This is a genomic window from Lentzea sp. NPDC054927 (assembly GCF_053610285.1).
In genome coordinates this window covers 1-56,687 of the sequence record NZ_JBSGXZ010000016.1, presented here as the reverse complement: position 1 = coordinate 56,687, position 56,687 = coordinate 1, and the positions used below count along the sequence as shown (strand labels likewise).

At 68.2% G+C, this 56,687-nt stretch carries 49 protein-coding genes and 1 riboswitch (1 of these 50 running past the window's edge); of the genes, 20 read left to right on the top strand and 29 right to left on the bottom strand.

Annotation, left to right across the window (positions count from 1 at the left end; genetic code table 11):
- Together ACWGE0_RS22315 and ACWGE0_RS22310 are read left to right on the top strand one after the other, a co-directional pair.
- On the top strand, window positions 1–194 hold the final stretch of the coding sequence (locus ACWGE0_RS22315; protein WP_452262821.1) for an ABC transporter permease. The gene continues 472 nt to the left of window position 1, outside the view; 194 of the gene's 666 nt are visible here — the last part of the coding sequence; its start codon lies off the left edge, out of view; it ends in the stop codon at window positions 192–194.
- Window positions 191–1,087, top strand: coding sequence for an ABC transporter substrate-binding protein (locus ACWGE0_RS22310; RefSeq protein WP_452262820.1), 897 nt, complete (start codon window positions 191–193; stop codon window positions 1,085–1,087). Before ACWGE0_RS22315 ends, ACWGE0_RS22310 begins: the two co-directional genes overlap by 4 nt.
- Before the next feature lie 31 nt (window positions 1,088–1,118).
- Here ACWGE0_RS22310 and ACWGE0_RS22305 read toward each other — a convergent pair whose 3' ends face one another.
- From ACWGE0_RS22305 to ACWGE0_RS22280, 6 genes are read right to left on the bottom strand one after another with little or no spacing between them, the layout of a single operon-like run.
- Window positions 1,119–1,622, bottom strand: coding sequence for a hypothetical protein (locus ACWGE0_RS22305; protein WP_452262819.1), 504 nt, complete (start codon window positions 1,620–1,622; stop codon window positions 1,119–1,121).
- Window positions 1,610–1,942: a GNAT family N-acetyltransferase gene (locus tag ACWGE0_RS22300; protein WP_452262818.1), complete on the bottom strand. Its 333-nt coding sequence runs from the start codon at window positions 1,940–1,942 to the stop codon at window positions 1,610–1,612. The genes ACWGE0_RS22305 and ACWGE0_RS22300 overlap by 13 nt, the downstream gene beginning before the upstream one ends.
- Complete coding sequence (locus tag ACWGE0_RS22295; protein ID WP_452262817.1) at window positions 1,939–2,937, bottom strand: GNAT family N-acetyltransferase; 999 nt, start codon at window positions 2,935–2,937, stop codon at window positions 1,939–1,941. Before ACWGE0_RS22295 ends, ACWGE0_RS22300 begins: the two co-directional genes overlap by 4 nt.
- Before the next feature lie 9 nt (window positions 2,938–2,946).
- Window positions 2,947–3,783: a haloalkane dehalogenase gene (locus ACWGE0_RS22290; RefSeq protein ID WP_452262816.1), complete on the bottom strand. Its 837-nt coding sequence runs from the start codon at window positions 3,781–3,783 to the stop codon at window positions 2,947–2,949.
- 11 nt (window positions 3,784–3,794) lie between these two features.
- Window positions 3,795–4,232: a MarR family winged helix-turn-helix transcriptional regulator gene (locus ACWGE0_RS22285; protein ID WP_452262815.1), complete on the bottom strand. Its 438-nt coding sequence runs from the start codon at window positions 4,230–4,232 to the stop codon at window positions 3,795–3,797.
- A gap of 36 nt (window positions 4,233–4,268) precedes the next feature.
- Window positions 4,269–5,054, bottom strand: coding sequence for an IclR family transcriptional regulator (locus ACWGE0_RS22280; protein WP_452262814.1), 786 nt, complete (start codon window positions 5,052–5,054; stop codon window positions 4,269–4,271).
- A gap of 113 nt (window positions 5,055–5,167) precedes the next feature.
- Between ACWGE0_RS22280 and ACWGE0_RS22275 the strand changes: the two genes are divergently transcribed.
- The 8 genes from ACWGE0_RS22275 (at window position 5,168) to ACWGE0_RS22240 (ending at window position 14,421) form a co-directional block, all read left to right on the top strand.
- On the top strand, window positions 5,168–5,695 hold the full coding sequence (locus tag ACWGE0_RS22275; protein WP_086668405.1) for a SigE family RNA polymerase sigma factor: 528 nt from the start codon (window positions 5,168–5,170) through the stop codon (window positions 5,693–5,695).
- Entirely contained in the window at window positions 5,692–6,645 is a 954-nt protein-coding gene (locus ACWGE0_RS22270) for a hypothetical protein (RefSeq protein WP_452262813.1), read from the top strand. Before ACWGE0_RS22275 ends, ACWGE0_RS22270 begins: the two co-directional genes overlap by 4 nt.
- Window positions 6,646–6,739: 94 nt before the next feature.
- The gene (hutH, locus tag ACWGE0_RS22265) at window positions 6,740–8,248 is read left to right on the top strand and encodes a histidine ammonia-lyase (RefSeq protein ID WP_452262812.1); all 1,509 of its coding nucleotides are present in this window, start codon (window positions 6,740–6,742) and stop codon (window positions 8,246–8,248) included.
- Complete coding sequence (gene hutU / locus ACWGE0_RS22260; RefSeq protein WP_452262811.1) at window positions 8,245–9,900, top strand: urocanate hydratase; 1,656 nt, start codon at window positions 8,245–8,247, stop codon at window positions 9,898–9,900. Before hutH ends, hutU begins: the two co-directional genes overlap by 4 nt.
- Complete coding sequence (locus ACWGE0_RS22255; RefSeq protein ID WP_452262810.1) at window positions 9,900–11,069, top strand: allantoate amidohydrolase; 1,170 nt, start codon at window positions 9,900–9,902, stop codon at window positions 11,067–11,069. The genes hutU and ACWGE0_RS22255 overlap by 1 nt, the downstream gene beginning before the upstream one ends.
- Window positions 11,066–12,343: a formimidoylglutamate deiminase gene (locus tag ACWGE0_RS22250; protein WP_452262809.1), complete on the top strand. Its 1,278-nt coding sequence runs from the start codon at window positions 11,066–11,068 to the stop codon at window positions 12,341–12,343. Before ACWGE0_RS22255 ends, ACWGE0_RS22250 begins: the two co-directional genes overlap by 4 nt.
- Window positions 12,340–13,473, top strand: coding sequence for an imidazolonepropionase (gene hutI, locus ACWGE0_RS22245; RefSeq protein WP_452262808.1), 1,134 nt, complete (start codon window positions 12,340–12,342; stop codon window positions 13,471–13,473). The genes ACWGE0_RS22250 and hutI overlap by 4 nt, the downstream gene beginning before the upstream one ends.
- A gap of 66 nt (window positions 13,474–13,539) precedes the next feature.
- Window positions 13,540–14,421, top strand: coding sequence for a hypothetical protein (locus tag ACWGE0_RS22240; protein ID WP_319968487.1), 882 nt, complete (start codon window positions 13,540–13,542; stop codon window positions 14,419–14,421).
- 129 nt (window positions 14,422–14,550) lie between these two features.
- Here the strand turns inward: ACWGE0_RS22240 and ACWGE0_RS22235 are convergent, their stop codons facing one another.
- The gene (locus tag ACWGE0_RS22235) at window positions 14,551–15,723 is read right to left on the bottom strand and encodes a S8 family peptidase (RefSeq protein WP_452262807.1); all 1,173 of its coding nucleotides are present in this window, start codon (window positions 15,721–15,723) and stop codon (window positions 14,551–14,553) included.
- Between the two features lie 178 nt (window positions 15,724–15,901).
- Here ACWGE0_RS22235 and ACWGE0_RS22230 point away from each other — a divergent pair, with 178 nt between their 5' ends.
- Entirely contained in the window at window positions 15,902–16,786 is an 885-nt protein-coding gene (locus tag ACWGE0_RS22230; RefSeq protein ID WP_452262806.1) for a hypothetical protein, read from the top strand.
- 49 nt (window positions 16,787–16,835) lie between these two features.
- On the opposite strand, the gene ACWGE0_RS22225 is transcribed toward ACWGE0_RS22230, so the two are convergent.
- Entirely contained in the window at window positions 16,836–18,005 is a 1,170-nt protein-coding gene (locus tag ACWGE0_RS22225) for a S8 family peptidase (RefSeq protein ID WP_452262805.1), read from the bottom strand.
- A gap of 155 nt (window positions 18,006–18,160) precedes the next feature.
- Here ACWGE0_RS22225 and ACWGE0_RS22220 point away from each other — a divergent pair, with 155 nt between their 5' ends.
- Window positions 18,161–19,153: an aldo/keto reductase gene (locus ACWGE0_RS22220; protein WP_452262804.1), complete on the top strand. Its 993-nt coding sequence runs from the start codon at window positions 18,161–18,163 to the stop codon at window positions 19,151–19,153.
- Window positions 19,154–19,214: 61 nt separating this feature from the next.
- On the opposite strand, the gene ACWGE0_RS22215 is transcribed toward ACWGE0_RS22220, so the two are convergent.
- The 8 genes from ACWGE0_RS22215 to ACWGE0_RS22180 form a co-directional block, all read right to left on the bottom strand.
- Window positions 19,215–19,727: an RICIN domain-containing protein gene (locus tag ACWGE0_RS22215; protein WP_452262803.1), complete on the bottom strand. Its 513-nt coding sequence runs from the start codon at window positions 19,725–19,727 to the stop codon at window positions 19,215–19,217.
- A gap of 129 nt (window positions 19,728–19,856) precedes the next feature.
- Complete coding sequence (locus ACWGE0_RS22210) at window positions 19,857–20,039, bottom strand: DUF6104 family protein (protein ID WP_319966305.1); 183 nt, start codon at window positions 20,037–20,039, stop codon at window positions 19,857–19,859.
- A gap of 79 nt (window positions 20,040–20,118) precedes the next feature.
- Window positions 20,119–23,814: a multifunctional oxoglutarate decarboxylase/oxoglutarate dehydrogenase thiamine pyrophosphate-binding subunit/dihydrolipoyllysine-residue succinyltransferase subunit gene (locus tag ACWGE0_RS22205; protein WP_452262802.1), complete on the bottom strand. Its 3,696-nt coding sequence runs from the start codon at window positions 23,812–23,814 to the stop codon at window positions 20,119–20,121.
- A 306-nt stretch (window positions 23,815–24,120) separates the two neighbouring features.
- Window positions 24,121–24,972 (bottom strand): hypothetical protein, encoded by an 852-nt coding sequence (locus ACWGE0_RS22200; protein ID WP_452262801.1) that lies wholly within the window; start codon window positions 24,970–24,972, stop codon window positions 24,121–24,123.
- Between the two features lie 707 nt (window positions 24,973–25,679).
- Entirely contained in the window at window positions 25,680–29,393 is a 3,714-nt protein-coding gene (locus tag ACWGE0_RS22195; protein ID WP_452262800.1) for an ABC transporter ATP-binding protein, read from the bottom strand.
- A gap of 47 nt (window positions 29,394–29,440) precedes the next feature.
- Complete coding sequence (locus ACWGE0_RS22190) at window positions 29,441–30,313, bottom strand: hypothetical protein (RefSeq protein ID WP_452262799.1); 873 nt, start codon at window positions 30,311–30,313, stop codon at window positions 29,441–29,443.
- A complete protein-coding gene (locus ACWGE0_RS22185) occupies window positions 30,313–31,269 on the bottom strand; it encodes an ABC transporter ATP-binding protein (RefSeq protein WP_452262798.1) in 957 nt (318 codons plus the stop codon). The genes ACWGE0_RS22190 and ACWGE0_RS22185 overlap by 1 nt, the downstream gene beginning before the upstream one ends.
- 22 nt (window positions 31,270–31,291) lie before the next feature.
- Window positions 31,292–31,750, bottom strand: coding sequence for a hypothetical protein (locus ACWGE0_RS22180; RefSeq protein ID WP_452262797.1), 459 nt, complete (start codon window positions 31,748–31,750; stop codon window positions 31,292–31,294).
- Window positions 31,751–32,289: 539 nt separating this feature from the next.
- Between ACWGE0_RS22180 and ACWGE0_RS22175 the strand changes: the two genes are divergently transcribed.
- Both ACWGE0_RS22175 and ACWGE0_RS22170 read left to right on the top strand, forming a co-directional pair.
- Window positions 32,290–33,738: an MFS transporter gene (locus ACWGE0_RS22175; RefSeq protein WP_452262796.1), complete on the top strand. Its 1,449-nt coding sequence runs from the start codon at window positions 32,290–32,292 to the stop codon at window positions 33,736–33,738.
- 10 nt (window positions 33,739–33,748) lie between these two features.
- Window positions 33,749–34,429: a TetR/AcrR family transcriptional regulator gene (locus ACWGE0_RS22170; RefSeq protein ID WP_452262795.1), complete on the top strand. Its 681-nt coding sequence runs from the start codon at window positions 33,749–33,751 to the stop codon at window positions 34,427–34,429.
- Here the strand turns inward: ACWGE0_RS22170 and ACWGE0_RS22165 are convergent.
- The 3 genes from ACWGE0_RS22165 to ACWGE0_RS22155 all read right to left on the bottom strand — a co-directional run bounded on the left by ACWGE0_RS22165 (window position 34,401) and on the right by ACWGE0_RS22155 (window position 40,082).
- A complete protein-coding gene (locus ACWGE0_RS22165) occupies window positions 34,401–36,494 on the bottom strand; it encodes an ATP-binding protein (protein WP_452262794.1) in 2,094 nt (697 codons plus the stop codon). The genes ACWGE0_RS22170 and ACWGE0_RS22165 overlap by 29 nt on opposite strands.
- Before the next feature lie 130 nt (window positions 36,495–36,624).
- Window positions 36,625–37,737: an alanine dehydrogenase gene (ald, locus tag ACWGE0_RS22160; RefSeq protein ID WP_452262793.1), complete on the bottom strand. Its 1,113-nt coding sequence runs from the start codon at window positions 37,735–37,737 to the stop codon at window positions 36,625–36,627.
- A 77-nt stretch (window positions 37,738–37,814) separates the two neighbouring features.
- Entirely contained in the window at window positions 37,815–40,082 is a 2,268-nt protein-coding gene (locus tag ACWGE0_RS22155; protein ID WP_452262792.1) for an alpha-L-fucosidase, read from the bottom strand.
- A 149-nt stretch (window positions 40,083–40,231) separates the two neighbouring features.
- A riboswitch (glycine riboswitch) is annotated at window positions 40,232–40,324 on the top strand.
- A 62-nt stretch (window positions 40,325–40,386) separates the two neighbouring features.
- Here ACWGE0_RS22155 and gcvH point away from each other — a divergent pair.
- Window positions 40,387–40,770: a glycine cleavage system protein GcvH gene (gcvH, locus tag ACWGE0_RS22150; RefSeq protein ID WP_452262791.1), complete on the top strand. Its 384-nt coding sequence runs from the start codon at window positions 40,387–40,389 to the stop codon at window positions 40,768–40,770.
- A 28-nt stretch (window positions 40,771–40,798) separates the two neighbouring features.
- On the top strand, window positions 40,799–42,163 hold the full coding sequence (locus tag ACWGE0_RS22145; RefSeq protein ID WP_452262790.1) for an L-serine ammonia-lyase: 1,365 nt from the start codon (window positions 40,799–40,801) through the stop codon (window positions 42,161–42,163).
- 15 nt (window positions 42,164–42,178) lie between these two features.
- On the opposite strand, the gene ACWGE0_RS22140 is transcribed toward ACWGE0_RS22145, so the two are convergent.
- The 3 genes from ACWGE0_RS22140 to ACWGE0_RS22130 all read right to left on the bottom strand — a co-directional run bounded on the left by ACWGE0_RS22140 (window position 42,179) and on the right by ACWGE0_RS22130 (window position 45,354).
- Window positions 42,179–42,535, bottom strand: coding sequence for a winged helix-turn-helix transcriptional regulator (locus ACWGE0_RS22140; protein WP_452262789.1), 357 nt, complete (start codon window positions 42,533–42,535; stop codon window positions 42,179–42,181).
- An 89-nt stretch (window positions 42,536–42,624) separates the two neighbouring features.
- Window positions 42,625–44,214 carry a TROVE domain-containing protein gene (locus ACWGE0_RS22135; RefSeq protein WP_452262788.1) on the bottom strand — a complete coding sequence of 530 codons (1,590 nt, stop codon included), beginning with the start codon at window positions 44,212–44,214 and terminating at the stop codon, window positions 42,625–42,627.
- 489 nt (window positions 44,215–44,703) lie between these two features.
- Window positions 44,704–45,354 carry a TVP38/TMEM64 family protein gene (locus tag ACWGE0_RS22130; protein ID WP_452262787.1) on the bottom strand — a complete coding sequence of 217 codons (651 nt, stop codon included), beginning with the start codon at window positions 45,352–45,354 and terminating at the stop codon, window positions 44,704–44,706.
- A gap of 71 nt (window positions 45,355–45,425) precedes the next feature.
- On the opposite strand from ACWGE0_RS22130, the gene ACWGE0_RS22125 reads away from it, so the two are divergent.
- Window positions 45,426–45,830, top strand: coding sequence for a hypothetical protein (locus ACWGE0_RS22125; protein ID WP_452262786.1), 405 nt, complete (start codon window positions 45,426–45,428; stop codon window positions 45,828–45,830).
- Here ACWGE0_RS22125 and ACWGE0_RS22120 read toward each other — a convergent pair.
- The 3 genes from ACWGE0_RS22120 to ACWGE0_RS22110 are packed head-to-tail and all read right to left on the bottom strand — an operon-like array spanning window position 45,827 to window position 48,885.
- Window positions 45,827–46,135, bottom strand: coding sequence for a winged helix-turn-helix domain-containing protein (locus ACWGE0_RS22120; RefSeq protein WP_452262785.1), 309 nt, complete (start codon window positions 46,133–46,135; stop codon window positions 45,827–45,829). The two genes, ACWGE0_RS22125 and ACWGE0_RS22120, sit on opposite strands and share 4 nt — an antisense overlap.
- Window positions 46,132–46,950, bottom strand: a complete 819-nt coding sequence (locus ACWGE0_RS22115; protein WP_452262784.1) for a hypothetical protein — start codon at window positions 46,948–46,950, stop codon at window positions 46,132–46,134. The genes ACWGE0_RS22120 and ACWGE0_RS22115 overlap by 4 nt, the downstream gene beginning before the upstream one ends.
- 57 nt (window positions 46,951–47,007) lie before the next feature.
- Window positions 47,008–48,885, bottom strand: coding sequence for an ABC1 kinase family protein (locus ACWGE0_RS22110; protein WP_452262783.1), 1,878 nt, complete (start codon window positions 48,883–48,885; stop codon window positions 47,008–47,010).
- A gap of 251 nt (window positions 48,886–49,136) precedes the next feature.
- Between ACWGE0_RS22110 and ACWGE0_RS22105 the strand changes: the two genes are divergently transcribed.
- Window positions 49,137–51,260 (top strand): glycosyl hydrolase family 95 catalytic domain-containing protein, encoded by a 2,124-nt coding sequence (locus ACWGE0_RS22105; RefSeq protein WP_452262782.1) that lies wholly within the window; start codon window positions 49,137–49,139, stop codon window positions 51,258–51,260.
- Window positions 51,261–51,315: 55 nt separating this feature from the next.
- On the opposite strand, the gene ACWGE0_RS22100 is transcribed toward ACWGE0_RS22105, so the two are convergent.
- Window positions 51,316–51,699 (bottom strand): SSI family serine proteinase inhibitor, encoded by a 384-nt coding sequence (locus ACWGE0_RS22100; protein WP_452262781.1) that lies wholly within the window; start codon window positions 51,697–51,699, stop codon window positions 51,316–51,318.
- A gap of 87 nt (window positions 51,700–51,786) precedes the next feature.
- A complete protein-coding gene (locus tag ACWGE0_RS22095) occupies window positions 51,787–52,716 on the bottom strand; it encodes an SGNH/GDSL hydrolase family protein (protein ID WP_452262780.1) in 930 nt (309 codons plus the stop codon).
- A 27-nt stretch (window positions 52,717–52,743) separates the two neighbouring features.
- On the opposite strand from ACWGE0_RS22095, the gene ACWGE0_RS22090 reads away from it, so the two are divergent.
- A complete protein-coding gene (locus ACWGE0_RS22090; protein ID WP_452262779.1) occupies window positions 52,744–54,033 on the top strand; it encodes an MFS transporter in 1,290 nt (429 codons plus the stop codon).
- Here the strand turns inward: ACWGE0_RS22090 and ACWGE0_RS22085 are convergent.
- Both ACWGE0_RS22085 and ACWGE0_RS22080 read right to left on the bottom strand, forming a co-directional pair.
- Entirely contained in the window at window positions 53,965–54,816 is an 852-nt protein-coding gene (locus tag ACWGE0_RS22085; RefSeq protein ID WP_452262778.1) for a hypothetical protein, read from the bottom strand. The genes ACWGE0_RS22090 and ACWGE0_RS22085 overlap by 69 nt on opposite strands.
- The gene (locus tag ACWGE0_RS22080; RefSeq protein ID WP_452262777.1) at window positions 54,813–55,760 is read right to left on the bottom strand and encodes an SPFH domain-containing protein; all 948 of its coding nucleotides are present in this window, start codon (window positions 55,758–55,760) and stop codon (window positions 54,813–54,815) included. The genes ACWGE0_RS22085 and ACWGE0_RS22080 overlap by 4 nt, the downstream gene beginning before the upstream one ends.
- A 59-nt stretch (window positions 55,761–55,819) precedes the next feature.
- Here ACWGE0_RS22080 and ACWGE0_RS22075 point away from each other — a divergent pair, with 59 nt between their 5' ends.
- Complete coding sequence (locus ACWGE0_RS22075; RefSeq protein ID WP_452262776.1) at window positions 55,820–56,506, top strand: NUDIX hydrolase; 687 nt, start codon at window positions 55,820–55,822, stop codon at window positions 56,504–56,506.
- Window positions 56,507–56,687 lie beyond the last annotated feature (181 nt).

Sequence of the window (56,687 nt, the reverse complement as noted above, 5' to 3'; positions counted from 1 at the left end):
CCGCCTACACCGGCGCCGGTGGTCTGGGCAGGCTCGTCTTCGACGGGCTCGCCCTGCAGGAGTTCGGACAGATGCTCGCCGGCGCGGTGCTCGTGGCACTGCTCGCCGTTCTCGTCGACCTGGGGTTCGCCGGCCTGCAACGGCTGACGGTCTCCCCAGGGCTGCGTCCAGTGGGAACCGGAGGAAAAAGATGAAGCGCATCGCCACGGCTGTCGCTGCCGTGATGCTTCTGTCGGCGTGCGGTGGTGATCCGCTGACGGGCGGCGCCAACAACCCGGCCCCGACGGACACGATCGTGGTGGGCTCCGGGAACTTCCCGGAGTCGCGCCTGCTCGCGGAGATCTACTCGGAAGCCTTGGCAGCCAAGGGCGTCAAGGTCTCCAAGAAGATGAACATCGGCAACCGCGAGCTGTACTTCAAGGGCGTGCAGGACGGCTCGATCGACCTGATCCCCGAGTACAGCGGCGTGCTTCTCAAGCACGTCAACAAGGAGGCGCCCCAGGTCGGCTCGGACGAGGTGTACGAGGCGCTGAAGAAGGCGCTGCCGCAGGGCCTCATCGTGCTCGACAAGTCCTCCGCGGAGGACAAGGACGCAGTCGTCGTCACCAAGCAGGTCGCCGCGCAGTACAGCCTCAAGACGATCGAAGACCTCGTGCCGTACTGCAAGGACTTCGTCTTCGGTGGCCCGCCGGAGTTCCAGAACCGCCCGGACGGCCTGGCCGGTCTGAAGGCCAAGTACGCCTGCGAGTTCAAGGAGTTCAAGGCGCTCGACGTCGGCGGCCCGCTGACCGTCGCCGGCCTGAAGGACAACACGGTGCAGGCGGCCGACCTGTTCACGACGGACTCCGCCATCAAGGCCAACGAGTTCGTGGTGCTGGAGGACCCGAGGAACGTCTTCGCAGCGGAGAACGTGTTGCCGCTCATCAACGAGAAGAAGGCGTCGCAGCAGGTCCGCGACACCCTCAACGCCATCTCGAAGAAGCTCGACACGAAGACCTTGCTGGACTTGAACCAGAAGCTGGCCTCGCCGGACAAGCCGGAGCCGGAGAAGGTCGCCAAGGAGTGGCTCGCTTCCGCGGGCATCTGACCTGCAGCTGAGAACCGCTGGCCCGCAGCCCTTATGGCTGCAGGTCAGCGGTTTTCGCTTGTACGGCCATGTAGACGTAGGTGTCCTCGTAGCTCAGCGAGTGGTTCACGCGGAGCATGTGAGAGTTCTCGCTGCTGGTGCGGGTGTAGATGGTTTCGACGCCGGCCAAGTTGTGCAGCATTCGCGCCTTGATCACCCACCGATCCGCGACAGCTTCGGCCTCTTCACGCCGAATGCTCTCGACCGTGTTGTGCGCATGATCGAGCGTTGTTTCGCCGAACGGTGCGTCCGCGATCGCGTTGAGCCCGTCGACGTACGCCCCGACGAACTCCTCCGGTGCTGCACCCTTCCAGGTGACCAGCTCGTAGCCGGGTGGCAGCTCGCCGACCTCGGGCGGCTCGGTGAGCGCCAGCCGTTGCCTCGTCATGGAGGTGACGACCCGCAACCCGCGGGCGGCGGCGAAGGGCTCGGCGGGGCTGCCCTTGATCACGCTCCAGGACTCGACGACGGTCTGGCCGTTCATCAACGACGGCACGGCGCGGAGCAAGGCCGTGCCGATGCCCGGCGGCGATGTTGCGGCAGCACCACGACGGTGGCGATGGCGAGGTGCGCGTTGGCTTCGGCCTCGGAGACCTGCACCTGGCCGTAGCCGAGGATCTCCTCGTCCTCTCGCGCGACCACGAAGCGCGGTGGCTCGAAACCGATGTCGTCGCGCGCCTCCCATCTGGCGACGCAAGCTTCGTAGGGCGGCGGTTCTTTGCCTGGTACGCCTTCAACCGCCCAAGCTGCCAAGACCTCGTAGAGGCCGTGCCGGTCGTTCTCGGAAGCGGACGCGAAATCCAGCTCCTCGATCATGACCGCAGCTCCTCAACGACGGCGTTGACGGCGATCATCTCGCCGATCGTGACGTAACCGATCGAGTGGTTGACCCGCGCCATGTGAGCGTTCTCGGCGCTCGTACCGGTGGCTATCTCCCGCAGTACAGGCCGGTCCGACCGCACCCAGCGGATCATGTGCGCCTTCATGCAGCGGCCCAGCCCGCGACCGCGATGCGCCGGCACCACGGAGGTTTCCTGCTGGAACGCCCGGTGCGGGCGTCCGCTGTGCAGTTCGAGTTCGGTCATGCCCGCCACTGCACCGCTGGCTTCGTGCACGGCGACCACGACCCGTTGCTCGGCGCCGCGCTTGAGGTAGTCCGCCTCCGCTCCTCGCGTCCGTTCGGGCGTCCATCGCGGTGACGGCATGGTCTGCTCGCCGGTGGGCGCGTCGTGGATCGCGTTGCGGGCGGTGGAGTAGGCGGCAAGCAGGTCGTCGGGTGTGCGGCCGGTCCACTGCACCAGCCGGTAGCCAGATGGGACTGAGACGTCCCAGAGCGTGCTGTCCACCTCGGCGAACGTCAGGCTCTGCAGGATGGTGGCGTTGATGGTCCGGAATCCGCGGTTGGCTGCCCACTGGGCGCCGGCGCTGTCCCTGGTGATCTGCCAGCCCTCGACCTGGGTGCGGCCGCGGGCTTCGACCTCGGGCAGCAGCGCTTGCAGGAGCGCACTGCCGACGCCTTGGCGCTGGGCCCGCGGGTGCACCACGAGCTCCAACAGCGCCGCGTGCTCCCAGGTGTCCGGGACGAGCAGTTCGGCGAACCCGACCATCTCACCGTCGAGGCGGGCCGACCACCGGTGGGCCGGCCCCAGCCCCTGGAACGGCGTGCGCAGCCGGAACAGGATTTCGTCGTAGGTCGGTGCGGTCCACCTCGGCCGGTCGTCCGCGTATCGGGCGGTCATGACTTCGTGGAAAACGTGGAGTTCGGCCTCGGACGCGTGCGTCGGGTCGAACTCGTCGACTGTTACCCCCATGCGTCCGATCTAAGCAAGATCGTGCTGCTCTGCCCAGGCCGCGATGGTGGCCGCGATCTCCTTCGGCCGGTCCTCCTGCGCGTGATGTCCGGCCTCGCCGACGGAAACGACGTCCAGCGCGGCGATGTTCGAACGGCACCACTCGGTGAGTTCCGGCCCGATGAGCAACGTCGGCGCGTTCTCGAAGGTCACCAACAGCTTCGGCACCTCTGCGGAAGCTCCGAGCCAGGCGCCGTAGGCCTCCATGCGGGGCACGAGCGCCGGAGGTTCACCGTCGACCGGCAGCTGTTGTGCCCACGCCAGCACCGGACGGCGGCTCTCCCGGTCGGGGAACGGCGCCAGGTACACCGCCATGTCCTCCTCCGAGACCGGCGTGCGCACACCGCCGGTGAACGCCTTCTGCACGAACTCGTCCACCAGTTCCTCGGCCAGGCCCGGAGTGCGGAGCCTGCGCACCCGTTCCTGGGCGGCGGGCTGGAGTTCGGTCATCTTCAGGGGCCTGACCATCGTCTCGAAGAAGGCGACGCCCGCGACGCGCGACGGGTGCCGGGCCGCCCAGTCGAACGCCAGCGCACCGCCCCAGTCGTGGCCGACCAGGACGACCTGGTCCAGGTCGAGGGTGTCGAACCACGCGTCGAGGTAGCGGGCCTGGTCGGCGAACGAGTACGGGATGTCGGGCTTGCCGGAGCGGCCCATGCCGATGAGGTCGGGAGCGAAGCCGCCTAACTCCGGCAGCACGTTGCGCCAGATGTGCGACGAGGCGGGGTTGCCGTGCAGGAAGACGAACGGCGCGGTGCCGGACTCTTCGTAGTGCATGGTCGAGTCGAGAACGGGGACAACGGGCATCGGAAGGCTCCTCAGTCGAGTGGGACGTTGAGCAGCGCGGTGAGGTCGCGAGAGAGGGCCGCCGTGCGGTCGTCGGACCGTCCACCCAGAGGCGCCAGCAGGCGGTCCAGCAGGGCGCCGACGATCGCGATGGCGGGCACGATGACTTCGTGTCCGCGGTCGGTCAGCGTGAGGCGCACGGTCCGGGTGTCTGTGGTGTCGCGGGTGCGCTGGATGAGGCCCTCGGCGTCGAGCGCGCGCGCCAGCTTCGAGACGTACAACGGCTCGAGGCCGGTGAAGTCGGCCAGCTCGCGTTGCGAAGGCGGTTGGTCGATGGCCACCAACGACGCCAGCACCACGTACTGGGCGTGCGTCAGGCCGTGGGGCGCCAACGCCCGGTCAACTGCTACTCGCCACTTCATCGCCAGACGCCACACGAGGTGCCCAGGCGTCGCTCCCGCACTGCTCATGGCAGATACGGTACATGGCTACTATGTACATGGCTACTATCCCGAAGCTGCGTGACCGCCGATCCGGGTCGTCAGCTCGTCGGCCGCCTTGCGGACCTCTTTGGCCAGTTCGGGCCACGTCTGGCCGCAGGGCGTGTCACACAGGTGCCGGAACGTCAGCGTGATCGCCGCGATCGGGCGCTCGCCGTGGTCGAACACCGGCGCCGCCACCGAGGCGAACCCCGCGGTCACGAATCCGTCCTCGACCGCCCAGCCCTGACGGCGTTCCGAGGTCAGCAGCCGGCGCAACGCGGGCAGGTTGTGCGGTCCGCGCCCGGTCCGGTCGACGAACGACGCGACGGACGGGAACAGTGCCCTGACCTGCGCCGGAGACACGTGCGCCAGCATCGCGCGGCCGGACGCCGTCAGGTGTGCGGGCAGGCGCACGCCGACGTCGGACACGATCGTCTGCGGCTGCCGGGGTTGCTCGCGCACGAGGTAGAGGGCCTCGGCGCCGTTCAGCACACCCAGGTGGGCGACCTTCTCCATCCGGTCGGCGAGCCGCCGCAGCAACGGGCGGGCCAGCCGTTCCAGCGGGTCGTGGCGCAGGTAGGCGGAGCCGAGTTCGAAGGCCGCGACGCCCAGGCCGTAGCGCTTCTCCTCCGGGAAGTGGGTCGCAAACCCTGCCTCGGTCAGCTCCGACAGCAGGTGGTAGGTCGTTGACCTGGGCAGATTAAGTTCGCGCGCCACCGACGCCGCGGAGACCGGACCCGGCCTGCCCGCAAGCAGCCGCAGGACCGAGAGACCTCGCCGCAGCGCGGGAACGTCACTGCTGCTGCCCACAACAGTGATTTTCCCACGTGATCCAGCCCACGCCGTTCCGCCATCAGTGCACACTCAACAGAACAGCCCGCACGTGCGTTGTAGGGACGTGACGGTTTTGAAGGGGGTCGGGATTGACACCGAGTTTCGATGACTTCGTGGCAGAACAGGTGACCCCGTTGCTGCGCTATGCCACCGTGCTCACGTGTGACCCGCACCTGGCCCAGGACGTGGTCCAGGAAGTGCTGCTGCGTGCGCAGCAGAAGTGGGATCGCATCGGTTCCGTCGACCTCCCTCACGCCTACGTCAAGCGCATGGTGACCAACGAGTACCTCTCGTGGCGCAGGCGCAGGGCAGCCAAGGACGTCGCCCTCTGCATGACGACGCTGGAGTCCGTCACCCCGCCCGTCGGAGACACGACGCACCACTACGACGAGCGGGAAGCAATGTTGCAGCGGATCGCCAAGCTGCCCCGCAAACAGCGGGCCGCGGTCGTGCTCCGCTACTACGAGAACTACGAGGACTCGGAGATCGCACAGATGCTCGGTTGTGCCGAGGGAACCGTGCGCAGCCACATCTCGCGTGCGCTGGCCACACTCCGCCTGGACCACACGCCGGAACCCGCTGGTGTCGGGTTGCGGCTCGGGGAGGGCCTGTCGTGAACGACACCGAACAGCTCATCAAGGAGGCACTCGGCCAGCTGGCCGAACGCACTCCGCATCCGGGGCCGACGCTGAACGCCTTGCGGCGCAAGCGGAAAAGGCAACGGAACAACGTCTTCATGATCGCCACCGCCTCCATGGCGGCCGTCGCCGTCCTGATCTTCGCGGGCGTCATCGCGAGCGACAGGTACACGCCGCCGAACACCAACGACGCGGCCGCCGCGCTCATGCCGACGAACGGCCAGAGCGTCGCGATCAAGTACACGCCGCACTGGCTGCCCGACGGCTACGTCGAGACGTTCCGCAGCGTCGGTGACGAGACCACGCGCGTGTGGGTGCCGGCGAGCATCAAGGAGAAGGACCCGACGCAGCAGACCGGCGACCCGCGCGTCAGTCTCCGTAACCTCAAGAACCTGCCCGACCTGAGCGGATGGCTGGAGACCAGCGTCCGCGGCCTGAAGGCGTGGGCGCGCACGGTCCAGGGCCAGTCGCCCGGCCCCACCACTGAACTGGTGTGGCAGGCGCAGGACGTGCTCAGCGTGTCCGTTCGTGGGGAGACGAACGGAACCGACACCGCGATGCGCGTCGCCGACTCGGTGCGCGCGGACGCGAAGCTGAGCTACCTGGCGCCGTTCTCGCTCGACGGCAGGCCGGCGAGCGACATCTGGGGTAGCACCCTCACCCGGTGGACGTCCCAGTGGCGCTCGGAGCAGTTCGTGGTGACCCTCGCGACCAGCGCGCCGGCCCAGACGTCCGGCACTCCGGTGACCGTGCGCGGCAAGCAGGGCGCGATCGTCCCCAGCGGCGCGCTCGTGGTGCAGGACAGCGGGTTGTGGCTCACCGTGTCGGGTGCTTCGCAGAGCACGGACAGTCTGCTCGACGCGGCCAACCGGGTGTCGATGCAGCACATGGACCACCCGGACACGAACTGGATCGGTCGCGGGTTGTAGTCCCGCCCGCCTGGCAACCACCCTGTCTGGGGTACCAGACACCATCGCGCGCTCCGGGGTCGCTGAGTCGGCCCCGGAGCGCTGTGATGTCTGCATGACACAACCGGTGGAGCTGGGTCCGAAGCCGCTGACCCTCGAGGACGTCCACGCCGTCGCCCGCGACGGTGCCCCGGTGACGATCACCGAGGCGGCCCGCGAGGCGGTCACCACCGCCCGCGGCCACATCGAAAAGCTCGCCACGGCCGAACGCCCCACCTACGGCGTCTCGACCGGGTTCGGCGCGCTCGCCGTCCGGCACATCCCGCCGGACCGCCGTGCACAGCTGCAGCGGTCGCTGATCCGCTCGCACGCCGCCGGTTCGGGTCCCGAGGTCGAGCGCGAGGTCGTGCGCGCGCTGATGCTGCTGCGGCTGCGCACCCTCTCCACCGGCCACACCGGCGTCCGGCTGTCCACTGTGGACGCGATGGCCGGGATGCTGAACGCCGGCATCACCCCGATCGTGCACGAGTACGGCTCGCTGGGCTGCTCCGGCGACCTGGCGCCGCTCTCGGCCAACGCTCTGGCGTTGATGGGCGAGGGCATGGTCCGCAACGCACGGGGCGAGCTCGTCCCGGCGGCCGAGGCGCTCGCCGAAGCGGGCATCGAACCGGTGCAGCTGGCCGAGAAGGAAGGCCTCGCGCTGATCAACGGCACCGACGGCATGCTCGGCATGCTGGCGCTGGCGATCGCGGACTTCACCAGGCTGCTCGACATCGCCGACCTCACCGCCGCGATGACCGTCGAGGCGCTGCTCGGCACCGACCGCGTCTTCGAGCCGGAGCTGCACGCGCTGCGCCCGCATCCCGGCCAGAACGTCAGCGCCGCGCGGATGCTCGCGTTCATGCGCGGTTCCGAGATCGTGGCGTCACACCGTGGCCCCGACTGCACCCGCGTGCAGGACGCGTACTCGCTGCGTTGCTCCCCGCAGGTGCACGGCGCCGCGCGCGACACGGTGGCGTACGCGGCGACGGTGGCCGACCGCGAGCTGTCGTCGGTGATCGACAACCCGGTGGTGCTGGCGGACGGCAGGGTCGAGTCGAACGGCAACTTCCACGGCGCACCGGTCGCCTACGCGCTGGACTTCCTCGCCATTCCGCTCGCGGACGTGGCGTCCATCGCCGAGCGCCGCACCGACCGCATGCTCGACGTCTCGCGTTCGCACGGCCTGCCGCCGTTCCTCGCGGACGACCCCGGCGTCGACTCCGGCCACATGATCGCCCAGTACACCCAGGCGGCGATCGTGTCCGAGCTCAAGCGCCTGGCCGTGCCGGCGTCCGTCGACTCGATCCCGTCCTCCGCGATGCAGGAGGACCACGTGTCGATGGGCTGGTCCGCCGCCCGCAAGCTGCGCAAGGCCGTGGACGGACTCACGACCGTGCTGGCCATCGAGCTGCTCACCGCCGCGCGGGCGCTCGACCTGCGCGCGCCCCTCAAGCCCGCCCCCGCGACGGCCGCCGCCGTGGCGAAGTTGCGCGAGACGGTCGCCGGACCCGGACCCGACCGCCACCTCGCCCCCGAGATCGCCGCCGCCGAGGCCCTGATTCGAAGTGGAGCACTTCAGTGAAAGACGCTGCAAACGTTGTTCGCGCTGACCGCGGCACCGAGCTGACCGCGAAGAACTGGTCGACCGAAGCCGCACTGCGGATGTTCCACAACAACCTCGACCCGGACGTCGCCGAGCGCCCGGAGGACCTCGTCGTCTACGGCGGCACCGGCAAGGCCGCGCGCGACTGGCCGTCGTTCGACGCGATCACCCGCGAGCTCAAGAACCTGGAGGCCGACGAGACGCTGCTGGTGCAGTCGGGTCGTCCGGTCGGTGTCATGCGCACGAACGAGTGGGCGCCGCGCGTGCTCATCGCGAACTCGAACCTCGTGCCGGACTGGGCGAACTGGCCCGAGTTCCGCCGCCTGGAGGCCGAGGGCCTCACGATGTACGGGCAGATGACCGCCGGTTCGTGGATCTACATCGGCACCCAGGGCATCCTGCAGGGCACCTTCGAGACGTTCGCCGCCGTCGCCACCAAACGTTTCAACGGCACGTTGCGCGGCACGCTGACGGTGACCGCGGGCCTCGGCGGCATGGGTGGCGCGCAACCGCTGGCCGTGACGATGAACGAGGGCGTCGCGCTGTGCATCGAGGTCGACCCGCACCGCGCGCAGCGTCGTCTGGAGACCCGCTACCTGGACGAGGTCGCTGACGACCTGGACTCGGCGATCGAGCGCGTGCTGGCCGCGAAGGCCGCCGGTGAGGCCGTTTCCGTTGGTGTCGTGGGCAACGCGGCCGAGGTCCTGCCGGAGCTGCTGCGCCGCGAGGTCGCCGTCGACATCGTGACGGACCAGACCTCCGCGCACGACCCGTTGGCCTACCTGCCTGTCGGCGTGGACTTGGAGGACTGGGCGTCGTACGCCGCCGCCAAGCCGGAGGAGTTCACCGACCGGGCGCGGGCGTCGATGGCCGCGCACGTCGAGGCGATGGTCGGCTTCATGGACCGCGGCGCCGAGGTGTTCGACTACGGCAACTCGATCCGCGGCGAGGCCCAGCTCGGCGGCTACGACCGCGCGTTCGCCTTCCCCGGCTTCGTGCCCGCGTACATCCGGCCGCTGTTCTGCGAGGGCAAGGGCCCGTTCCGCTGGGCGGCGCTGTCCGGCGACCCGGCCGACATCGCGAAGACCGACGCCGCGATCCTGGAGCTGTTCCCGGAGAACGAGCAGCTGCACCGGTGGATCAAGATGGCCGGCGAGCGCGTCGAGTTCCAGGGCCTGCCCGCCCGCATCTGCTGGCTCGGCTACGGCGAACGGCACCTGGCCGGCCTGAAGTTCAACGAGATGGTGGCGTCCGGCGAGCTGTCCGCGCCGATCGTGATCGGCCGCGACCACCTCGACTGCGGCTCGGTGGCCTCCCCGTACCGCGAGACCGAGGCGATGGCCGACGGTTCCGACGCGATCGCCGACTGGCCGCTGCTCAACGCCCTGGTCAACACGGCCTCGGGTGCGACCTGGGTGTCGATCCACCACGGTGGTGGGGTGGGCATCGGCCGCTCGATCCACGCCGGGCAGGTGACGGTCGCGGACGGCACCGAGCTCGCCGCGCAGAAGATCGAGCGCGTGCTGACCAACGACCCCGGGATGGGCGTCATCCGGCACGTGGACGCCGGGTACGACGAGGCCAAGACGGTGGCCGCCGACAAGGGCGTTCGCATTCCGATGGAGGGCTGATGCTCGACCAGATCACGGACGTCGGACGCGACCTCAAGCGTGGCGGCTACTCCCGCCACGGTTACAACAAGCCGGAGCTCGAGCTCCGCCACTGGTTCGTCGAGCAGGCCGTCAAGCGCGGCCTGAACGTCGAGACCGACCAGAACGGCAACCTCTGGGCGTGGTGGGGCGAGCGCGGCGACAACGCGCTCATCACCGGCAGCCACCTCGACTCGGTGCCCGGCGGCGGCGCGTTCGACGGCCCGCTCGGCGTCACGAGCGCACTCGAAGCTGTGGATCTCCTGCAGGCCAAGGGGTTCAAGCCCGCCCGGCCGTTCGCCATCACGGTGTTCGCCGAGGAGGAAGGCGGCCGGTTCGGCGTGGCCTGCCTGGGCTCCCGCCTGCTGACCGGCGCCATCTCCCCGGAGAAGGCGCTCAACCTCAAGGACCCGGACGGCATCACGCTGGCAGAGGCGATGAAGGCCGCCGGGTACAACCCGGACCTGGTCGGCAAGGACCAGCGAGCCCTCAAGCGCATCGGCCAGTTCGTCGAGCTGCACGTCGAACAGGGCCGCGGCCTGACGGTTCCGGTCGGCGTGGCGTCCAGCATCCTGGCGCACGGCCGGTGGCGCTTCACGTTCGCAGGCGAGGGCAACCACGCCGGCGCGACGTTGATCGAAGACCGCAAAGACCCGATGCTCCCGGCATCACAACTCGTCCTGGCAGCGCGCAAGGCTGCCAGGGACGGCGGGCGTGCCACCGTGGGAAGGCTCGTCCCCAACCCCGGCGGCACCAACGTCATCGCGTCCACTGTGGACGTCTGGCTCGACGCGCGGGAGAGCGACGACGCGCGCACCCGTGCGATGGTCGCGGAGATCTCCGAAGCGGCTCACCAAGCCGCGAAGGAGGAGGGCTGCGAGGTCAACATCACCGAGGAGTCCTACGGCGACACGGTGCACTTCGACGCGCGGCTGCGTGACGGCATCGCGGGCGCACTCGGTGGCGTTCCGGCGTTGCCGACCGGCGCTGGGCACGACGCGGGCATCCTCGCCGCGTACGTGCCGACGGCGATGTTGTTCGTGCGCAACCCGACCGGCGTGAGCCACGCGCCGGAGGAGTTCGCCGAGCAGGCCGACGTCGACGAAGGTGTCAAAGCACTGGCCGCGACGATCGAACACCTCGGCTCATGAACTTCTGGTGCGAGCGGGCCTGGTTGCCCGACGGGCTCGCCGAGCGGGTGCTGATCCGGGTCGAGAACGGCACGATCGCGAAGGTGTCCACAGTGGACACCATTCCGCTGGGTGTGCGCAGGCTGTACGGCGTGGTCGTGCCGGGCTTCGCGAACGCCCACTCGCACGCTTTCCACCGCGCGCTCAGAGGACGCACGCACGACGGCGGCGGGACGTTCTGGACGTGGCGCGAAGGCATGTACGCGCTGGCGTCCAAGCTGACGCCGCAGTCCTACTACCGCCTCGCCCGCGCGGTCTACGGCGAGATGGCGCTCGCCGGCGTCTCGAGCGTCGGCGAGTTCCACTACGTGCACGACAGGTCGAACGAGTTCGGATACGCCCTGAGGGAAGCCGCGAGTGACGCGGGCATCCGGCTCACCCTGCTCGACACCTGCTACCTCGCGGGCGGCATCGACCAACCGCTCAACGAGGTCCAGCAACGCTTCTCGGACGGCACCGCCGAGGCGTGGGCGAGCCGGGTGGCCGAACTCAAGTCCGACGACGTGATGCGGGTCGGTGCCGCGATCCACTCCGTCCGCGCGGTCCCACGGGCAGAGCTTTCCGTGGTGGCGCAGGCGTTCCCCGACGCTCCGCTGCACATCCACCTCTCCGAGCAACCGGCGGAGAACGAGGCCTGCCTCGCGGCCTATGGGCTCACCCCGACCGGCCTGCTCCAAGAAGCCGGTGCCCTCTCACCGCGCACCACGGCCGTGCACGCCACGCACCTGACGCCCGAGGACATCGCAACACTCGGCGGCACGGGCACGGGCGCGTGCTTCTGCCCGACCACCGAGGCCGACCTCGCCGACGGCATCGGGCCGGCGCGCGAACTGGCCGACGCGGGCAGCCCGTTGTCGCTGGGCAGTGACCAGCACGCGGTGATCGACCCGTTGCTGGAAACTCGCGCGCTGGAGCACAACGAACGCCTCCGCACCGGCCAGCGCGGTCGCTTCTCGCCGGCAGAACTGCTGCGGGCCGCCACCCGGCACTCCGCACTGGGATGGCCGGAAGGGGGCCGCATCGAACCAGGCGCGGCGTGCGACCTCGTGGCGATCAGCTGTTCGACACCGCGCACCGCGGGTTCGTTGCCGCAGCAGGTGTTCCTGTCGGCGACGGCGTCCGATGTGGACACCGTGGTGGTCGGCGGCCGGGTGGTCGCCAGCGGTGGCGTGCACGAGACTTTGGGAGACGTCGGCAGGCTGCTGGCGGACGCGATCGAGGAGCTGTGGGCATGAGCGTGCTGATCACCGGCATCGGCGAGCTGACGACGAACAGCGAGGCCACCGGCGACGCGCTGATCATCGACGGCGAGCAGATCGCGTGGGTGGGTCAGGCGTCGGAGGCCCCGGCGGCGGACGAACGGGTCGACGTCGAGGGACGTGCCGTGCTGCCCGGCTGGGTCGACAGCCACACGCACCTGGTGTTCGCGGGCGACCGCACCGCCGAGTTCGGCGCGCGCATGGCCGGCAAGCCCTACACCGCGGGCGGCATCGCGGTGACGGTCAACGCGACCCGGCAGGCCACCGACGCCGAACTGTCCGAGGTGGTTCGCAAGCACGTCGCCGAGGCCCTGAAGCAGGGCACGACGTTCGTGGAGACCAAGACCGGCTACGGCCTGAACGTCCAGGACGAGGTCCGCAGTGCCCGCATCGCCGCCGAGCACGCCGACGAGGTGACGTTCCTCGGCGCCCACCTGGTCCCGCCGGGCGAGGACGCCGACACCTACGTCGATCTGGTCCGCGGCGAGATGCTCGACGCCGTCGCACCTCTCGTGCGCTGGGCCGACGTGTTCTGCGAGAAGGGCGCCTTCGACTACGACCAGTCGAAGGCCGTGCTCGTGGCCGCCCAGGAGAAGGGCCTCGGCCTGCGCGTGCACGGCAACCAGCTCGGCGAAGGCCCCGGCGTGCGGCTGGCCGTGGAGCTAGGTGCCGCCTCGGTCGACCACTGCACCTACCTGTCGCAGGCGGACGTCGACGCGCTGGCGTCGTCGGACACCGTCGCCACGCTGCTTCCGGCGTGCGACCTCTCGACCCGCCAGTCCCTGCCACCCGCGCGTGCCCTCCTGGACGCCGGTGCCACGGTCGCGCTCGCCAGCAACTGCAACCCCGGTTCGTCCTACACCTCGTCGATGGCGTTCTGCGTGACGACAGCGGTCCTGCAGATGCGGATGACCGTCGAGGAAGCGGTCTGGTCGGCGACGGCGGGTGGCGCGCGGGCGTTGCGCAGGGACGACGTCGGGGTGATCCGCCCTGGTGCGCGGGCAGATCTGCACGTGCTGGACGCGCCCTCGATCACGCATCTGGCGTACCGGCCGGGAGTCCCGTTGACCTACTCGGTGTGGCGTCGGGGCGAACGAACCAATTGAGACCGCCGTCTCATTACCCTTCGTGTGGGCCTACTGGCGGAGGGTTCGGCACCGTACGGTGGCACCGTGGTGGATTTCGCCGAGGCCCTGACGAAAGCCGTCGACAACAGCGGCCTCAGTCTCGAACGCATCCAGCACCACCTGGCCGCCCGCGGCATGCAGGTGAGCATCTCGACGCTCAGCTACTGGCGCCGCGGCCGCAGCCGTCCGGAGCGCCCTGAGTCGCTGAAGGTCGTCGCGGCGCTGGAGGAGCTGCTCGACCTCGGGGAGGGGTTTCTCACCGACCGGCTCGGCGACAAGCGGCCACGAGGGCGCTGGGTCGGGCAGTCGATGTCCCTCGAGGACATGTGGGACTCCCGCGCCACCGATCTCGGCGAGGTCATGGCGCGGATCGACCGGTTGCAGCCCACGGCGTCGACGTACCTCAGCGTGCAGGACCGGCAGGTGATCGGGCCGGACCGCCGTGAGGTCCTGAACCACTGCACCGGCGTCGTGCAGGCGCTGGAGGACGGTGTCGACAGGTTCCTGGCCATCCAGCTCGCCGATGCGACGGACCTCGGCGTGCCGACGATCGAGGCGGGGCCGCCGTGCCGGCTCGGCAGGGTCCGGAGTGAGGACTCGACCGGGTTCCTCGTCGCGGAGATCCTCTTCGACCGGATGCTCAGAGCGGGCGAGACGGCCCTCGTCGACTACACGGTCCGGATGAAACCCGGTGCGGACAGCGAGGTCTGCGACCGGCGGTTCCTGCGGCCGGTGGGCGAGTACACGCTGCAGATCGACTTCCACCCGGACGCGGTGCCGGCGCGGTGCTACGAGTTCGCCCGGCCATCGCTGCACGAACCCGAGACCGCGCTGAACGACCTGTGGATCGGGACGACCGCGTCCACGCACATCCACGTGCGGAACTCGAAGCCCGGAATCTATGGAGTGCGGTGGGAGTGGGAGTAGCCGCTACTCCCGCTCCCACCGCAAGCGCCCCCAGTCGATCGATGCGTCAGGCCGAGCCGCATTCGGCCTGGTCATCGAGGGCGCCAGGATGGCCGTCGCCGCCGCAGGGGAGCGGCGACGGCAAGCTTCCTAGACCTTCAGCAGCAGGTTCGGAGAACCCGTCTTGATGTCGGTCAGCTTGTTCGGCGTGGCCGCGCCGACGAGCGCGCCGCGCACCTGGGCGGGCGTCGCGCTCGGGTTCGTGCTCAGGTAGAGCGCGGCCGCACCCGCGACGTGCGGTGAGGCCATCGACGTGCCGCCCATGGACCGTGTGCCGGTGTCGTTGCTGTGCGAGGCGGAGACGATGTCGCTGCCAGGCGCCCAGATGTCCAGGCACTGGCCGTAGTTCGACGAGCCCGCCGACCAGATCGAGCGCTTGTCGGCGCGGTCGGAGGCACCGACCGTGATCGCCTCCGGCGTGCGGGCCGGGGTGAAGTTGCACGCGTCCTGGCCGCTGTTGCCGCCGGCCAGCACGTAGGTGAAGCCCGCGGTGATCGACCGCTTGACGGCGTTCTCCAGCGAGCTGTTCGTGCCGCTGCCGCCGAGGCTCATGTTGACGACAGCGGGCTTCTTGCCGTTCGCCGTCACCCAGTCGATGCCGCGGATGATGCCGTCCCACGCGCCGCTGCCGTTGCAGTCGAGCACGCGGACGCCGACGACCTTCGCCTTCTTCGCGACGCCGTACGTCCTGCCCGCGATCGTGCCGGCGACGTGCGAGCCGTGGCCCTGGCAGTCCTGCGCGACGGCGTCGTTGTCGATGAAGTCGTAACCGTCGGAAGCGCGGCCCTCGAATTCGGAATGCGTTTTCCTGATTCCGGTGTCAAGAACGTACGCGGTCACGTTCGACGCGGTGTTCGGGTAGGTGTAGGACTGGTTGAGCGGCAGGTTCGCCTGGTCGATCCGGTCGAGTCCCCAGGTCGGGTTCGACTGGGTCTCCTGGATGGTGGCGAAGGTGTTGCGCTCGACGAATTCGACATCGGGGTCGGCCGCGAGCCGCCGCGCCTGTCGTTCGGACATCCCCGTGACGGAGAAGCCGTGCAGTGCGGTGCTGTACGTGTGCTTGAGAGAGCCCTGGTAGCGGGACGCCAACGCGCTGGCAGGGGTGCGCGCTCCGTCCTTCAGCACCACGATGTAGCTGCCCTCGACCGCCTGTGCGCCCGCACCGGGCAGCACTGCTTCCTCAGCGATCGCGGTGGGCGTCAACATCGCCGTGGAAGCAATGCTGAATGCCGCCGCAATGGCGACATGACGCCGTAGTGCCATGGGGTTCCTCCTGGCAGGGAATGAACTGGGGAACACCAAGAAACTAACGCGAGTTGTGCTCCGGATAACAGGTTCGAAACTTCAGTTCTCAATACTGTCAAAACTGTGGCGAACCTCGGTTTTGTGCACTCGCCGTGCTGGGCGGGCCGGTTTCGATCACGGGCCGTAGCATTCCTCCATGCAGGAATTCGCCGAGGCGCTGGCCAAGGCCGTGGAGGCGAGCGGCCTCAGTCTGGAGCGGATCCAGCACCACCTCGAACTGCGCGGTGTGCAGGTGAGCCTGTCGACGCTGAGCTACTGGCGCCGTGGCCGCAGCCGTCCGGAACGGCCGGAGTCGCTCGTCGCGGTCGCCGCTCTCGAAGAGATCCTGAAGCTGGCGCCTGGCGCGTTGACCGGCAGCCTCGGCGACAAACGGCCGCGCGGCCGGTGGGTCGAGCGGGCCGCCGCCCTGGAGGGGATCTGGCAGGAGGCCGCGATCGACCTCGGCCGTGAGCTCGCCCGTGTCGACAAGTTGCTGCCGTACCCGGCGAAGTACCTCACCGTCCGGGACGTGGCGGTGATCGGACCGGACCGGCGTGAGATCGAGATGCGGACCAGTTCGGTGATCGAGGCGTTCGAGGACGGCGTCGACAGGATCCTCGTCGCGCGGACCGCGGACGACACCGACCACTCGCCCGGCGAGATCTTCGCGCAGAAGTCGTGCCGCATCGGCAGGGTGCGCAGCGACGCGGACAACAAGCTGATCGTCGCCGAGGTCATTCTCGACCGGGTGCTGCGGGCGGGGGAGACCGCGCTCGTCGACCTCAGGTACACCTCGGATCCCGGCGCGGACAGCGTCTCGGCGGACCGCCGGTTCGTTCGCGCTCAGCGCGACTACGTGCTGGAGGTCGAGTTCCATCCCGGTGCGGTGCCCGCGCGGTGCCACAGCTTCATGCGGACCGAGCCGGGTGCGCCGGACGTGGAGACGGGAGAGCTGTGGATCGGCACCACGGCCTCCGCGCACCTCGTGGTGCGCGAAGCCCAAGCTGGTGTCGTCTACGGCATCAAGTGGGAGTGGGAGTAGCGGCCCTCGCTCGCTACTCCCACAGCTGTACATCGAGGGTTCTGTTCCCCTAGTTCCCGATGTGCAGCAGCCTGTTGGGCGATCCGATGCGGAGGTCGCGCAGGTTGGCGGTCGTCGTCGCGCCGTTCACGAGCGCGTCGCGCACCTGCTGGTTCGTCGCGTTCGGGTTCGCGCTCAGGTACAGCGCCGCGGCGCCGGCCACGTGCGGTGCCGCCATCGACGTGCCACCCCTGAACTCGGTGGCGAAGTTGTTCGCGAACGACGCGGCCTGGATGTTCCCGCCTGGCGCCCAGAGGTCGACGCAGCGCCCGTGGTTCGACGACTCGGGCCAGCGGAACGCCGCGCGGTTGTCGTTGCGGTCGGTCGCGCCGACCGTGATCGCCTCGGGAACCCAGGCGGGAGTGAAGTCGCAGGCGTCGATGCCGTCGTTGCCCGCTGCGAGCACGTAGGTGAACCCGGCCGCGATCGACCGCCTGACCGCGTCCTCCTGAGCCTGGTTGCGGCCCACGGCGCCGAGGCTCAGGTTGACCACCGCGGGGCGGATGCCGTTCGCGGTGACCCAGTCGATGCCCATGGCGACGCTGTCCGCCTCGGCGAAACCGTTGCAGCCGAGCACCTTGACCCCGATGGCCTGCGCCCGCTTGGCCACACCGTAGGTCCTGCCTGTGAGCGTGCTCGCGACGTGGGTGCCGTGTCCATTGCAGTCATCCGCGATCGGGTCGTCGTTGACGAAGTCGTAACCGTGCGACGCGCGTCCCTCGAAATCGACGTGGGTCGTTCGAATTCCGGTGTCGATGACATAGGCGCGCACATTCGCCGCCGCGCGGTCAGGAAAGGTGTAGGTGCCGCTGAGCGGAAGGTGGCGCTGGTCGATGCGGTCCAGCCCCCATGCCGGGCCGTGCTGCGTGTCCTGGGTCTTCACCAGGAGGTTGCGCTGCACGTAGGAGACCCTGGGGTCGGCTGCGAGACGCCTGGCCTGCTTCTCGGACATGTCCCGCACGGAGAAGCCGTTGAGAGCGGCCCGGTAAGTCCGCTTGAGCGCGCCCTTGTACTTGCTCAACAGGGTCTGCGGGGAGGCGCTGACCCCGTCCTTGAGCACGACGATGTAACTGTTCGCCACGGCGTCCCCGGTGCCGATGACGTCCTTTTCCGCATTGGCGGTCGGAGTGCAGATGGCGGTTGCGATCAATGCCGCAGCAATGCAGATCTTGGTTCTCATCGAGTTCCTCCTGGCAGGGTCGAACGCGATGAACGTAACTTCACGAGTGAGTGAAATGACAGGTGAGAAAATTTGGCCTTCAATACTGTCAAATCTGTGGCGAGCTGGAGCAACTCCACGTGGCACAATGCCGCGCCGCGAGGCAGGGTGGACGCATGGAGTACACGAACCTCGGTCGCAGCGGCCTGTCCGTCTCCCGCCTGTGCCTCGGCACGATGAACTTCGGTCCCGAGACGACCGAGGCCGACAGCCACGCGATCATGGACCGCGCCCACGAACACGGCCTGAACTTCTTCGACACGGCCAACGTCTACGGCTGGAAGAAGGGCGAGGGCGTCACCGAGAACATCATCGGCAACTGGTTCGCCCAGGGCGGCACCCGTCGCGAAAGGACGGTCGTCGCCACCAAGCTCTACGGCAGCATGGGCGACTGGCCCAACGAGACCAAGCTGTCGGCGCTGAACATCCGCCGCGCCGCCGACGCGTCGTTGAAGCGCCTGCAGACCGACTACATCGACCTGTACCAGATGCACCACGTGGACCGCGAAACGCCGTGGGACGAGATCTGGGAAGCCTTCTCCGTGCTGCGCCAGCAGGGCAAGGTCATCTACTTCGGCTCGTCGAACTTCGCCGGCTGGCACATCGCCCAGGCGCAGGAAGCAGCGCGCACCCGCGGCTTCCTCGGCCTGGTCTCCGAGCAGTCCATCTACAACCTCATGACCCGCTGGGTCGAGCTGGAGGTCCTGCCGGCGGCTCGTCACTACGGGCTCGGCGTGATCCCCTGGTCGCCGTTGCACGGCGGGTTGCTGGGTGGGGTGTTGCGCAAGCAGCGCGAGGGCGGTGGCTCTCGCAGCTCGTCCGGCCGGTCCGCGGACGCGCTGGAGAAGTACCGCGACACGATCGACGCCTACGAGAAGCTGTGCGCGGAGATCGGCGAGGACCCGGCCAACGTCGGTCTCGCGTGGCTGCTGCACCAGGACGGGGTCACCGCGCCGATCATCGGGCCGCGCACCGTCGAGCAGCTCGACAACTCGTTGCGGGCGGCGGAGTTGAAGCTGGACGCGGAGGTGCTGGGGAAGCTGGACGAGCTGTTCCCGGCACCGGCGCCGAACGGCTCGAAGCCGGCCCCGGAGGCCTACGCCTGGTAGGGCTTGGGCGTCTGCAAGTACCACCGACTGCCAGTTGGCAGTACTTGCAGACGCCCTCAGGTCAGACCGGGATGCGCTTCCAGCTCTGCGGAGCGCCGCCCCAGCAACGCCACTGCCAGATCTTGCCGCCGTTCCAGTTCTCGTTGGGGTTGGCGTCGAGGCACCTCAGGCTGTGCTCGTTCTGCAGCGTGTTGGCCAGGCCCGGTGCCTGCGCCCACTTCTGGAACGCGGTGCCGTTGCACTTCCAGACCCACACCTTGCCGCCGTCCCAGTTCTCGTTCGGGTTGGCGTCGAGGCACATCGTGGTGTCCAGCAGCGGCCTGATGGTGCGGTCGTCGAAGAACAGCCACTTCTGCTCGTCGGAGCCGTCGCGGTCGAACTGCCGGACCAGGCCGCCGTTCGTGCTGACCTGGCTGCGCAACACCTCCAGGACCCGGCCCGGCGGAGTGCCGACCTGCAGCACGTACGGGCCGGCCACGGCCTGCGCGCCCACCGGTGCCGGTGCCGCGGAGGCCACTGCCGGCAGCGCCACCATCGCGAGCGTCGCGGCGGCGATCATCATCTTCTTGAACAAGACTCCCCCTCAGGAGCTGCGGTGATCGAACAACCTGATCATCGCGGCGCCGCGAGGGGGAGTGCCTGAGCATCGGGGTGCTCAAAAACGTCGGCAAAAAGCCAAAAGCTCCCAAAAGGAGAGCCTTCGTCAGTCCTCGAAGTCGTCCTGGTCGTCGCGCGCCAGGTAGGTCGCGAACCGCTCGATGGCCGTCTCGAAGTCCGGGTTGGCGTCGACGAAGGCGCGGAGCTTGTCGGCGAGCAACGTGAAGGTGATCTCCTCGTCGCCGCGCCGCTTCTCGAGCTCCTCGATGCCGCGGTCGGTGAAGTACATGGGAAAACTCCTGTGAGGGCTGAAGAAAACGAGCCGCCGAACCCAGTGGGTCCGGCGGCTCGTTTCGGTCAAACGGTGATCACTCGAACGCGCGGGTGATGATCTCCCGCTGCTCGACCTCGTGCACCTTGCTCGAACCGGCCGACGGGGCGGCCATCGGGCGGCGCGACACGCGGCGGACGGTGCCCAGGTGCTCGGGCAGCAGCTCCGGCAGGGCCAGACCGTAGAACGGCCAGGCACCCTGGTTCGCCGGCTCCTCCTGCACCCAGCGGACGTCCTTCGCGTTCGGGTAGCGCTCCAGGGTCTCGGTCAGCTTGCGGGCCGGGACCGGGTAGAGCTGCTCGACGCGCACGATCGCCACGTCGCCGCCGCCGCGCTTCTCGCGCTCGGCGTGCAGTTCGTAGGAGATCTTGCCGCTGCACAGCAGGACCTTCGTGACCGCGTTCTCGTCCTTGATCGTCGGGTCGTCGATGACCGACTGGAAGCGGTCGTTGATGAACTCGTCGGTCCCGGACACCGCGGCCTTGAGGCGCAGCATCGACTTCGGCGTGAACACCACGAGCGGCCGGTCGACGCCGTCGAGGGCGTGGCGGCGGAGCAGGTGGAAGTAGTTCGCCGGGGTCGACGGCACCGCGACGGTCATGGAGCCCTCGGCGCACAGCTGCAGCCAGCGCTCGATGCGGCCCGACGTGTGGTCGGGGCCCTGGCCCTCGTGGCCGTGCGGCAGCAGGATCACGACGTCGGAACGCTGACCCCACTTGGCCTCACCGGACGAGATGAACTCGTCGATGATCGGCTGCGCGCCGTTGACGAAGTCGCCGAACTGCGCTTCCCACAGCACGAGCGCCTGCGGGTTCGCGACCGAGTAGCCGTACTCGAAGCCGACCGCCGCGAACTCGGACAGCACCGAGTCGTAGACCATGAACTTGCCCTGGTCCGGCGACAGGTTCTGCAGCGGCGTGTACTCGTCGCCGGTCTTGCGGTCGACCAGGGTGGCGTGGCGCTGCACGAACGTGCCGCGGCGCGAGTCCTGACCGGCCAGGCGGACCTTGCGGCCCTCCATCGAGAGCGAGCCGAGCGCGAGCAGTTCCGCGAACGCCCAGTCGATGCCACCCTCGCGCGCCATCTTCGCGCGGCGCTCCAGCACCGGCTTGACGCGGGCGTGCGGCGTGAAGTCCGCGGGCAGGTTCACGTGCGCGTCGGCGATGTGCTCCAGCACCTCGCGCGAGATGCCGGTGGGCAGCTTCGCCGGGACCTGCTGCTCGGCCTCCACCGACGGGCTGACCGTCACCGGGTGCTTCTCGAGCTCGCGGACCTCGTTGAACACGTGCTCCAGCTGGCTGGAGAAGTCCTGCAGCGCCTTCTCGGCCTCTTCGACGGTGATGTCGCCGCGGCCGATCAGGGACTCGGTGTAGGTCTTGCGGACCGAGCGCTTCTGGTCGATGACGTCGTACATCGCCGGCTGCGTCATCGAGGGGTCGTCGCCCTCGTTGTGGCCGCGGCGGCGGTAGCAGACCATGTCGATCACGACGTCCTTGTGGAACGCCTGGCGGTAGTCGACGGCCAGCTTCGCGACCCAGTAGCAGGCCTCGGGGTCGTCACCGTTCACGTGGAAGACCGGCGAGCCGATCATCTTCGCGACGTCGGTCGAGTACTTCGAAGACCGCGAGTGCTCCGGCGCGGTGGTGAAGCCGACCTGGTTGTTGACGACGATGTGGACCGTGCCACCGGTGCGGTAGCCGCGCACGAGCGCCAGGTTCAGCGTCTCGGCCACGACACCCTGACCGGCGAAGGCCGCGTCACCGTGCATGGCGACCGGCAGGACGGGGAAGAAGTCGCCGCCCCGGTCGATCAGGTCCTGCTTGGCGCGCACGATGCCTTCGAGCACCGGGTCGACGGCCTCGAGGTGCGACGGGTTCGCGGTCAGCGACACCTTGGTCTCGCCGTCGCCGAACATCCGGAAGTACTTGCCCTCGGCACCGAGGTGGTACTTCACGTCGCCGGAGCCGTGCGCCTGGCCGGGGTCGAGGTTGCCCTCGAACTCGCGGAAGATCTGCGAGATCGGCTTGCCGACGATGTTCGCGAGCACGTTCAGGCGGCCGCGGTGCGGCATGCCGACGACGACCTCGTCGAGCTCGTGCTCGGCGGCCTTGTCGAGCACCGCGTCGAGCAGCGGGATGACGGTCTCGCCGCCCTCCAGCGAGAACCGCTTCTGACCGACGTACTTGGTCTGCAGGAACGTCTCGAAGGCCTCAGCCGCGTTCAGCTTGCTGAGGATGTACTTCTGCACGGTGGCCGGCGGCTTCTCGTGCGGAACCTCGACGCGGTCCTGGATCCACCGGCGCTCTTCCGGCTCCAGGATGTGCATGTACTCGACGCCGACGGTGCGGCAGTACGAGTTGCGCAGCACGCCCAGGATGTCGCGCAGCTTCATCCGCTCCTGGCCGGCGAACCCGCCGACCGGGAACTCGCGGTCGAGGTCCCACAGCGTCAGGCCGTGGCTGAGCACGTCCAGGTCCGCGTGGCTGCGCTGGCGGTAGTTCAGCGGGTCCGTGTCGGCCATCAGGTGGCCGCGGGTGCGGAACGCGTCGATCAGCTCGATGACGCGGGCCGTCTTGTCGACAGCGCCCTCTGGGATGTCGGCGACCCAGCGGATCGGCTCGTACGGCAGCCGCAGCGACGCGAAGATGTCGTCGTAGAAGCCGTCCTCGCCGAGCAGCAGCTGGTGGATGCGCCGCAGGAACTCGCCCGACTCCGCACCCTGGATGATGCGGTGGTCGTACGTGGAGGTCAGCGTGATGATCTTGCTGACGCCCATGTCGGTGAGCGCCTGCTCGCTGGTGCCCTGGAAGTGCGCGGGGTACTCCATCGCGCCGACACCGATGATCGCGCCCTGACCGGCCTGCAGCCGCGGCACCGAGTGGTTCGTGCCGATCGTGCCGGGGTTGGTCAGCGAGATCGTGGTGCCGGAGAAGTCGTCGGCCGTCAGCGAACCGGACCGGGCCTTGCGGATCAGGTCCTCGTAGGCCTGCCAGAACTGCGTGAACGTCATGTTCTCGCAGCCCTTGACCGACGCGACGACCAGCGTGCGCTGCCCGTCCTTGCCGGGCAGGTCGATCGCCAGGCCGAAGTTCACGTGGTCCGGCGTGACGACGAACGGCTTGCCGTTGTCCTCGGCGTAGTGCCGGTTCATGTTCGGGTAGGCCTGCAGCGCCCGCACCACCGCGTAGCCGATGACGTGCGTGAAGGAGACCTTCCCGCCGCGCGTCCGCTTCAGGTGGTTGTTGATGACGATGCGGTTGTCGGCCAGCAGCTTGGCGGGCACGGCGCGCACGCTGGTCGCGGTCGGAACGGTGAGCGAGAGCTCCATGTTCTTCGCGATCGCGGCGGCGGCACCACGCAGCTGCTTCTGCTCCGGCTGCGCACTCTGTGCGCTCTGCGTGACCGGCTTGGCCTTCGCGGCCTGCTGGGGCGCGGGCTTGCCGGTCTGCGGCAGCGTGGCCGCGGGCTTGGGCTGCGCGGCCGGCTTGGGCGCGGCGGGCGCGGCCTTGCCGTTGTCGGCGGCCGGCGGCGTCACGGTCGCGGTCTTGGTGGTCGTGGAACCACCCTCGCTGGCCGTGGCGGTACTGCCGTTGCCGCCCGCACGCTTGTAGTCGGCAAAGAAGTCATGCCACGCCGGGTCTACCGATGACGGGTCCGCGAGGAACTGATCGTACATCTCCTCGACGAGCCACTCGTTCGGCCCGAATTGTGACGCAGGACTGCTGCTGGACACGGCTCGCGCTCGCCTCTATCCATCTCGCTCTTGGTGTTGACTCATGCGGTAGTCAGGTTAGTCCCCCTGGCCCGGCCCTTCACACGCTGGAGGTACCTGGCAAGGAGTGGTCTGTCACAGGATCGATCAGGACGGCCCCGGCGTCACCCGCAGTTGAGCAGTTCTTGATGTGCGTCTCACTACGTCGCCTCCCTTTCGGGTAATCCTCACTGAGCTGTTGGACGGGCATACGCACCGAGAGCAGTGATCAGTTCACGACGGGTGCAACACGGGGGCTCTGCGGACTGATCTTGTCAGCCGATCTTGTCAGCCGAGCGAACGCCGGATCGAACTCGACATCGCCTTCACGAAGTCCTCCCTGATCCGGTCCGTGGTGCGGTCCAGCGACAGGTACGGGTTCAGGTCCTCCAACTCGACCAGCAGCAGCTCCCCGCCCTGCGTACGACACCCGTCGACGCGCTGGATCCCGTGCCCGAGGTCGTTCCAGCCGATGAACTTCCGCGCGAATTCCAGATCTTCGGTGCTGGGTTCGTACAGGGCGAGTTCCCAGCGTTGCGCGGGATCCGGCGCGTTCAACGCGTACTGGAACTCGTGGTCCACGAAGTAGAACGACACCTCGTACCGGAAATCGATCTTGGGTTGGATCAGGACGTCTTCTTCGTCGCGGCTTTTGTCGCGGGCTTTGTCTGCGAGGTTGTCCGCGAGATCGTTCCCGGCCACGAACTCGAGCCCGTGCGAGTCGGCCCCGGCCTTTGGCTTCACGACGTACTCGTCGGCCCGCGGAAGCCGGTCCAGGTGGGCTGCGTCGTCGATCGTGGGGATGACCGGGTACCCCTGCTCGGTCAGATCGATCAGGTACTGCTTGCCCGCCATGTCGGCCTTGCCGGTGAGCGGGTTGTAAACGCGCTGCCCGGCGGCCTTCGCCTGCTCGCGGAAGCGGGCATAGGCCTCGGGGTAGTCGATCACCGGCCCGCTGTTCCGCACGACCACCGTGTCGAAGCCGCTCATCAGGGCCGCGGCGTCCTCAGGATGACAGACGGCCAGGTCGAACTCGGCCCGCAGCTTCGACGTCAGGTAGATGTCCTCGTCGCAGTAGCGCCGGCCTCGCGCAGGGTAGGAGAGGTCGGAGACGTACAGGACGCTGGGGCGGGTCGGCATCGGGAACTCCTTGACCTGGCTGGTCTGGGAGTTGGTTTGTACGTCATGGGCGGTGCCGGGCACGAGGGTTCGTGGCGGGGGCCACGGGCTTGGCGGTGGGCGTGGAGGGCGGAGCGTGCTGGCGCGTGCCGGGGGATGGAGGGCAGGGCGTGTTGGGTCACGCGTCCGGTGGCGGTGGGGAGGACGGGGCGCGCTGGGCCACGGGTCCGGTGGCGGTGGGGAGGACGGGGGGCGCTGGGCCACGGGTCCGGTGGCGGTGGGGAGGACGGGGCGCGCTGGTGGCACAGGTCTGGGGGCGGGTGGCGAGGACGGGGCGTGGCTCGAGAAGCCACGGGTTTGGTGGTGGGTGAGGAGCACGGAGCGTGCTGGCGGTGCCGGGGGATGGAGATGAGGACGAGGGCTTGGGACGGTCCGCAGTCCGGCAGTCCGGCAGTCCGGCAGGTCCGGCAGTCCCGCGGCCCCGCGGCCAGCAGCCGCAGCCGCAGTCCCGCGGTCCGCAGTCCCGCAGCTCGCAGTCCCGCAGCTCGTGGGCCCGGAGCCCGCAGCCGGAGCCGGAGCCTGGCGACGGGGCTGGAGTCCGCAGACTGGCGACAGGGCGGGCGACGGGGCCGGGGGCGGCAAGGAGCCGGGGCTGGGTGCGGGAGCGGGCTGAGGGTGGGCGGGCTGAGGGAGGGGCTGGCGGAGACGGGCTGAGGAACGGGGCTGGGTCAGGCGGCTTCGGCTGTGCCGTGGCGCCACAGGCGGGCGTAGGCGCCGTCGGCTGCCAGGAGTTCGGCGTGGGTGCCCTGCTCGGCGATGCGGCCGTTTGCCAGGACGACGATACGGTCGGCTCGGGCGGCCGTGGCCAGGCGGTGGGCCACCACGAAGGTGGTTCGGGCGCCGGTCAGGTGGTCGCTGGCGGCCAGGACGGCGGACTCGGTTGACGGGTCCAGGGCGGCGGTGGCCTCGTCCAGGAGGAGGAGGTCTGGTTTGACGAGTTCAGCGCGGGCCAGGGCCACGAGTTGGCGTTGGCCGGCTGAGAGGTGGTTGCCGCGTTCGCCCACGGGTTGGCGGAAGCCGTTGGGCAGGGAGGCGACCATGGGGAGGGCGCCTACGGCTTCCACGGCGTGCTGGATTTCGGATTCTGTGGCGGTGGGGCGGCCGTAGGCGACGTTGTCGGCCAGGTCGCCGCCGAAGAGGTGGGCCTCCTGGGGGACCACGCCCAGGCGTTGGCGGTAGGCGGAGAGGTCGTAGGTGCGGACGTCCACGCCGTCGACGAGGACGGTGCCTTCGGTGGCGTCGTAGAAGCGGGCGATCAGCTTGACGAGCGTTGACTTGCCCGCGCCGGTTTCGCCAACCAGGGCGACGGTTTCGCCTGGGGGGACGTGCAGGGTCACGTTGGCCAGGGCCGGTTCGTCGGCGCCGGCGTAGGTGAAGGAGACGTTCTGCAGCGACACCTCGCCGCGCAGGCGGGGTGGGACTGGAACCGGTGTCGACGGGGGTTCTACCGAGCTCGGCGTGCGGAGCAGGTCGCCGATGCGGCGCAGGCCCACGCGGGCCTGCTGGTAGCCGTCGAAGACGCCGGACAGCTGCTGGATCGGGCTGAAGAACAGGCCCAGGTACAGCAGGAAGGCCAGCAGGATGCCGGGGGTCAGGGTGCCTTCGGCCACGCGGTGGGCGCCTACGGCCAGGACCACGGCCTGGGCGACGCCGGAGAGCATTGCCACGAACGGGAAGTAGGTGGCGATGTAGCGCTGGGCGCGCAGCCGGGTGACGCGGTAGGCGTCGGAGCGTTCGGCGAAGGCCTCGGCGGAGTGGCGTTCGCGGGTGTAGGCCTGGGACACGCGCAGGCCGGAGACGTTCTCTTGGAGGTCGGCGTTCACGGCGCTGACGCGTTCGCGGGCTTCGGCGTACGCGGTCGAGGAAAGGCGCTGGAAGATCACCGTCGCGATCACCAGGAACGGGACCACGGCGAGGGCGATCAGGGCCAGCGAGGCGTCGGTGAACACCAGGGCCGCGGTGATGCCCACGACGGTGACCAGGCTGATCACGGCGGTGACGAGGCCGGTCTGCAGGAACGTCGAGAGAGCGTCGACGTCCGTCGTCATCCTCGTCATGATGCGGCCGGCCATCTCGCGCTCGTAGTAGTCGAGGCCGAGGCGTTGCAGGTGCGCGTAGCTGCGGACGCGGAGCAGGTACAGCAGGCGTTCGCCCAGGCGCGCGGCGAACACGGTGCTGCCCGCCGTGGTCAGCCAGCCGACCAGCACCAGACCGATGCCCAGCACGACCGCCTGCCACAACGCGGACTGCGCGCCTTGCGTGACGCCGCCGTCGATGCCGAAGCGCACCAGCGCGGGCAGGCCCATGCCCACCAACGCGTCCAGCACCACCAGCGCGGCCACGGCGGCGAGCGCCCAGCGGACCGGGCGCAGCAGGCGGGCCAGGCGGAAGGCGGGATCGGGCGCGCGCGGGTCTTCGCCGTGCAGCACCGGGACTTCGGTGGCCGGCGGCAGCGACCGCACCTGGGCCAGTAGTTCGGGCGTCGGCGGGCCACCGGCCAGCGCGGCCATGCCCCCTCCCGCGCCGCCACCTCCGCCTCCCCGGCGGCCGGCCGCGGCGGGTGCCGTGGTCCTGGCGTCGTCGATCAGGCGCTGGTCGAGGTCTTCCTGCGACAGCGCCGGCCACAGCTCGCCGGACACCACCGGCGCGGTGGACTCGATCGCCTCGTCGGGACCCGCCAGCAGGTCGCGGTAGAGGGCACAGCGCGAGGTCAGTTCGGCGTGGGTGCCGATGTCGACCACGCGGCCCGCGTCCAGCACCGCGATCCGGTCGGCCAGGGACAACGTCGAACGTCTGTGGGCCACCAGCAGCGTCGTGCGGTTGGCCGTCACCGAGGCGAGGGTCGCGTGGATCGCGGCCTCGGTCGCGTTGTCCACGGCGGACGTCGCGTCGTCCAGCACCAGCACACGCGGGTCGGACAGCAGCGCGCGGGCGAGGGCCACGCGCTGGCGTTGGCCGCCGGAGAGCGTCAGGCCGCGTTCACCGACCACCGTGTCGTAGCCGAGCGGTAAGGCCTCGATGAAGTCGTGGGCCTCCGCGGCCTTCGCGGCGCGCTCGACCTCGGCACGGGACGCGTCGGGCATGCCGTACGCGATGTTCGAGTACACCGTGTCGGAGAAGAGGAACGCCTCCTCGAACACGACACCCACCGCGCCGCGCAACGACTCCAGCCGCAACGTGCGCACATCCGCACCGCCGAGACGCACGGCACCGGAGTGCACGTCGTAGAAACGGGGCAGCAGCAGGGAAACCGTCGACTTGCCGGACCCGGAGGTGCCGACCAGCGCCAGCGTCTCGCCCGGTTCGACGGAGATCGAGAAGTCCTGCAGGACCGGTTCGCTGCGGGTGTACCCGAACGTCACGTCCGAGAACGAGATCCCCAGCGGCCCGGAAGGAACCTCACCGGGCCCGTCCGTCACGTCCGGCTGCGAGTCGATCAGCTCGTAGACCCGCTCCACACCGGCGCGTGCCAGCTGCGCGGACACCATCAGGCTCGACAACAACCTGGTCGGGCCGACGAGGTTCGCCACGTAGGTCGTGAACGCCAGGAACGTGCCCAGCGTGACCTGCCCGTGCAACGCCAGCCAGCCGCCCAGCCCCAGCACCGCGACCTGGCCGAGCAACGGCAGCGCCGTGACGGTCGCCAGCGGCTTCGACGACAGCCGGGCGGCCCGCATCCGTTCCGCGAACAGCGATTTGGCGTGCTTCTCCAGCCGCGCCACCTCGCGAGCCTCCTGGCCGAAGCCCTTCACCACGCGGACACCGGTGACGGTCTCCTCGACGTGCTGCGCGAGATCGGCGGCCCGTTGCTGCGCGGACCACGTGGCGGGGAACAACGTCAGCCGGGTGCGCCCGGCCAGCCACGCCACCAGCGGCAGCACGATGATCGCGATGATCGTCAGCGGCACCGAGAGGTAGATCATCGCGGCCAGGGCGGCCACCGCGAACACCACCGTGCCGACCGCGAGCGGCGCCATCATCAGCAGCGACTGCACCAGCTGCAGGTCGGTGATCGAGCGCGACACGATCTGCCCGGTGCGCATCTCGTCCTGCTTGGCGCCGTCGAGCCGCTGCACCGCGGAGAACACCCCGAGCCGCAGATCGTGCTGCACGCCGAGCGCCAGCCGCCCGCCCAGATAACGACGTAAGAACGCGGACCCGAACGTGAGCAGCTCCAGCACGACCAGCGCGACCATCAACGGCCACAACCGATCCGTGCGACCCACCGTCGAGTCGTCGATCGCCGTCTTGAGCAGCAACGGCCCCGCCGCCTGCAGACCCACGCCGACGACCGCGGCGATCAGCGACAGCACCACCAGTCGGGGGTGCTGCCAGCACGCTGCGGTCAGTCGGCGGATCCAGCCCTTTGTCACGGGACCCACATTACGTTCGGGGTCCGACACAAATTCGTGACGTCAGTTACCGCAGGTCAGGTGATGTCCTTGGACTGCGTGGCCGCCCAGCCGCCCGCGAACACGATCCCGGACCAGGCGAGGAACACCAGGCCCGACCACCACCAGTCCAGCGCCCCACCGGCACCGGCGATCGCACGCAGCACGTCCTCGATCTCCGGCGGCACCACACCCGCTGTGGACAGGAACAGGTCGACCGCGACCGACCCGGTCAGCCCGTTGATCGATCCGTTCGGCAGGAAGCCGATCACCGCCGGCACCTCGAGGTACGCGAGCACGCCGTGCAGCACGTTCTCGATCACCAGGAAGTACAGCAGCAGGAGCACGATCGCTCCTGCCACGTTCGGGATCAGCGCGCCCACGCCGACGCCGAACATCGTCATCAGGATCGACGACAGCACGCAGACCAGCGTCAGCATCGCCCAGCCACCGGCGTCCGGCAGCTGCCCGGACTCGCTGGTGAAGACGACCCCGATGCTGACGAACGCCATGATCACGAGGCCGTAGATCGCGCCCCACAGGACGTAGACCAGCATCTTCGCCAGCATCGACTGCATCCGCGACGGCGCGGTCAGGAACGTCGTCGTGATCGTCCTGCGGCTGATCTCACCGGAGATCGCCATCGCACCGAAGACCATCGGGAAGATCGTGGAGATGTTGATCGCCCGCGCCATGCCGAACAGCGAGACCTTCCACTGGTCCGGCGACACCCCGAGGAAGTTCGACACGTCGTCGACCTCGCTGGTCGACGCGAAGTCCACGAAGAACTGCCCCAGCAGACCGGTCGCGAGTCCCCAGCCGAGCGCCAGCACCGCGGTCGGGATCAGCAGACCCCACCAGAGCCCGGTCGTCGTCGTCTTGCGGAGCTCCGCCTGTACGAGGTTGCCCATCAGGCCCAACCACCCTGCTGTTGCTGCTGATACGGCGCCGGCGCGTAGCCGGCGTACTGGCCGCTGGTGAGCTGGAAGAACAGCCGCTCGAGGTCGACCTGCTCCTCCTGGATGCCGTAGATCGACACGCCGGCCTTCAACGCGCAGTCCGCCACGTACTTGGAGTCCACACCGGACACCGCCAGCCTGCCGTCGGGCAGCTGCTCGATCGTCTGCACGCCGTCAGCGCGCAAAGCGGTCGCGAGAGCGTTGATGTCCGACGGCTGCACGAGAACGCGTTTCTGCTGCGACTGCCGCAACTGGTCCAACGGCCCGTAGAACATCGTCTGCCCGCGCGAAATGATCACGACCTGGTCGACGGTCTGCTCGACCTCTGCCAGCAGGTGGCTGGAGATCAGCACCGTGCGTCCCATGCGCGCGTACGACTGCAGGAACGTGCGCAGCCACGCGATGCCCTCGGGGTCGAGGCCGTTCGCCGGTTCGTCGAGCACGAGCACCTGCGGATCGCCGAGCAACGCCGTCGCCAGCGCCAGCCGCTGCTTCATGCCGAGCGAGAACCCGCCCACCTTGCGATCGGCCGCGGAGCCCAGGCCGACCAGGCCGAGGACCTGGTCGGCCTGCGCGTCCGGCACGCCGATGGCCGCCGCGTACACGCGCAGGTGGTTGCGGGCGGAGCGAGCGGGGTGGAACCCCTGCGCCTCCAGCACCGCGCCCACCACGCGGCCGGGCTGGCCGAGCTGGTCGAACGGGCGTCCGTTGATCGTCGCCGTGCCGCTCGACGGTTTCACGAGCCCCAGCAGCATTCGCAGGGTCGTCGTCTTGCCGGCGCCGTTCGGGCCGAGGAAGCCCGTCACGCTGCCGGGTGACACGGTGAAACTCAGGTTGTGCACGGCCGTGACAGAACCGAACTGCTTGGTCAGGTTCTGGACCGCGATGAGGCCGCTGCCGTCATGCATGCGGCCCATCCTGCCCGAAACGTCACTCGGGCAATGCGTGCTTCGGCCTAGACACGACCGGCGCGCGGTGCACGACCTGCGGCGCGTCGGTCAAGATCGGTGGATCACCGCTGAGGATCGGCAGCTCGGTGGTCATCTCGGCCGGTGTCTCGGCGGGAATGTCGATCGTGCCCGATCGGGTGAAAGGGTTGCGCAACGGCCTGCGCCGCTCGCGGTGTGGCAGTCCCTCGCCGATCAGGTGCTGGTGCGCCATGTTCCAGATCTGGCACGGCCACCGGCGGCGCCGCAGCCAGCCAGGACACGCCTTGCACCGGCCGTCCTCGTCGGGCTGGTGCACGGTCAGCAACAGCCGCCAGCCGTCCGCCAGGCGGTGGATCTCCGCGCGGGCCAGCGGAACCAGCGCCTCGGCCTCACCGTGCTCCGCCACCTTGTCGAGCAGCGCCAACCGCTGCAGCACGGCGTCGCGCAGGGTCTGGTCCATCACATCTTCGCCGTGGCCTGGTCGAGCAAAGAGCCCAGCCGACGCGTCTGAGTGGCGGACATCACAGCGGTCTCGCCTGGCGGCGTGACGAGTAGAACTCGGTCATTCTCGACCAGAACGGTCATCGATCTGTCCCGACCGAACGGGTCGTGGCAGTGGATCCATCCCTGTGGTTCAGCCATGGAATCTCCCTTCGAGGGACACCCGACTCCGTCTTCATCGGCCGTAGGCCCTGCTCGCCGCACCGCACGCGGGGGAATTCACTCGTTTGCTGGACCGGTCCGGCAGGGGCAGTGGTCCACTCGGGGAAACTTTTGGGTCGCGTTTGTGTGGGGGTGCTGGGCGCGGCCGCCGTGGGCCCGCTATATTTGGTGACGGCGGCCCCGCTCCCAGTGACCCCCAGGCTGGTTGAGCGCGGCCGCCCTTTAATTTCCCCACTTCCCCCAGCACGTACCGGCGCATCGCTCTGCGCGAAATCCTCTTGCGCCCTGCGGTCTCGTACGCTGTAAGTTCCTCGTACACCGTAAGGGGGAGGAACGATGACTTCGACGACCGAGAAGGTCGGGGTGCAGCCGCACCCCCAGCGCTGGGCCGTGCTCGGCGTGCTCTGTCTGTCCGTGATGGTCGTGGTGCTGGACAACACCGTGCTGAACGTGGCGATCCCGTCGATCTCCACCGGCCTGGGGGCCAGCACCGCGGACATCCAGTGGATGATCAACGCGTATTCGCTGGCGCTGGCGGGTTTGCTGCTCACGACCGGTTCGCTCAGCGACAGGTTCGGCCGCAAGCGCGCACTTCTGGCCGGTCTCGCACTGTTCGGCACGGGAAGCGCGGTGGCGGCCTACGCGGGTTCGTCCGAGGCGTTGATCGCGGCCCGCGGCTTCATGGGCATCGGTGCCGCGGTGCTGATGCCAGGCACGCTGGCCGTGCTCATGCAGTTGTTCGACGACAAGGAACGCCCCAAGGCCATCGGCATCTGGGCCGCCGTCACGAGCCTGGGCTTCGCGGCGGGGCCGGTGATCGGTGGCGCGCTGATCAAGCACTTCTGGTGGGGCTCGGTGTTCCTGATCAACGTGCCGGTGGCGATCCTCGCGATCGCGGCCGTCGCGATGCTGGTGCCGGAGTCCAAGGATCCGACCGTGCGCAAGCCGGACGTGCTCGGCTCGATCCTGTCGATCATCGGCATGGTGTCGATCGTGTACGCGGTGATCGAGGTGCCGGAACACGGTTTCGGTTCGCTCGAGTTCGGCGTGCCGGTGGCGCTCGGGGTGGTGACGATGACCGGATTCGCGTTGTGGGAACGGCACACCGCCGATCCGATGCTCGATCTCGGGTTCTTCAAGAACCGCCGTTTCACCGGCGCGGTGGCGTCGGGCGTGCTGGCGGCGTTCGGCATGGCGGGCTCGCTCTTCCTGCTGACACAACACCTCCAGGGCGTGCTCGGCTACAGCCCGTTGGAAGCGGGTGTGCGCGTGGCGCCGATGGCGATCGCGTTGCTCGTCACCAGCAACACGTTGGGACAGCTCGTGATGAAGCTCGGTGCGGGCAGGGCGATGCTGCTCGGCATGACGATCGTCGCGGGCGGCGTGGCGTTGCTGTCGATCGGCACGACCTACCCGCCCACGCTGGCCGGGCTGATCCTCATCGGCGTGGGTGTCGGTGTGGCACAACCGGTTGCGGTCAACGCGCTGATGGGGTCGATCCCGCCGGAACGCGCCGGCATCGCGTCCGGGCTGTCGGGCACGCTGACGGAGCTGGGTTCCTCGTTCGGCATCGCGGTGCTCGGCGCACTGTTGTCGGCACGGTTCGTGGCCTCGTTGCCGGACGGCGTTCCGGGGCGATCACTGAGCGAGGCGCTGCACAGCGGTGCGGACATCACGGTCGTGCGCGAGGCGTTCTCCAACGGCATGAGCGTGAGCCTCGTGATCGGTGCGATCGCCGTGTTCCTGGGAGGTGTTGTGGCCAGCGTGCTGTTGCGGCGTGCTTAGGATCGCTGCTGTGGACAGCGTGTGGTTCGGCAAGCCCAGGCCCAGCAGCGGGCAGCCCCTCGGCCTGAGCCGGGAGGCCATCGTCCGCAAGGCGATGGAGGTGCTGGACGAGCACGGCATGCAGAAGCTGTCCATGCGCAAGCTGGCCGCGGAGCTCGGCGCGGCCCCGATGTCGCTGTACTGGCACGTGCCGACGAAGGACGCGTTGATCGAGCTGTGCCTCGACGAGGTCTACGGCGAGTTCGAGCTGCCGGGCCCCGACGACGAGTGGGAAACCGCGGTGCGCGGGATGATGCACTCGTTGCGTCATCTCGCGCTCAAGCACCCGTGGTGGGTCCGGGGTATCGGTGAGTTCAACAGCATCGGGCCGAACGCGGTGGCGATGGCGGACTCGATGTTCGAACCCATGCTCCGGGCGGGCCTGTCGATGGCCGTGGCGGCGCAGTCGATCTCGACGGTGTCGAGCTTCGTCGTCGGGTACGCGATCGCCGAGGTGAACTTCATCAGCCGGGGCGGGATGGACTCGCCGCCGCCGGACCTGGCGAAGATCGCGGACATGTACCGGGAGAAGCACCCCCACTACGTCGCGATGCTGGACGAGCAGGAGATCTGGTCGCTGGAGCGGCAGTTCGAGTTCGGGCTGGACTGCGTGATCGACGGCATCAAAGCCCGCGTCGTGGCGCTGAGATAGCTGAACGCAGCGCCTCGGCTTCCGGCGCGTGAATGCGCTCGTAGATCGAGAGAGCCTCGCTCCAAGCTTGGGTCGCTCGGTCATCTGCGCCCCGACTGCTCAGGGCGTCGCCAAGAAGCTGCAACGTGCGGGCGGTCTGGTAGTCATCCTCGCATTCGTCATAAATTCTGGCAGCGCTCACGAAGTGCTCGTCTGCCTGATCGAACTCGCCGAAGTCAGCCTCAAGTTGTGCGAGGTAACGAAGGAAGAGCGCTTCGTTCCATGAGTTTCCCGAGGAGCGGCAGATGCTGAGCGACTCGTGCAGGTGAGCTCGCGCATCGTCGAACCGTCCTTGGCGGTGATAGATGCGTCCAAGCTCGCCCAGCATGATCGCCTCGCCGCGCTGGACGTGCAGTTCACGATAGAGCGTTAGCGCCTGCTGGAAGTGTCCAGCCGCCTCCTCAAGATCGTCCAGTTGCTGAAGCGCCAGTCCTACCACGTGGTGGGAGACAGCTACGTGGCGTTGATTTCCCAGCCGTTGTGCGAGGTTCTTCATTCGTTTGGCGTGTTGAATCGACTCATCAAGCCGGTTCGCGCGCAACAAGGCGTCCACAAACGCGCTGAGGCTCACCAGTTCGACCTGCCTGTCGCCGAGCCGCTGGGCGTTCTCCAGACCAATCGCACATGCCTCGGCATCGGCCGCCCACTGACCGTGGCGGATGTAGTGGGTCGCCAGGCATATGGGTAGAAGGGCCGATATAAGCGTGTGGCCGTGTTGCGAGGCGTGATCGAGCACGGATCGAAGGTTTACGTGCTCTTGCCGGTACCACTCAACCGCGGAACTTCGAGAGCTGAACGGCTCCGGCTCGACGCCCTGTAGCTGGTGGTACTCCAAGCGCGCTCGTCCATGGTGGGGGTAAATGGTCAATCTCGCGACGTCAGCGGTGTGCAGATACCAGCTGAGCAGCAGCCGGACGCACTCCGCACGGTCCTCGGCGGTGTCACACGCCTGTGTGGTCTCGGCGGCGAAGTCTCGAACCAGGTCGTGGAACTGGAAGCGGTCGGGACCGACTTCGGTGATCAGGTGTCCGCTGGTCAGCGTATCCAGCAGTGGCCGGGCCTGCATCCCGGTCATCGCGGAGGCGGCCTGAGTGCTGATCGTCTGGCCGGGGTGGAGGCTGAGCAGGCGGAACAGCCGCGCGGCCGATGGGGGCAGAGCGAGGTAAGACCAGGCGAAGATCGAACGGATCGTGGCACTCGCATCGTCCTGGGTCGTGAGCGTGTCCAGCCGACGGTTGGCGAGGTTCGTCACCAGCGCGGCGATGGACCGGTGAGGCCGGTCGGCGACCTGTTCCGCCGCTATCCGGAGCGCGAGCGGCAACCCGGCGCACCGCTGCACCAGGTCGTTGGTGGCATCGGGTTCGGCGTCCGCACGAATTGGGCCAATGACGTCTCGTGCCAACGCCAATGCGTCGCGTGGTGGCAGCTCGCGCAGCACGATTCGATGCGCGCCGTCGCGTGCTGCCAGGCCTGCAAGGCGGTTCCGGCTGGTCACGAGAACCAAACAGGTCGGCGAGCCGGGCAGCAGCGGGCGAACCTGCTCCGCTGTGGCCGCATTGTCGAGCAGTACCAGTATGTGGCGGTCTGTGAGCAGCGACCGGTAGAGACCGGTCATGGCGTCGGTGTCTCGCGGTACAGCCGCACCGAACACTCCCAGCGCGGCTAGGAAACCTGTCAGCACGTCGGTCGACGTGAGCGGTGGCTGCGGTGAGAAACCGCGCAGGTTCACGTACAACTGGCCATCGGGAAATCGGTCGCGCACGCGGTGCGCCCAGTGCACTGCCACTGCTGTCTTTCCCACGCCGCCCACGCCCGCAATCGCCGAGATGATCACTGGGCGGGTGTTGCCGGACATCAGCACGTCGAGGACGTCAAGTTCTGTGGTGCGTCCGGTGAAGTGGGCGACGTCCGGTGGCAGCTGCTGTGGGGTCGTTCGAAACGGCTGCGGGTTTAGGTGGACGGAGCCTGCCTGAACCACCATGCCGGCATCACCGTGGACGACGTTGCGCGTCGAGTCACCTGACATGGCGGTAGATGATGCGGTTGACAGCAGCGAGATCGTGGCGGAACGGAGGCCGGTCACCTGTTCGGCTGCTGGATAGGCGAAACCCCCGCAGCGATGATCGCGTGCGGGGGCCTCATTCATTCAGTTGGCCTTAGATGACGCTCTCCAGCGGCGTGTGCACGAGGCCGGTCGCCTCGGCCACCGGGCCGTTGGTCAGCTGGCCGGCGTGGGCGTTGAGGCCCAGGGCGAGCGAACGGTCGTCCTTCAGCGCCTGCGACCAGCCCTTGTCGGCCAGCGCGACCGCGTAGGGCAGCGTCACGTTGGTCAGCGCGTAGGTCGAGGTGCGCGGGACGGCGCCCGGCATGTTCGCCACGCAGTAGAAGACCGAGTTGTGGACCTCGTAGGTCGGCTCGGCGTGCGTGGTGGGACGCGAGTCCTCGAAGCAGCCGCCCTGGTCGATCGCGATGTCGACGAGCACCGAGCCCGGCTTCATCTCGGAGACGAGGGAGTTGGAGACCAGCTTCGGGGCCGCGGCACCGGGGACGAGCACGGCGCCGATGACCAGGTCGGCCTCGCGGACGGCCTGCTCGATGGCGAAGGAGTTCGAGGCCAGCGTGCGCAGACGGCCCTGGAACTGGGCGTCGATCTGGCGCAGGCGGTCGACGTTGGTGTCGAGGATCTGCACGTCCGCGCCCATGCCGACGGCGATCGTCGCGGCGTTGATGCCCGCCACGCCGCCGCCGATCACGACCACGCGGGCCGGGGCGACGCCGGGGACGCCGCCGGGCAGCACGCCGCGGCCGCCGGAGGGCTTCATCAGCGAGAACGCGCCGACCTGCGGGGCGAGGCGGCCCGCGACCTCGGACATCGGGGCGAGCAGCGGCAGCGAACGGTTCGGGAGCTGCACGGTCTCGTAGGCGATGGCCGTGGTGCCGGAGGCCAGCAGGGCCTCGGTCAGCGGCTTGTCGGCGGCGAGGTGCAGGTACGTGAAGAGGGTCTGGCCGGCGCGCAGGCGGGGGTACTCCGCCGCGATGGGCTCCTTGACCTTGAGGACCATGTCGCCCTCGGCCCAGACGTCGTCGGCGGAAGCGAGGATCTTGGCGCCCGCGGCGAGGTACTCCTCGTCGGTGATGGCGGAACCGAGGCCTGCGCCCTGCTCGACGAAGACGTCGTGGCCGCGGCTGGTCAGTTCGTGGGCACCGGCCGGGGTGAGAGCGACGCGGTACTCGTGGTTCTTGATCTCGCGGGGAACTGCGATCCGCACGATGACTCCTCCGTTCGGGCTGGCCTCTGTCTCACAATGTGGAGCAGTCCGAAGGTCATGTCACCGTGCGGATCGCACTATCCGGTCACTGTCTGGTTGTTCTGTAAGGACAAAGCCACCTTGAACACCCATGCGTGCTGGCCGACGCCCTGAGGCACGTCGACCACCAGTTTTCCACTCGATCGGGTCCATTTCAGGGGCCTGTCATGACCCAGCAACGTGATCTTGTCTCCGTCCTTGAGCGGCACCGGGGCGTCGACCACGAGCTGTGACCCCGGCTGGGCCAACGAGGTGATGTAGAACGCCTCGTTCGGCTTCACCGTGAACCGCAGCGAACCCAGCTGGGCCATCCGCGACCAGTACGTCGTGCCGTAGATCGACTCGCCGTTGGTCTTCAGCCACGACCCGGTCTCGCGCAGGCGCTGCTGCATGATCTCCGGGATCGAGCCGTCCGCTCGCGGGCCGATGTCCAGCAGGAAGTTGCCGTTCTTGGACGTCGTGTCGACCAGCGTGTCGATCACCTCGTCCGCGGTCATGTACATCGAGTCCGGCGTCGCCCGGTTCCACCCGTACGAACGCGGGTCGAGGCCGCGCGAGGCCTCCCACTTCTTCACCACGGTGTTCGGGTACGTCGCGTACTCGGGCGTCGTGTAGTCGTGGGTCGGGATGCCGCACCTGTCGTCGACCGTCACGTCCTTGGGCTTGGCCCGGTTCTTGGCCTTGTTGAAGTAGTCGGCCAGTACCCGCCGCGAGTCGTTCGCGCCGCCGATGTCGCACCAGATGACGTCCGGGTCGTACCCGTCGACCAGCTCGGTCATCTGCGGCGCCTGGTAGTCGCGCACGAAGTCCCGTCCGGCCTGGTAGCCGGTGTACGGCTCGGCGGCGCCGCTCCAAGGATTGCGCGGCCCGTGACCCGACCACGGGTTGTCGGGGTTGAACCACTCCGGCATCGAGAAGTAGAGCCCGTTCTTGAGCCCCGGCGTGTACTTCCGCGACGCGTCGAAGAGCTCCTTGACCAGGTCGCGCTTCGGTCCCAGGTCAACGGAGTCGCGACCGGACACCTTCGAGTCCCACAGCGCGAAACCCTCGTGGTGCTTCGAGGTCAGCACGTAGTACTTGGCGCCGGCCTCCTCGAAGAGCTTCACCCAGTCCTTCGGGTCGAACTTCGAGGCGGTGAACTGCGGGATGAACTGGTCGTACGAGAAGTTCTTCCCGAACGTCGCCGCGTGGTACGGGTTCACGGCGTTGTTCGGGTCCTGCATCCACTGCCAGTACCACTCCGCGTACTGCTCGCCCGGCGGCGACCACGCGGGCACCGAGTAGAGGCCCCAGTGGATGAAGATGCCGAACTTGGCGTCGTCGAACCAGTACGGCGACTCGTGCGTGCCCAACGACGCGTCGGTCGCCTGGTAGTCCGCCACACCCAACGAGAACTTGGCGTTCTGGGATGCCGAAACGCGTCCGGACGTCGCGATGACCTTCCCGTCGAACATGCCGGTCCGGTAGGCGTGGATCCCGATCCGCACCCGTGCCTCTTCGCCGGGCGCGAGCCGGCGCACGACAGCTGGCTGCAACGTCACCACGCCGAGCCCTTCCGCGCGCACCGAGACGTTGGAAACCCACTGGTCACCGAGGTTCACGACGGTGGCCTCGATCGTCTGGCCACCCAGCCGCGGCAGCTTGGGCGTGCTGCGGGCGGACCGGACGGCGAGCACCGCGCCCTTGCCCGCCGGTTGCAGAGACAGCGCGAACACGTGCAGCGAGGACTTGCCCTCGACGGCCGGGTTCGTCACCGGCAGCGTGATGCCGACGGCCTCCTTCTGGGGATCTGCCCAGAGCTGGGCGGTCCCGATCGACACGGGGTGCTGGTCGGTGCCGCCGGGGGAGTACCGGAACGGCGCGGAGATCGGACCACTGCCCGAGTACCAGTCAGGTCCGGTGATCGAACCGGTTGTTGAAGATCCGTCCGCGTAGTGCACGGTCGCGGTCCCTCCGGCCGCTCTGTACGAGGACGCCACGAGGAAGTGCGCGGTCAGATAGCGGCCGCGCGGGAGCTCGATCCGCTGTCCGAGAGCCACCGCGTTGTTCTTGGCCTGTGAATTTCCCGGGAAGAGGTACGGCACGCCATCGGCCGTGACCTGCCCGGACGGCAGCGCCTCCGCCGGGAACGCGTAGCCGGAACCGTCGAAGCTGCCGGTCCGGTCCGACGCGGTGTCGATGCCGTCGTTGTCGAAGAGGTGGCCGATGGGGACTGTGACAGGAGCTGGTGCCTCTGCCGCGGTGGCAGCGGGAACAGGGGTGAGCACCAGTGAGGCGAGCAAGGCGACGATGAACGGCTTCCGCATGAGACCTCCGATGTCTGCCTGACCTCACCCTGGCAGCGCTCTCCCCAATGTCAACCATCTCGCGTTGACACTTGGCGGGGGCCGCACATAGCGTTCGCGGTCGAGAACTGAAGACCGGCCGTGGCGCGAAGTGTTGATCACTGGGCGCCGAAACCCGAGTGGGAGAGACCTCGACGATCAGGTCGGGGCGCCGAAGGGGCAAGCTCCCGCACACTCTCAGGCAGCAAGACCGCTCGGGGTAGGCAACTCTGCACGGCGGAGGGGGACGCATGTTTCCTGACCCGTCACAGCCAGAGGAGTCGCCGTGGAGTTCCCCGAGAACCTGCTCTACACCGTCGAGCACGAGTGGGTCGACTGGACGCCGGGCACCCAGGACCCCCTGACCTGCGGAATCACCGAATACGCCGCCGACGCGCTCGGCGACATCGTCTTCGTCCAGCTGCCAGAGGTCGGTGCCAAGGTCGTCACCAACGCGGTCTGCGGCGAGCTGGAGTCCACCAAGTCCGTCAGCGACCTGTTCTCGCCCGTCACTGGTGAGGTGATCGAGGTCAACAGCGCTGTCGTCGACGACCCGGCGATCGTCAACACCGACCCGTACGGCGCCGGCTGGCTGTTCCGGGTTCGCGTCGAGTCGGCGGAGAACCTCCTCACGGCGGCCAAGTACGCCGAACTCACCAAATCTGACTGACCGCCCCACCACCACGAAGGACTGATCAGTGGCGATCAGCGTTTTCGACCTTTTCTCCGTCGGCATCGGACCGTCCAGCTCCCACACGGTCGGCCCGATGCGCGCGGCGGCCATGTTCGTCGAGAAGCTCGGCGACCGAGTGTCCGAAGTGGACCGGGTGCGCGTCGAGCTGTTCGGCTCGCTCGGTGCGACCGGCCACGGCCACGGCAGTCCGAAAGCCGTGTTCCTGGGCCTCGAAGGCAACCATCCGGAAGAAGTCGACCCGACGATCGCGGCCGGCCGGGTCGAGGAGATCATCGCGAGCGGCCGGCTCCGGCTCGGTGGCGCGCACGAGATCGGTTTCGTGCACGACCGCGACCTCGTCATGCACCGCCGCAAGTCACTTCCGTTGCACCCCAACGGAATGAGCTTCGAGGCGTTCAGCGGCGACAAGTCGGTCGAGCGCGCCGTCTACTACTCGATCGGTGGCGGCTTCGTCGTCGACGAGAACGCCTCGGGCACCGACCGGATCAAACCGGACTCGACGCCGTTGGCGCACCCGTTCCTGACCGGCGACGAACTGCTCGCGCGGTGCCGCGAGACCGGCCTGTCGATCAGCGAGATCATGATGGCCAACGAGCTGTCGTGGCGGACTGAAGACGAGGTGCGCCAAGGACTTCTGCACATCTGGCACGTCATGCAGGAGTGCGTGGAACGCGGCTGCAACGAGCACGGCGTCCTGCCCGGCGGCCTGAAGGTCCGCCGCCGCGCCGCCGACATGCGCAAAACGTTGGAGCGCGAGCACTTCGTCACCGACCCGCTGCGCGTCATGGACTGGGTCACGCTCTTCGCGTTGGCGGTCAACGAGGAGAACGCGGCGGGCGGCCGTGTCGTCACCGCACCGACCAACGGTGCGGCCGGCATCGTGCCCGCGGTGCTGCACTACTACACGAAGTTCGTGCCGGGAGCTTCCGACGACGGCGTGGTCCGGTTCCTGCTCACGGCGGGCGCGATCGGCGTGCTGTTCAAGGAGAACGCCTCGATCTCCGGCGCCGAGGTCGGCTGTCAGGGCGAGGTCGGCTCGGCCTGCTCGATGGCGGCCGGCGGACTCGCCGAGGTCCTCGGCGGCACTCCTGAGCAGGTCGAGAACGCCGCCGAGATCGCCATGGAGCACAACCTCGGCCTGACGTGCGACCCGATCGGCGGCCTGGTGCAGATCCCGTGCATCGAACGCAACGCCGTCGCGTCGATCAAGGCGATCACCGCCGTGCGCATGGCGTTGCGCGGCGACGGTTCGCACTTCGTCTCGCTCGACAAGGTCATCAAGACCATGCGCGACACGGGCAAGGACATGTCGGTGAAGTACAAGGAGACCGCACGCGGCGGACTCGCGGTGAACGTCATCGAGTGCTGATCTCCGCGAGGAAACCTAGCGGCGGGCGTCGTACGCCTGCTGAGCCGCCAGCACCTCCGGCATGCGCGCCTCCAGCATCTGGATCAGCGCGAGCAGGCGCTCGGCGGTCTCGCGGCCGAGCGGCGTGAGGGTGTAGTCGACGCGCGGCGGGTTCGTGGGCTGCGCGTCGCGGTGCACGAGCCCGTCCCGCTCCAGCGCGTGCAGCGTCTGCGAGAGCATCTTCTCGCTGACCCCGTCGACCCGCCGGCGCAGCTCGTTGAAGCGCAGCGGGCCGTCGAGGAGCGCGCTCATCGTGAGGCTGCCCCACCGGCCGGTGACGTGCTCCAGCGTGGGACGTGACGGGCACGCCTTCGCGAACACGTTGTACTTCATGGCGGCAAGGATACCTGGTGAAAACGCTTACGAAAAGTAAGTGGCAATGGTGAAGGGGCCCGCACACGCTGTGTGCGGGCCCTCACCTCCTAGAACGGCCAGTCGGCGTTCCGGCCTGCCTCGAGCAGGGGCACCATCCGAAAGGTCGCGTCCGTCAGGCCACCGAATTCGTGCCGATGAGCCTTGCCGGTCGCGTACGCCGCCTTCTGGTATCCGCCCAGGTTGAACCCGTAGAGCGGCACGTGCGCCGGCACGAGGCTCGAGACGTCCTGGCCGTGGTGCCCGCTGATCGTCTGCATGTCCGAGATGATGAACACGCGGTCGTGGCCCCGGTAGGTCCGCTTCAGCGACCCCGGGATGTCGGTGCCGTGCCCGACCTCGCCGATGCGCTTCAGGAACCGGTCGACCGTGCGGATCACCGACGCCCCGCGCGCGATGTCGTGCCGGAACGTGCCGTCCGCGAAGCCGATCACGTCGACCTGCTCGCCCTTGGCGCCCAGTGCGACGCCGAACACCGCCGCGGCCTTGGCCGGGGTGACCTTCGACTTCGCCGAGATCGTGCCGTGCGTCATCGACGCCGAGGTGTCGACGAGGATCAGCGACCGGCCCGGCAGTGCGGGCAGGTTGCTCAGCGACGCCTGCAGCGCCTGGTCCAGTGCGTGGCCCCAGCGCAGGCTCGGTGCCGCCTCGTACGCCGACAGGAACCGGAACGGGAACTGCCGCGAGCGAGCGACCTGGCCGGGGTCGGCCAGCCGGGTCGCGACGGCTGCCGCGACCTCGTCGGACATGCCCGCCTCGTCGAAGTTCCTGAGGTTGCGGATGAGCGCCATGTACCCCATCGACGGCGCGAGCGCCTCCCACACCTCCTTCGTCAGCGGGCCCTGCAGCCAGCCGGCCACCGACTCCCACGTCATGCCTGCCCGGCGCAGCACGTCGGCCGCGTCGGGACGTCCGAAGAGCGCCCGGCGCTGCTCGACCGGCCACGCCATCAGCTCACGGCGTGCCGCGGTCACGCGCAGCGCGTCCGGTACCGCCACATCGCTGTCGCGGCGCCGGTCCAGCACGTACTGGAAGAGCGAGCCCTGCCAGTCGGCTGCGGGAGAGGGGTGCGCGAGGTTCAGCACGTCGGCCATCCGGAAGCCACGGGCGTCGCTGTCCCACTTGAGGACCGCGCGCTCGTCGTACAGGCGCTTCACGGCGTCGGCGATGCCACGCTTGATCGGCTTCGGCACGCGCCGGCCGTTCGTGCCGGTCCAGTAGGCGAGGAGCTCGCCCGGCTCGTCGGCGCGCTGCAGCACGGAGTCGATGACGGCACGGTTGGTGACGCCCGCGTCGGAGGAGGCCACGAGCCGTGCGAACACGAACTCGGCCGCGCCGACGAGCGACGCCGTGCGCATGTTCGCCTCGCTGCGCAGCCACTTCAGCAGGCGCGCGGTCCACTCGGGATCCGCGAGCGCGGCGGTGTGGACGAGCTCGGCGAACCGGTTGTCGCGCTGACCGCCGGACTCGTAGAAGGTGGCCTCGCCGCCCATGTTCGACACGGCGAGCAGGAACAGCTCGGACTTCGTGTCGCGCGCGTAGCCGTCGCCGCCTTCGTAGGTGCGACCGGACGGTGCCGGCGCCGTGGCGACCGGGCTGGTGCCCGCCGGACGTGCACGGAAAATGTTGAACTTCGCCATCGGCTCTTCCCCCCTCAAGACAAAAGAAAGGGAGCCCACAAACATCACACGTGTCCGAGATCAAGGTCGCGGAAGGTACATTAGCTGCTCTGCCGAACTGAGCTACAGCCGTGAGGCTGGCAGGATTCGAACCTGCGACCCGCCCATTAACAGTGGAAGTAACCCTCTGCTTCGCACCGGACACGTGTGAAGTTGTGCGCTCCCGAGATCAAACGCGCCAACGGGTTGTTTGCGTTTTGAAGACGAAGTAACCGTTGGCTTCGCACCGGGTGCGATATCTATGTAACCACGCCGGGCCAGCGATTTAATTCCGGCCGGCGTGGAGTTGTGGGCGCCCGAGATCAAGTCGCGGAAGGTGACGTGCTCACCGAGGTGAGCGAAGACTGGCCGAGGCCAGCTTCAGGGATCGAACCTGAGATATCACCGGAAGTAACCCTCCGCTACGCACCGGGCGCACACCAATACAACCACGCCGCGCAAAGGGTTTTCCTAGGGCGCCGCCTTCACGAGCCGGCGCAGCAGGTAGAACAGCCCCACGGTCAGCAGGAAACCGACGGCGCTGATCATCACTATCTGCTCGACCGTGTCGGCCTGTGCCCCCGCGAACACGTAGGCGGTACAAATCGGGATGGTGCCGAGGAGCGTGAAGGACATGAAAGTCCGGAACGACACCCTGGACACTCCCGCGGACACCGACACGGTTTCCGCCATCATCGGAATGCCGCGCGCCACGCCGAAGAACCAGGGCCCGAACTGACGGCCCCATCGCCGCATTTCGGTCAGTTCCTCGATGGTCACCACCCGGCGCACCAACCACGGACCCGCGAACCGGCCGAGGGCGTACCCTGCGGCAGAGGAACCCAGGGATCCGACGATCGCGAGTGCCAGTCCGAAGGGCAGGCCGAGTGCCGTCCCCGCCAGCACGATGAGCGGAGTGGACGGCACGGGCAGCAGCACGTCCACGACGAGCAGGGCGAAGATCGCCACCGCCGCCCACACCGGGTTGATGCCGCGCACCCACGTCACGACACCCTCGAAGTCGATGAGGTCGAGTGCTTCGAACACGATCCAGCTCAGCAGCACGAAGCCGAGCACGACGGCCGGTATCCACTTCCACCGAACGCCCGTCTCATAACTCATCGGGTGATGGTCGCCCACCGCGATGCGCCGGACAATCCGCCAGTGGCGCAGGTTCCGCGAAGGAGACACACATGAGTGACGACCTCGTGCCGTTTCTCGGCCACTGGGTGCTCGATCCGGCGCGTTCCGCGTACACCGGCGGTGACCCTCCCCGCAGCGGTCACTACGACCTCCGCCTCGAAGGAGAGCGGCTGGTCGTGAGCATCGAAGGCGTGCTGGGGTCCGGTGCTCCCATCCGCACCGGGTACACATTGGACCTGTGGCAGGACACGCCGATGGCCGTCGGCAAGGTCGACCGCGTGCGCACGGTCGTCGAGCCGCGCCAGTTCTGCACGATCGCCTACGCGGGTGCGCAAGCGGTTGCGCGGGCGTGGCGGATCCTGGGCAACCTCAACGACATGACGGTCGTCCAGTCCGCACCGGACCACTTCGGCGTGTGGCGTGACGACGTTTCCGTGTACCGCAGGCAGTTCTAAGAGTTGTCGTGCCGGTCGAGCAGTGTTCGCAACGCCTTCATCTCCGCGGCGAGGGCTGCGCGACCGGCGTCGGTGATGTGCAGCCACGTCTTGGGCCGCTTGCCCTCGTAGCCCTTCTCCACCTCGACCAGGCCCGCCTGTTCCAGCACGGTGATGTGTCGCGACAGGTTGCCCGCGGTCAGTTCCAGCGCCGACTTCAGGTACGAGAACTCCACCCGTTTCGTCTCGGCCGCGATCGTCAGCACGCCGAGCCGATGCCGCTGGTGGACGGTGTCGTCCAACCCTGCCGTGGGGTTCTCGCTCATCGCGCCATCTCACGCCGCACGGAGCCGATGGTGCCACCGATGAGGAGAACGGCCGCGGGCAACGCGGTGCTCGCGAAGTTCTCGACCGAGTACGGCCAGACGATGAAGAACTGTCCGGCCACGTTCACGAACAGCACAACAGCGCTGAAGATCGCCACGGTGACCGTGCACACGGTGCTGCGCTCCAGGTAGGCGAGCACGGCCAAGCCCGCGGCCAGCACGACCATCGGGCCGAAGGGGAACACCGTGACGAAGTGTGCGAGGGCGAACAGCACGAGCACCGCGAGGGTGAAGCCGATGCTGCGCATGCGCCACGTCGCGGCCACGATCGCCACCACGGTGACCGGCAACGCGATCTGCCAGCCGACCCGGCCGAAGAACAGTTCGCTCAGCACCGGCACCCCGATCAGCGGCAGCACCAGCATGAAGATCGTGACCTGGGCGTACAGCCTGGTCGACGTCTCCACGCCCACCTGCGCGGCCCGCCACCGGTACCACCAGACGACCGCGAGATAGCCGCACAGCAACGCGACGATCCAGTAGATGTCCGCCGCGATGCCGGGCTCGTCGAAGCCGAGCACCGGGCCCATGAGCTTGCCGGTGGGGTGCAGCCAGTGCCAGAGCCACGGCTCGTCGGACACGCTCCACGAACAGTTCATGGTCGCGTCGCAGAACTCCGGCCCGTAGAACGGTGTCGCGCCCAGCGTGATCAACCCGAACAGCAGGAACGGCAGCCAGTATCCGTGCCGGTCGGCGCGGGCGCGCTTGCGCACCGCGGCCAGTTCGGTGAGCAGGCTCCTCGGATCCTCAGTCATCGTCAGTCCCCCAACTGCACTCGATTGCAATCAGGTTTGCATTACAAACCAGATTGGTCAAGCGCGAGGGCGGAACACCGTGACGACAACACGCAGGCCCAGGAGCACGCTCACGATCAGCAGGTTGTAGCCGAGCACCTGGTACAGCCCGGTGCCCTGCACGACCTGTGGCCCGCCGGAGGCGCCGAGCAGCAGCACCGCCATCACGCCCGCGGTCGCGCCCAGGACGGTCAGCATCACCTGGTGCAGCAGGCCCGTCAGGAACGACCGGTCGCGCTCGTCGGCGAAGAGCCGCATCGACATGCTCAGCCGGCCCTGCTCCATCGCACCGGTGATCCGGTCGATCCGCCGCGGCAGGCGGCGCAGCATCGGCAGCACGGCCTGGAGTTCCTCGGTCATCGTGCGCTGCACCGACTCCGGCGTCAGGCGCTCGGTGATCTGCTCGGTCGCGAACGCCCGCGACTCCACCACGATGTTGAAACCCGGCGCCAGCACCGCGAGCGTGCCCTCCAGTGTCGCCAGGGCGCGGAACACCGCCGCGATCTCCGGCGGGATGCTCAGGCCGAACCGCGACACGATCAGGAACAGGTCGCCGAACATCTCCACATCGGGCCGCATGCCCGCGCCGAGGTGCCGGGCCATGAACTGGCCCAGCGTGCGCTCCAGCCGTTGCTCGTCGATGTCCTCCGGCCGGGAGGTCAGCTCCAGCAACGCGTCCGTGAGCTGGGCGGGATCACTCCGGTCGATCGCGAGCAGCAGTCGTTGCAACGCCGACCGCAGCGCGGAGTCGATCCGTCCGACCGACCCGAAGTCGAGCAACCCGAGACGTCCGTCGGACAGCAGCAGCACGTTGCCCGGATGCGGGTCCGCGTGGAAGACGCCGTCGAGCATCACCTGCCGCAACACGAACCGCAGCAACGTCCGCGCCAGACCATCGTCCTCTGCGGCACCGCGCAAAGGCACGCCGTCGAGCCGGTCCATCACCAGCACGCGAGAAGTCGACAAGTGGACATGTGGCAACCTCACCGAGGAGTCGGAAGCCGCCGCGACAGTCGTGATGTTGCGTGCCTCGATCTTGAAGTCCAGCTCCTCCCGCAACGCCGCCGCGAACCCCGCCGCCAGATCCCGCACGCCCAGCGCCGAACCCCACCGCGTGCGCTGCAAGGTCTCCGCGAGCCTCGACACGATGTCCAGATCGCCCTCGGCCACCGACCGCACGCCCGGCCGTTGCACCTTCACCACGACCTCCGCGCCCGACTTCAGCACGGCCTTGTGCACCTGCGCGATCGAGGCAGCGGCCAGCGGTGTCTCCTCGACCGAGGTGAACGCGTCCAACCCGACCTCGGCGTCGAGCACCGCGCGGACGTCCTCCCACTTCGCCGCGGGAACCTTGTCCTGCAGCAGGCTCAGCTCCTCGACGAACTCGACCGGCAGCAGATCCGCCCGCGTCGACAGCACCTGCCCGAGCTTCACGAACGTCACCCCGGCGTCCTGCAACGCGAGCCGCAGCGACCGCGCCAGGCCGGCCGAGGACCGCTCCCGGCCGCGCAGATAGGGCCCGAGACCGTGCCGGAAGGCGATCGCGGTGATCCGCGAGTACCGGCGGGTGCGCGCGATGCGGCGGCGCAGCATGCCCCACCACTCCGTCGGCGGCGGGATCGAGCCGGTCGGCACGATGATCTCGGCGAACGCCAGCAGGCCGATCACCGCGAGGATCGACAGCCCCAGCTGGAGCGTGACGAGCCCGGCCGTCGGCTCGACGGTGGTCTCACCGAAGGCGCTCGACGCGACCGACATCGCCAGCAGGCACGCCAGCGCCGTGCGGATCAGGCCGATGCGCAGGCCCAGGATCCGCCGTGCGGCCAGCGCCATGCCCATGACCAGCAACAGGAAGGTGATCGGGAAGCCGATCGTGTAGACGAGGAAGTCCCCCATGATCGAAGCCTAGGCGCGCCTCTTGACTCAAGCTGTGCTGTCACGAAAGATCCGATGAATCGCCGCCCGCGTGGACCTGACCGCACATCGAAGTGAGGTGCCCGAACGTGGTCGAACTCAACCGGCGCACGCTGATCGGAGGCGCGTTGGCCGGGGTAGCGGGTAGTGCGCTACTCCCTGACATCGCGTCCGCGGGTGATGACTTCAACTGGAAAGACTTTGTCGGGTCATCGGATCTTCTCTGGAAGAAGATGCCGACGACCTGGTATGAGGGCCCGTACCTCGGCAACGGCTACCTGGGGTCCGGCATCTACGCCGAACCCGGCGCCAACGCCGTCAGATTCAACGTCCAGCACTCCCAGGTGCAGGACCACCGGCCGGAGTTCGGGGCGCTGTTCGGCCTCGCCCGGCTGCCCATCGGCTACTTCACGCTCGAACCCGTCGGTGCGATCACCGGCGTCGACCTGCGGATGGACCTGTGGAACGCCGAGCTGACCGGCACGATCACCACGGCGGCGGGAAGTCTGCGGCTGCGGGCGTTCATCCACACCAAACGTGACCTCTACGCCATCGACGTGCAGGCCAGCGAGGGCGAGCGCGCGTTCAGGTGGGTCTTCCACCCGCTCAAGGCGATCAGCCCGCGCACCGACCCGAAGTGGAACAGGCCGGCACCGGCGGGCTTCACCGACAACCCGCCGGTGCAGCTGACCAACGCCGGTGACGTGCAGCTGGCCGTGCAGCCGTTGAACGCGGGCGGCGAGCACGTGACGGCGTGGCGCGAGGTCACCCGCGGCACCCGGCGCACGCTCTTCACCAGCGTGGCGTGGTCGCACCCGGCCAAAACGGCTGTGCGCAAGGCGATCAGCAACGTCCGCTGCGGCTCGATCGAGGGTCTCGCGGTCGACCACCGCCTGTGGTGGCACGACTTCTACCGCAAGAGCTTCCTGTCCATTCCGGACAAGCGGCTGCAGGCGTTCTACTGGATCCAGCTCTACAAGTTCGCTTCCGCGGCACGGAAAGAGGCGCCCGCGATCGCGACTTGCGGGCCGTGGCTCGAGAACACGCCCTGGCCGAACACGTGGTGGAACCTCAACGTGCAGCTGGAGTACTGGCTGATCCACGGCTCCAACCACGTCGAGTTCGACGCCGTCACGTACTCGGTCGACAGGTACCGCGACGTGCTGGTCGAGCAGGTGCCGGCCGAGTACCGGCACGACTCGGCCGGCATCCCGCGCACCACCGACACCGTGCTGAACAACGGTGCGGGGATCGGCAACTCCGGTTACGGAGTGGGCATTCCCGGCAAGGACGTGCCGACGCCCGAGGTCGGCAACCTGACCTGGACGCTGCACAACGTCTGGCTCACCTACCGGCACACGATGGACGACCGGGTGCTGCGCAACGTGCTGTTCCCGTTGCTGCGCAGGGCCATCAACTACTACTTCCACTTCCTGACCAAGGGCTCCGACGGCAAGTGGCACCTGCCGATCACGTTCTCGCCCGAGTACGGCGTGAACGCGCCGGACTGCAACTACGACCTCGCGCTGATCCGGTGGGGCTGCCAGACGTTGATCGAGTCCGCGAAGTCGTTGCGCGTCAACGATCCGCTGCTCCCGAAGTGGCAGGACACGCTCGCCAACCTCACGCCGTACCCGGTGGACGCCAACGGGTACATGATCGGCGCGGGCGTGCCGTTCGCGAAGTCGCACCGGCACTACTCGCACCTGCTGCAGATCTACCCGCTGTACGAGGTGACTTGGGAGGATCCGGCGAAGCGGCAGCTCATCGAGACATCGCTGAACCACTGGATCAGCTTCGAAGGCGCGTTGCAGGGCTACACGTTCACGGGTGCGGCGTCGATCAGCGCGCAGATGTTGCGCGGGGACAAGGCCGACTTCTACCTCGGCGAGCTGATGCGCCGGTACATCAAGCCGAACACGATGTACCAGGAGTCCGGCCCGGTCATCGAAACGCCGTTGTCGGCGGTGCAGTCGATGTACGACATGCTGTGCCAGAGCTGGGGTGGCGTGATCCGCGTCTTCCCCGCGGTGCCGTGGCCCGAGATCTCGCTGGACAACTTCCGGACGCAGGGCGCGTTCCTGCTTTCTGCTTCACGGCAGAAGGGCGCCACGCGGTGGATCAAGCTGCGGAGTGAGGCCGGCGCGCCCTGTGTGGTGCGCACGGACATCAAGGATCCTGTCGTGCGCGATCGGTCGGGCCGGCCGAAGCGCTTTTCGGTGCTGCCCAACGGAGATCTGCGCATCGAGCTCCGGCGCGGTGAGGAAGCGTTCATCCACCGCAGCGGTGACAAGCCGGAGTTCGAGGTAGGCCCCGTGATCGGTGCTCCCGCACCTTCATGGGGTCTGCCGGGTTAGAACACAGCCGGTGCCCCGCCGCGACGGCGGTGCGGCGGGACACCGGCCGTGCGGTCTAGAAGTCGAACACCTTGTCGGTGTTCACGCGCATGACGCACGGGTTGGCGAAGGTCTCCTCGAAGTCGACCTTCTTGCCCTGCCACGTGCCGTGCAGCTTCGCCTTGGTCGGGTTCAGCTCCATGGTGCACATGGCGTCGCCCGTCTCGAGCTTGGTGAAGTCGCCCTGGACCGGAGCGAGGGCCTCGCACGCGGTCTTGGCGTTCTTGTGCGGCCCGCCGGCGGGCTCGCAGTTGAGCAGGGTGTTGTCGAACGAGCCCATCTCCTGCTGCACCGACAAGATCAGGGTCGATTCGGGCAGCAGAGGCGCCGCGGTCGCCGTCGCGGGGATGGCCGGAGCGGCGAGCGCGAGGCAGGCGAACAAAATTCGGTTCCTGGCCATGCCAACACTGTGGCGCGGCCAGGAACCGAAATTCCAATCAACTCAGCGGTAACACCAGATCGTGTAAACCGCCATTACGGCATGCAACTAGACGCCGGTTAGCTCCGTCCCGGCGAGCGCCGACGCGACTTGCTTACCCACTGCAGCCATGCCATTGGCATTCGGGTGAACAGGGAACGCGAGGCTCGTCGGAATGATGCCCTCGACCCACTTGTCCCACGGTGCCGCACACGTGTCGCGACCAAGACTGATGTTGTACGGGTTCACGAAAGTGGCACCGGCGGCCTTTGCTTGAGCGCCGAGCATTCCGTTGAGTTGCTTCTGCACGTTGTCGAGGAACGGCACATCGCCCCTCGAGATCGGCACGATCGGCCAGCAGCCCCCGGACGGCGGCAGGATCCGCAGGTAGCCGACCACGACGATCTTGGCCTTCGGGGAACGCTGTTTGATGCCCGCGAGCACTGCGGCCACCTTGGCGGAGGTGGCGTCGACGCGCGCGGCGAGCGAGTCGCCGTAGTTCGCCTTGCAGGGCGCGCCTTGCGGGTCGAGCAGGCTCTTCCCGGCGCAGGTCAGGATGATGTCCATGAAGCCGATGTCGTTGCCGCCGATCGAGACGGTGACGAGGTCGGTGTCGGGCTTGAGGGCGGAGAGTTGTGGCACGGACTGGCCGGGGATGCCGCTCTGCACACCCTCCATGTCCTTGGTCTGGGCACCACCGCAGGAGATGTCGGTGAAGTTGGCGATGCCGAGCCTTTTCGCGATGACGGACGGGTAGTTCTGGGTGGACTTGAAGCAGCTCAGCGGATCGAGCCGCTGCAGGGGGATGAACGGCCCGGAGACGAACGAATCCCCGAGTGAGACGTAGTTCCGGTACTTCGGCGCGGCGGTGGCGGTAGGAACGAAAAGTGCCGCGATCAGGGCGGTGAGCAGGGAAACAACAGTCACTCGGCGCGTCATTGCTACCTCGTTACTGAAGAGTAGGAACGTAGATCGAAGGGTGACCGGACCATTGCGCACTGTCAATCCCTCGACCAGGCTGGAACGATGACGGGGGTACGCAAAGTAGCTGTCGCATCCGCGGTCGGTAACACGATCGAGCTCTACGACTTCCTGCTCTACGGCACGGCGTCGGCACTCGTGTTCGACAAGATCTTCTTCCCGCAGTTCGACTCGCGCGTGGGCGTGCTGCTCGCGTTCGCGACGTTCGGCGCGGGCTTCTTCGCCCGGCCGCTGGGCGGTGCGGTGATCGGTCATCTCGGCGATCGGATCGGGCGCCGCTCGATGCTCGTGGTGACGCTGTCCGTGACGGGTCTGTCGACGGCGATGATCGGCTTGCTGCCGACCTACGCCCAGGTCGGGATCCTCGCACCGCTGTTGCTGGTCCTGCTGCGGGTCGTGCAGGGGTTCTTCATGGGCGGCGAGCAGGGCGGCGCGTCGCTGATGGCCGTCGAACACGCGCCGCCGGGCCGGTGGGGCTGGTACGGCAGCTGGGTGTTCATCGGGTCGCCGGTCGGTCTCGTGCTGGCGAACCTGGCGATGTACGTGTCGTCGCGCGCGTCCGGGCCGGACTTCCTGAGCTGGGGCTGGCGGTTGCCGTTCCTGTTCTCGATAGTGCTGGTCGGGATCGGGCTCTACATCCGGTTGCGGGTGACCGAGAGCCCGCAGTTCGCACGGGTCGAGAAGTCCCGGCAGAAGTCGCGGTTGCCGATCGCGGAGGTCCTGCGCGACCGCTGGCGCGTGGTGTTGCTGGGTGCCGGGGTGAACCTGGGCTTCACGATCTTCATCTACGTGCTGAGCGTGTTCATGATCGGGTACGGCCGCACGGCGTTGAAGATCTCCGCGGACGACCTGCTGGTGGCGACGATCGTGGGGTCCGCCGCCCAGGTTGTCGCGGTGCCGGCGTTCGCGTGGTTGTCCGACCGCGTCGGCCGGTTGCCGGTGATGTTCGGTGGCGCGATCTTTCAGGCCGCGTTCGCGTTCCCGTTGTTCTGGTTGACGGACGCGGGTTGGTTCACGTTCGCGATGGTGCTCGGTTTCGTCGGCTCGGCGGCGTTGTTCGGCCCGTCCGCCGCGTACTTCGCCGAGCTGTTCCGGACGCGCGTGCGCTACAGCGGGGTGGCGCTGAGCTTCCAGCTGGGCGCTGTGCTGGGTGGCGGGCTGGCGCCGTTGGTCGCGCAGTCGTTGCTGCGCACCGGAACCTGGGCGATCGCGCTGTACCTGATCGCGGGCGCCGTGCTGTCCGGCGTGTGCCTGCTGGTGATCGGCTCAGCACACGAGGCGGAGCCGGCGGGCGGCGAGTCCGATGCTCAGCCGCTGTCCCCAGCCGAGGCGTAGCGCGTCGCTCTCGATGCCGTCGCCGAACGCCACCAGCCCGTCGGACTCGACGTCGACGTGCAGGGGGCGGTCGGCGATCTCGCCTTCGGTGTGCGTGATTCCGGTGCTCGGCGACGGCCACGCCTCCCGCACGAACCAGACCAGCCTGCGTTCGGTCGGGTGCGGGAGCGTGAGCGCGCTTTTTCGTTCACGGTGGGCACTCGAGCACCAGCCCGTCGCGCCGGTGCCGCTGCCGACGAGGATGCCGGACGACGCCTGGCGCTCGTTGCGGATGCGGTACCGGCTGGTCTGGTGACTCGGGTGGCCGACGTAGATCTCGTTGAGCGCCTGGAGGGTCTGGCCGTCGTCCGTCCTGGCCTCGACCATCGTGCGGTCCTCGGTGTTCTTGGTGTTGTGCAGGAGTTCGGCGGCTTGGGTGGGGGCGTGCCGCGCGAGGACACCCTGCTCAGGGTTGATGCCGATCACGGGCTGGCCGTCGAGGTACTTGGCGACGTTCGCGACCAGCCCGTCCTGCCCGACGATGACGACTACGTCCTCGGGCGCGAACAGGAACCGCGACAGGTCTTCCCTCTCGACCACGCCGCGGCGCCAGTCCAGCGGGATTGCGGCGCTGACCTCTCCCAACGCTTTGCGGGCCTGCTGGTCACGATCCACCACCTCGTCCAGGGTTCTGTCGCGGGACTTCAGGAAGAACTCGACCTGGCCACGAGTGCCGTGTCGCGCCAACAACTCTGTCAGCTCGGTGCGTCTGTGCACCAGCACAATTCGCGGGGCGAGGCTCATCGGGCCAGTCGGTTCAGGATCGGCTGGATCAGGTCGGGGGTCAGGGTGATGCTGCCGATCTCCGGCAGGTTGCCCGCGAGTTCCTTGGCTGCCAGGGCGTACAGGGTCTCCTGCGGGATCTCCTTGTAGGCGTCGAGGCGTGCCTTCTCGCCGGCGGCTTCGGCTTCGGCGAGCTTGCGGATGCCGTCTGCCTTGGCGTCGTCGGCGATTCTGCTGGCCCTGGCGTGGTCCTCCGCCTTCTTCAGGGCGTTCGCTCCTCGTTGCACCACAAGGAGTTCTTCTCGCTTGGCCAGCTCGATCTGGTTCTGGAGCTCGTTCTCGCTGATCGAGCGTTCTCGTTCGACGGCCATGGCTCGGCGTTCGTAGGTGGCCTTGTCGGCCTCCTGCTGGACCTTCTCGCGGATGGTGGTCTGGAGGGCCTTCTCCATGTCGGCGTCCGGGCGGATGGCCACGACCCTGACGTCGATGATCTCCATGCCGATGTGGTCCGCGGTCAGGTTGGTTGTGACTGCGTCCTTGACCCGTTCCACGCCGGTCCTCATCGCTGGTTCCAGGTCCATGGTGGCGAGGACCTTGAGGGCGTGTTGCTGGGTGCTCTCGGTGAGGGTGTTCGCGATCTGGCTCAGGGGGTCCTGGCGCCAGGTGCCGTTGTCCGGGTCGATCGAGAAGTCGATTCGGGTGGTTGCTGTTTCCGGGCTGGTGCAGCGGTAGGTGACGGTCAACTGGACGGTGATGTCCTGGTAGTCCCGGGTTCTGGCGTGGAAGAGCATGGGGAGTTCGCGGTCGTCCACCGGGACTTCTGACAGGACGGCGTTTCTGGGGCGGAACCAGAAGCTCAGGCCCGTGCCTTCGTGGATGAGCTTGCCCTTGCTGACGTGTCGGATGTGGACGGTGGGGGCTCCTCTCAGGTGGCGGAGTCCGGGGTAGGTGCTGATGTCGGCCATGGTCTTGGCTCCTTGCCGGCGCTTGTCGTCGATCTGACGATAAGCCTATACTCGTCGGTGTGTACAGGCCAAGTGATTTCCCTCCCTTTGCGGTCACGGTCGATCTGGTGGTGTTGACCGTGCGGGGCGATGCGCTGTGTGCGTTGCTGGTTCGGCGGGGGGAGGCGCCGTTTCGGGGGCGGTGGGCGTTGCCTGGGGGGTTTGTGCAGGTTGACGAGGCTGTGGATGCGGCCGCGTTGAGGGAGCTTCGCGAGGAGACCGGGGTTGGTGGGCTGCACTTGGAGCAGCTCGGCACCTATGGGGAGCCCCGGCGGGATCCTCGGATGAGGGTGGTTTCGGTGGCGTATCTGGCGTTGGCGCCGGATTTGCCTGTGCCGGTGGCCGGGACTGACGCTGCGGAGGCGTCTTGGGTGCCGGTTGGGGAGGTTGGGCCGTTGGCGTTCGACCACGCCCGGATTTTGGGGGACGGGGTGGAGAGGGCGCGGGCCAAGTTGGAGTACACGGCGTTGGGGACCGAGTTTTGCCCTGGGGAGTTCACGGTGGCTGAGTTGCGGCGGGTTTACGAGATCGTTTGGGGGGTTTCGTTGGACCCGCGGAACTTTCACCGGAAGGTGACTGGGGTGGAAGGGTTGTTGGAGGCTACTGGGGGGACGACTTCTCGGGATGGGGGGCGGCCGGCGGCGTTGTTTCGGCGGGGGAGTGTTGGGGTGTTGTATCCGCCGTTGGTGCGGGCGCCTGGTGCGTAGGGGGTCGCGGCTTTGAGGGTGGTCGCCTTGCGGGCGGCGAGTTCGGCCTGAGTGCTTCCCTCTGGGGGCGCTGCCCCCAGACCCCCGCCAATCTGATCTGGGGGTGCCTTCGCCGTGCGTGGGTTGATGGCACGCCTGTTGCGTTGGGCGGAGTTGCGTTGCGTAGGTGGTGCGGTCCGGG

What these genes read in the sequence shown, in the direction of transcription:
- ACWGE0_RS22310 (WP_452262820.1), top strand. Translation starts at nt 191, where the DNA reads ATGAAGCGCATCGCCACGGCTGTCGCTGCCGTGATGCTTCTGTCGGCG.
- ACWGE0_RS22300 (WP_452262818.1), bottom strand. Translation starts at nt 1,942, where the DNA reads ATGATCGAGGAGCTGGATTTCGCGTCCGCTTCCGAGAACGACCGGCAC.
- ACWGE0_RS22295 (WP_452262817.1), bottom strand. Translation starts at nt 2,937, where the DNA reads ATGGGGGTAACAGTCGACGAGTTCGACCCGACGCACGCGTCCGAGGCC.
- ACWGE0_RS22290 (WP_452262816.1), bottom strand. Translation starts at nt 3,783, where the DNA reads ATGCCCGTTGTCCCCGTTCTCGACTCGACCATGCACTACGAAGAGTCC.
- ACWGE0_RS22285 (WP_452262815.1), bottom strand. Translation starts at nt 4,232, where the DNA reads ATGAGCAGTGCGGGAGCGACGCCTGGGCACCTCGTGTGGCGTCTGGCG.
- hutH (WP_452262812.1), top strand. Translation starts at nt 6,740, where the DNA reads ATGACACAACCGGTGGAGCTGGGTCCGAAGCCGCTGACCCTCGAGGAC.
- ACWGE0_RS22255 (WP_452262810.1), top strand. Translation starts at nt 9,900, where the DNA reads ATGCTCGACCAGATCACGGACGTCGGACGCGACCTCAAGCGTGGCGGC.
- ACWGE0_RS22250 (WP_452262809.1), top strand. Translation starts at nt 11,066, where the DNA reads ATGAACTTCTGGTGCGAGCGGGCCTGGTTGCCCGACGGGCTCGCCGAG.
- hutI (WP_452262808.1), top strand. Translation starts at nt 12,340, where the DNA reads ATGAGCGTGCTGATCACCGGCATCGGCGAGCTGACGACGAACAGCGAG.
- ACWGE0_RS22235 (WP_452262807.1), bottom strand. Translation starts at nt 15,723, where the DNA reads ATGGCACTACGGCGTCATGTCGCCATTGCGGCGGCATTCAGCATTGCT.
- ACWGE0_RS22230 (WP_452262806.1), top strand. Translation starts at nt 15,902, where the DNA reads ATGCAGGAATTCGCCGAGGCGCTGGCCAAGGCCGTGGAGGCGAGCGGC.
- ACWGE0_RS22225 (WP_452262805.1), bottom strand. Translation starts at nt 18,005, where the DNA reads ATGAGAACCAAGATCTGCATTGCTGCGGCATTGATCGCAACCGCCATC.
- ACWGE0_RS22220 (WP_452262804.1), top strand. Translation starts at nt 18,161, where the DNA reads ATGGAGTACACGAACCTCGGTCGCAGCGGCCTGTCCGTCTCCCGCCTG.
- ACWGE0_RS22210 (WP_319966305.1), bottom strand. Translation starts at nt 20,039, where the DNA reads ATGTACTTCACCGACCGCGGCATCGAGGAGCTCGAGAAGCGGCGCGGC.
- ACWGE0_RS22200 (WP_452262801.1), bottom strand. Translation starts at nt 24,972, where the DNA reads ATGCCGACCCGCCCCAGCGTCCTGTACGTCTCCGACCTCTCCTACCCT.
- ACWGE0_RS22190 (WP_452262799.1), bottom strand. Translation starts at nt 30,313, where the DNA reads ATGGGCAACCTCGTACAGGCGGAGCTCCGCAAGACGACGACGACCGGG.
- ACWGE0_RS22185 (WP_452262798.1), bottom strand. Translation starts at nt 31,269, where the DNA reads ATGCATGACGGCAGCGGCCTCATCGCGGTCCAGAACCTGACCAAGCAG.
- ACWGE0_RS22180 (WP_452262797.1), bottom strand. Translation starts at nt 31,750, where the DNA reads ATGGACCAGACCCTGCGCGACGCCGTGCTGCAGCGGTTGGCGCTGCTC.
- ACWGE0_RS22175 (WP_452262796.1), top strand. Translation starts at nt 32,290, where the DNA reads ATGACTTCGACGACCGAGAAGGTCGGGGTGCAGCCGCACCCCCAGCGC.
- ACWGE0_RS22165 (WP_452262794.1), bottom strand. Translation starts at nt 36,494, where the DNA reads ATGTCAGGTGACTCGACGCGCAACGTCGTCCACGGTGATGCCGGCATG.
- ACWGE0_RS22155 (WP_452262792.1), bottom strand. Translation starts at nt 40,082, where the DNA reads ATGCGGAAGCCGTTCATCGTCGCCTTGCTCGCCTCACTGGTGCTCACC.
- ACWGE0_RS22140 (WP_452262789.1), bottom strand. Translation starts at nt 42,535, where the DNA reads ATGAAGTACAACGTGTTCGCGAAGGCGTGCCCGTCACGTCCCACGCTG.
- ACWGE0_RS22135 (WP_452262788.1), bottom strand. Translation starts at nt 44,214, where the DNA reads ATGGCGAAGTTCAACATTTTCCGTGCACGTCCGGCGGGCACCAGCCCG.
- ACWGE0_RS22130 (WP_452262787.1), bottom strand. Translation starts at nt 45,354, where the DNA reads ATGAGTTATGAGACGGGCGTTCGGTGGAAGTGGATACCGGCCGTCGTG.
- ACWGE0_RS22125 (WP_452262786.1), top strand. Translation starts at nt 45,426, where the DNA reads ATGAGTGACGACCTCGTGCCGTTTCTCGGCCACTGGGTGCTCGATCCG.
- ACWGE0_RS22120 (WP_452262785.1), bottom strand. Translation starts at nt 46,135, where the DNA reads ATGAGCGAGAACCCCACGGCAGGGTTGGACGACACCGTCCACCAGCGG.
- ACWGE0_RS22115 (WP_452262784.1), bottom strand. Translation starts at nt 46,950, where the DNA reads ATGACTGAGGATCCGAGGAGCCTGCTCACCGAACTGGCCGCGGTGCGC.
- ACWGE0_RS22110 (WP_452262783.1), bottom strand. Translation starts at nt 48,885, where the DNA reads ATGGGGGACTTCCTCGTCTACACGATCGGCTTCCCGATCACCTTCCTG.
- ACWGE0_RS22105 (WP_452262782.1), top strand. Translation starts at nt 49,137, where the DNA reads ATGCCGACGACCTGGTATGAGGGCCCGTACCTCGGCAACGGCTACCTG.
- ACWGE0_RS22100 (WP_452262781.1), bottom strand. Translation starts at nt 51,699, where the DNA reads ATGGCCAGGAACCGAATTTTGTTCGCCTGCCTCGCGCTCGCCGCTCCG.
- ACWGE0_RS22090 (WP_452262779.1), top strand. Translation starts at nt 52,744, where the DNA reads ATGACGGGGGTACGCAAAGTAGCTGTCGCATCCGCGGTCGGTAACACG.
- ACWGE0_RS22085 (WP_452262778.1), bottom strand. Translation starts at nt 54,816, where the DNA reads ATGAGCCTCGCCCCGCGAATTGTGCTGGTGCACAGACGCACCGAGCTG.
- ACWGE0_RS22080 (WP_452262777.1), bottom strand. Translation starts at nt 55,760, where the DNA reads ATGGCCGACATCAGCACCTACCCCGGACTCCGCCACCTGAGAGGAGCC.